The organism is Brevundimonas sp. (genome assembly GCF_051860745.1).
Taxonomy (GTDB): domain Bacteria; phylum Pseudomonadota; class Alphaproteobacteria; order Caulobacterales; family Caulobacteraceae; genus Brevundimonas.
On the sequence record NZ_JBHYDN010000001.1, the window covers coordinates 1 to 55,599 of the forward strand.

The 55,599-nt window shown below is 68.9% G+C and carries 52 protein-coding genes, 1 riboswitch and 1 other annotated feature (1 of these 54 only partly in view); of the genes, 19 read left to right on the plus strand and 33 right to left on the minus strand.

Annotated features, from left to right (window positions below; genetic code table 11):
• Positions 1 to 284: 284 nt before the first annotated feature.
• The 3 genes from ACTIEW_RS00005 to trhA are packed head-to-tail and all read right to left on the minus strand — an operon-like array spanning position 285 to position 2,009.
• Positions 285 to 635: a hypothetical protein gene (locus ACTIEW_RS00005; RefSeq protein WP_439475852.1), complete on the minus strand. Its 351-nt coding sequence runs from the start codon at positions 633 to 635 to the stop codon at positions 285 to 287.
• A 1-nt stretch (position 636) separates the two neighbouring features.
• Complete coding sequence (phaR, locus tag ACTIEW_RS00010; RefSeq protein WP_439475853.1) at positions 637 to 1,236, minus strand: polyhydroxyalkanoate synthesis repressor PhaR; 600 nt, start codon at positions 1,234 to 1,236, stop codon at positions 637 to 639.
• Positions 1,237 to 1,295: 59 nt separating this feature from the next.
• On the minus strand, positions 1,296 to 2,009 hold the full coding sequence (gene trhA / locus ACTIEW_RS00015; RefSeq protein ID WP_439475854.1) for a PAQR family membrane homeostasis protein TrhA: 714 nt from the start codon (positions 2,007 to 2,009) through the stop codon (positions 1,296 to 1,298).
• A gap of 221 nt (positions 2,010 to 2,230) precedes the next feature.
• On the opposite strand from trhA, the gene ACTIEW_RS00020 reads away from it, so the two are divergent.
• Positions 2,231 to 3,409 (plus strand): acetyl-CoA C-acetyltransferase, encoded by a 1,179-nt coding sequence (locus ACTIEW_RS00020; protein ID WP_439475855.1) that lies wholly within the window; start codon positions 2,231 to 2,233, stop codon positions 3,407 to 3,409.
• Between the two features lie 16 nt (positions 3,410 to 3,425).
• Here the strand turns inward: ACTIEW_RS00020 and ACTIEW_RS00025 are convergent, their stop codons facing one another.
• Positions 3,426 to 3,989 (minus strand): hypothetical protein, encoded by a 564-nt coding sequence (locus ACTIEW_RS00025; protein ID WP_439475856.1) that lies wholly within the window; start codon positions 3,987 to 3,989, stop codon positions 3,426 to 3,428.
• A 253-nt stretch (positions 3,990 to 4,242) separates the two neighbouring features.
• Positions 4,243 to 4,584, minus strand: coding sequence for a hypothetical protein (locus tag ACTIEW_RS00030; RefSeq protein ID WP_439475857.1), 342 nt, complete (start codon positions 4,582 to 4,584; stop codon positions 4,243 to 4,245).
• Positions 4,585 to 4,883: 299 nt separating this feature from the next.
• Between ACTIEW_RS00030 and ACTIEW_RS00035 the strand changes: the two genes are divergently transcribed.
• Together ACTIEW_RS00035 and ACTIEW_RS00040 are read left to right on the plus strand one after the other, a co-directional pair.
• Positions 4,884 to 5,543: a DsbA family oxidoreductase gene (locus ACTIEW_RS00035; RefSeq protein ID WP_439475858.1), complete on the plus strand. Its 660-nt coding sequence runs from the start codon at positions 4,884 to 4,886 to the stop codon at positions 5,541 to 5,543.
• A gap of 454 nt (positions 5,544 to 5,997) precedes the next feature.
• Positions 5,998 to 7,365, plus strand: a complete 1,368-nt coding sequence (locus ACTIEW_RS00040; protein WP_439475859.1) for an AAA family ATPase — start codon at positions 5,998 to 6,000, stop codon at positions 7,363 to 7,365.
• Between the two features lie 125 nt (positions 7,366 to 7,490).
• Here ACTIEW_RS00040 and ACTIEW_RS00045 read toward each other — a convergent pair whose 3' ends face one another.
• The 3 genes from ACTIEW_RS00045 to ACTIEW_RS00055 all read right to left on the minus strand — a co-directional run bounded on the left by ACTIEW_RS00045 (position 7,491) and on the right by ACTIEW_RS00055 (position 10,773).
• Entirely contained in the window at positions 7,491 to 7,709 is a 219-nt protein-coding gene (locus tag ACTIEW_RS00045; RefSeq protein ID WP_439475860.1) for a hypothetical protein, read from the minus strand.
• Between the two features lie 312 nt (positions 7,710 to 8,021).
• Positions 8,022 to 9,851 (minus strand): phosphomethylpyrimidine synthase ThiC, encoded by a 1,830-nt coding sequence (thiC, locus tag ACTIEW_RS00050; RefSeq protein WP_439476294.1) that lies wholly within the window; start codon positions 9,849 to 9,851, stop codon positions 8,022 to 8,024.
• Between the two features lie 163 nt (positions 9,852 to 10,014).
• Positions 10,015 to 10,122, minus strand: a riboswitch (TPP riboswitch).
• A 27-nt stretch (positions 10,123 to 10,149) separates the two neighbouring features.
• Complete coding sequence (locus tag ACTIEW_RS00055; protein ID WP_439475861.1) at positions 10,150 to 10,773, minus strand: TetR/AcrR family transcriptional regulator; 624 nt, start codon at positions 10,771 to 10,773, stop codon at positions 10,150 to 10,152.
• 250 nt (positions 10,774 to 11,023) lie between these two features.
• On the opposite strand from ACTIEW_RS00055, the gene ACTIEW_RS00060 reads away from it, so the two are divergent.
• Entirely contained in the window at positions 11,024 to 12,022 is a 999-nt protein-coding gene (locus ACTIEW_RS00060) for a D-cysteine desulfhydrase (protein WP_439475862.1), read from the plus strand.
• A 10-nt stretch (positions 12,023 to 12,032) separates the two neighbouring features.
• Here ACTIEW_RS00060 and chrA read toward each other — a convergent pair whose 3' ends face one another.
• Positions 12,033 to 13,226 (minus strand): chromate efflux transporter, encoded by a 1,194-nt coding sequence (gene chrA, locus ACTIEW_RS00065; RefSeq protein ID WP_439475863.1) that lies wholly within the window; start codon positions 13,224 to 13,226, stop codon positions 12,033 to 12,035.
• Between the two features lie 224 nt (positions 13,227 to 13,450).
• Positions 13,451 to 13,514 (plus strand) — a sequence feature (sul1 is cis-regulatory element that is thought to sense ions involved in sulfur or methionine metabolism; They are found in Alphaproteobacteria).
• Between the two features lie 36 nt (positions 13,515 to 13,550).
• Here chrA and ACTIEW_RS00070 point away from each other — a divergent pair.
• Positions 13,551 to 15,032, plus strand: a complete 1,482-nt coding sequence (locus ACTIEW_RS00070) for a SulP family inorganic anion transporter (protein ID WP_439475864.1) — start codon at positions 13,551 to 13,553, stop codon at positions 15,030 to 15,032.
• Between the two features lie 3 nt (positions 15,033 to 15,035).
• Here ACTIEW_RS00070 and ACTIEW_RS00075 read toward each other — a convergent pair whose 3' ends face one another.
• A complete protein-coding gene (locus tag ACTIEW_RS00075) occupies positions 15,036 to 15,380 on the minus strand; it encodes a hypothetical protein (protein WP_439475865.1) in 345 nt (114 codons plus the stop codon).
• A gap of 7 nt (positions 15,381 to 15,387) precedes the next feature.
• Positions 15,388 to 16,656 (minus strand): DUF819 family protein, encoded by a 1,269-nt coding sequence (locus ACTIEW_RS00080; RefSeq protein ID WP_439475866.1) that lies wholly within the window; start codon positions 16,654 to 16,656, stop codon positions 15,388 to 15,390.
• 79 nt (positions 16,657 to 16,735) lie between these two features.
• Between ACTIEW_RS00080 and ACTIEW_RS00085 the strand changes: the two genes are divergently transcribed.
• The 4 genes from ACTIEW_RS00085 to ACTIEW_RS00100 all read left to right on the plus strand — a co-directional run bounded on the left by ACTIEW_RS00085 (position 16,736) and on the right by ACTIEW_RS00100 (position 22,194).
• Positions 16,736 to 17,398 (plus strand): aspartate/glutamate racemase family protein, encoded by a 663-nt coding sequence (locus ACTIEW_RS00085; protein WP_439475867.1) that lies wholly within the window; start codon positions 16,736 to 16,738, stop codon positions 17,396 to 17,398.
• 46 nt (positions 17,399 to 17,444) lie between these two features.
• Complete coding sequence (locus ACTIEW_RS00090; RefSeq protein WP_439475868.1) at positions 17,445 to 18,377, plus strand: nucleoside hydrolase; 933 nt, start codon at positions 17,445 to 17,447, stop codon at positions 18,375 to 18,377.
• A 61-nt stretch (positions 18,378 to 18,438) separates the two neighbouring features.
• A complete protein-coding gene (locus ACTIEW_RS00095; RefSeq protein ID WP_439475869.1) occupies positions 18,439 to 19,287 on the plus strand; it encodes a ribokinase in 849 nt (282 codons plus the stop codon).
• Between the two features lie 69 nt (positions 19,288 to 19,356).
• Entirely contained in the window at positions 19,357 to 22,194 is a 2,838-nt protein-coding gene (locus ACTIEW_RS00100) for a M16 family metallopeptidase (protein WP_439475870.1), read from the plus strand.
• Here the strand turns inward: ACTIEW_RS00100 and ACTIEW_RS00105 are convergent.
• Both ACTIEW_RS00105 and ACTIEW_RS00110 read right to left on the minus strand, forming a co-directional pair.
• Positions 22,191 to 22,865 (minus strand): bifunctional 4-hydroxy-2-oxoglutarate aldolase/2-dehydro-3-deoxy-phosphogluconate aldolase, encoded by a 675-nt coding sequence (locus ACTIEW_RS00105; protein WP_439475871.1) that lies wholly within the window; start codon positions 22,863 to 22,865, stop codon positions 22,191 to 22,193. The genes ACTIEW_RS00100 and ACTIEW_RS00105 overlap by 4 nt on opposite strands.
• A gap of 405 nt (positions 22,866 to 23,270) precedes the next feature.
• Positions 23,271 to 24,089, minus strand: a complete 819-nt coding sequence (locus ACTIEW_RS00110) for an alpha/beta hydrolase (protein WP_439475872.1) — start codon at positions 24,087 to 24,089, stop codon at positions 23,271 to 23,273.
• A gap of 47 nt (positions 24,090 to 24,136) precedes the next feature.
• Between ACTIEW_RS00110 and ACTIEW_RS00115 the strand changes: the two genes are divergently transcribed.
• From ACTIEW_RS00115 to ACTIEW_RS00140, 6 genes are all read left to right on the plus strand, one after another.
• Positions 24,137 to 24,394 (plus strand): Lrp/AsnC ligand binding domain-containing protein, encoded by a 258-nt coding sequence (locus ACTIEW_RS00115; protein ID WP_439475873.1) that lies wholly within the window; start codon positions 24,137 to 24,139, stop codon positions 24,392 to 24,394.
• 62 nt (positions 24,395 to 24,456) lie between these two features.
• Positions 24,457 to 25,656 (plus strand): acyl-CoA dehydrogenase family protein, encoded by a 1,200-nt coding sequence (locus ACTIEW_RS00120; RefSeq protein ID WP_439475874.1) that lies wholly within the window; start codon positions 24,457 to 24,459, stop codon positions 25,654 to 25,656.
• Between the two features lie 3 nt (positions 25,657 to 25,659).
• Positions 25,660 to 26,781 carry an acyl-CoA dehydrogenase family protein gene (locus tag ACTIEW_RS00125; RefSeq protein ID WP_439475875.1) on the plus strand — a complete coding sequence of 374 codons (1,122 nt, stop codon included), beginning with the start codon at positions 25,660 to 25,662 and terminating at the stop codon, positions 26,779 to 26,781.
• Between the two features lie 65 nt (positions 26,782 to 26,846).
• Positions 26,847 to 28,145: a homogentisate 1,2-dioxygenase gene (gene hmgA / locus ACTIEW_RS00130; RefSeq protein WP_439475876.1), complete on the plus strand. Its 1,299-nt coding sequence runs from the start codon at positions 26,847 to 26,849 to the stop codon at positions 28,143 to 28,145.
• Positions 28,142 to 28,534 (plus strand): hypothetical protein, encoded by a 393-nt coding sequence (locus ACTIEW_RS00135; protein ID WP_439475877.1) that lies wholly within the window; start codon positions 28,142 to 28,144, stop codon positions 28,532 to 28,534. Before hmgA ends, ACTIEW_RS00135 begins: the two co-directional genes overlap by 4 nt.
• A 41-nt stretch (positions 28,535 to 28,575) precedes the next feature.
• Entirely contained in the window at positions 28,576 to 29,379 is an 804-nt protein-coding gene (locus ACTIEW_RS00140; protein WP_439475878.1) for a DUF1295 domain-containing protein, read from the plus strand.
• A 93-nt stretch (positions 29,380 to 29,472) separates the two neighbouring features.
• Here the strand turns inward: ACTIEW_RS00140 and ACTIEW_RS00145 are convergent, their stop codons facing one another.
• The 13 genes from ACTIEW_RS00145 to ACTIEW_RS00205 form a co-directional block, all read right to left on the minus strand.
• A complete protein-coding gene (locus ACTIEW_RS00145) occupies positions 29,473 to 29,730 on the minus strand; it encodes a hypothetical protein (protein WP_439475879.1) in 258 nt (85 codons plus the stop codon).
• A gap of 84 nt (positions 29,731 to 29,814) precedes the next feature.
• The gene (gene glk / locus ACTIEW_RS00150) at positions 29,815 to 30,792 is read right to left on the minus strand and encodes a glucokinase (RefSeq protein WP_439475880.1); all 978 of its coding nucleotides are present in this window, start codon (positions 30,790 to 30,792) and stop codon (positions 29,815 to 29,817) included.
• Between the two features lie 58 nt (positions 30,793 to 30,850).
• Positions 30,851 to 32,743, minus strand: a complete 1,893-nt coding sequence (gene edd, locus ACTIEW_RS00155) for a phosphogluconate dehydratase (RefSeq protein ID WP_439475881.1) — start codon at positions 32,741 to 32,743, stop codon at positions 30,851 to 30,853.
• Positions 32,743 to 33,462 carry a 6-phosphogluconolactonase gene (gene pgl / locus ACTIEW_RS00160; protein ID WP_439475882.1) on the minus strand — a complete coding sequence of 240 codons (720 nt, stop codon included), beginning with the start codon at positions 33,460 to 33,462 and terminating at the stop codon, positions 32,743 to 32,745. The genes edd and pgl overlap by 1 nt, the downstream gene beginning before the upstream one ends.
• Positions 33,455 to 34,915, minus strand: coding sequence for a glucose-6-phosphate dehydrogenase (zwf, locus tag ACTIEW_RS00165; protein WP_439475883.1), 1,461 nt, complete (start codon positions 34,913 to 34,915; stop codon positions 33,455 to 33,457). The genes pgl and zwf overlap by 8 nt, the downstream gene beginning before the upstream one ends.
• A gap of 14 nt (positions 34,916 to 34,929) precedes the next feature.
• On the minus strand, positions 34,930 to 35,568 hold the full coding sequence (gene hisIE / locus ACTIEW_RS00170; RefSeq protein WP_439476295.1) for a bifunctional phosphoribosyl-AMP cyclohydrolase/phosphoribosyl-ATP diphosphatase HisIE: 639 nt from the start codon (positions 35,566 to 35,568) through the stop codon (positions 34,930 to 34,932).
• A 148-nt stretch (positions 35,569 to 35,716) separates the two neighbouring features.
• Entirely contained in the window at positions 35,717 to 36,484 is a 768-nt protein-coding gene (gene hisF / locus ACTIEW_RS00175) for an imidazole glycerol phosphate synthase subunit HisF (RefSeq protein WP_439475884.1), read from the minus strand.
• Complete coding sequence (gene hisA / locus ACTIEW_RS00180; protein WP_439475885.1) at positions 36,481 to 37,218, minus strand: 1-(5-phosphoribosyl)-5-[(5-phosphoribosylamino)methylideneamino]imidazole-4-carboxamide isomerase; 738 nt, start codon at positions 37,216 to 37,218, stop codon at positions 36,481 to 36,483. Before hisA ends, hisF begins: the two co-directional genes overlap by 4 nt.
• Before the next feature lie 52 nt (positions 37,219 to 37,270).
• Positions 37,271 to 37,870: an imidazole glycerol phosphate synthase subunit HisH gene (gene hisH, locus ACTIEW_RS00185; protein ID WP_439475886.1), complete on the minus strand. Its 600-nt coding sequence runs from the start codon at positions 37,868 to 37,870 to the stop codon at positions 37,271 to 37,273.
• Complete coding sequence (gene hisB, locus ACTIEW_RS00190; protein WP_439475887.1) at positions 37,867 to 39,303, minus strand: imidazoleglycerol-phosphate dehydratase HisB; 1,437 nt, start codon at positions 39,301 to 39,303, stop codon at positions 37,867 to 37,869. The genes hisH and hisB overlap by 4 nt, the downstream gene beginning before the upstream one ends.
• Positions 39,300 to 40,607 (minus strand): histidinol dehydrogenase, encoded by a 1,308-nt coding sequence (gene hisD / locus ACTIEW_RS00195; protein WP_439475888.1) that lies wholly within the window; start codon positions 40,605 to 40,607, stop codon positions 39,300 to 39,302. Before hisD ends, hisB begins: the two co-directional genes overlap by 4 nt.
• Positions 40,607 to 41,488, minus strand: coding sequence for an ATP phosphoribosyltransferase (hisG, locus tag ACTIEW_RS00200; RefSeq protein ID WP_439475889.1), 882 nt, complete (start codon positions 41,486 to 41,488; stop codon positions 40,607 to 40,609). Before hisG ends, hisD begins: the two co-directional genes overlap by 1 nt.
• A 24-nt stretch (positions 41,489 to 41,512) precedes the next feature.
• Positions 41,513 to 41,833 (minus strand): YerC/YecD family TrpR-related protein, encoded by a 321-nt coding sequence (locus tag ACTIEW_RS00205; RefSeq protein ID WP_439475890.1) that lies wholly within the window; start codon positions 41,831 to 41,833, stop codon positions 41,513 to 41,515.
• 90 nt (positions 41,834 to 41,923) lie between these two features.
• Between ACTIEW_RS00205 and ACTIEW_RS00210 the strand changes: the two genes are divergently transcribed.
• Positions 41,924 to 43,138, plus strand: a complete 1,215-nt coding sequence (locus ACTIEW_RS00210) for an NAD(P)/FAD-dependent oxidoreductase (protein ID WP_439475891.1) — start codon at positions 41,924 to 41,926, stop codon at positions 43,136 to 43,138.
• Here the strand turns inward: ACTIEW_RS00210 and ACTIEW_RS00215 are convergent.
• Positions 43,129 to 45,405 carry a putative bifunctional diguanylate cyclase/phosphodiesterase gene (locus ACTIEW_RS00215; protein WP_439475892.1) on the minus strand — a complete coding sequence of 759 codons (2,277 nt, stop codon included), beginning with the start codon at positions 45,403 to 45,405 and terminating at the stop codon, positions 43,129 to 43,131. The genes ACTIEW_RS00210 and ACTIEW_RS00215 overlap by 10 nt on opposite strands.
• A gap of 346 nt (positions 45,406 to 45,751) precedes the next feature.
• Between ACTIEW_RS00215 and ACTIEW_RS00220 the strand changes: the two genes are divergently transcribed.
• Positions 45,752 to 45,937, plus strand: coding sequence for a globin domain-containing protein (locus tag ACTIEW_RS00220; RefSeq protein WP_439476296.1), 186 nt, complete (start codon positions 45,752 to 45,754; stop codon positions 45,935 to 45,937).
• A 117-nt stretch (positions 45,938 to 46,054) separates the two neighbouring features.
• Here the strand turns inward: ACTIEW_RS00220 and ACTIEW_RS00225 are convergent, their stop codons facing one another.
• From ACTIEW_RS00225 to ACTIEW_RS00245, 5 genes are all read right to left on the minus strand, one after another.
• A complete protein-coding gene (locus ACTIEW_RS00225) occupies positions 46,055 to 48,118 on the minus strand; it encodes a TonB-dependent receptor (RefSeq protein WP_439475893.1) in 2,064 nt (687 codons plus the stop codon).
• Positions 48,119 to 48,240: 122 nt separating this feature from the next.
• Complete coding sequence (locus ACTIEW_RS00230; protein WP_439475894.1) at positions 48,241 to 48,576, minus strand: hypothetical protein; 336 nt, start codon at positions 48,574 to 48,576, stop codon at positions 48,241 to 48,243.
• Positions 48,573 to 49,670 carry an FAD:protein FMN transferase gene (locus ACTIEW_RS00235; RefSeq protein WP_439475895.1) on the minus strand — a complete coding sequence of 366 codons (1,098 nt, stop codon included), beginning with the start codon at positions 49,668 to 49,670 and terminating at the stop codon, positions 48,573 to 48,575. The genes ACTIEW_RS00230 and ACTIEW_RS00235 overlap by 4 nt, the downstream gene beginning before the upstream one ends.
• Before the next feature lie 52 nt (positions 49,671 to 49,722).
• On the minus strand, positions 49,723 to 51,732 hold the full coding sequence (locus ACTIEW_RS00240; protein ID WP_439475896.1) for a TonB-dependent receptor: 2,010 nt from the start codon (positions 51,730 to 51,732) through the stop codon (positions 49,723 to 49,725).
• A 5-nt stretch (positions 51,733 to 51,737) separates the two neighbouring features.
• Positions 51,738 to 53,135, minus strand: a complete 1,398-nt coding sequence (locus ACTIEW_RS00245) for a glutamate ligase domain-containing protein (protein ID WP_439475897.1) — start codon at positions 53,133 to 53,135, stop codon at positions 51,738 to 51,740.
• A gap of 17 nt (positions 53,136 to 53,152) precedes the next feature.
• On the opposite strand from ACTIEW_RS00245, the gene ACTIEW_RS00250 reads away from it, so the two are divergent.
• Together ACTIEW_RS00250 and ACTIEW_RS00255 are read left to right on the plus strand one after the other, a co-directional pair.
• Positions 53,153 to 54,025, plus strand: coding sequence for an LD-carboxypeptidase (locus ACTIEW_RS00250; protein WP_439475898.1), 873 nt, complete (start codon positions 53,153 to 53,155; stop codon positions 54,023 to 54,025).
• Positions 54,026 to 54,298: 273 nt separating this feature from the next.
• Positions 54,299 to 55,246 (plus strand): pepsin/retropepsin-like aspartic protease family protein, encoded by a 948-nt coding sequence (locus ACTIEW_RS00255; protein WP_439475899.1) that lies wholly within the window; start codon positions 54,299 to 54,301, stop codon positions 55,244 to 55,246.
• Positions 55,247 to 55,249: 3 nt separating this feature from the next.
• Here the strand turns inward: ACTIEW_RS00255 and ypfJ are convergent, their stop codons facing one another.
• Positions 55,250 to 55,599, minus strand: the 3' portion of a protein-coding gene (gene ypfJ, locus ACTIEW_RS00260; protein ID WP_439475900.1) for a KPN_02809 family neutral zinc metallopeptidase. It continues 496 nt past the right edge of the window; the window shows 350 of its 846 coding nt (coding positions 497–846); its start codon lies beyond the right edge, outside the window; its stop codon occupies positions 55,250 to 55,252.

Consider the following 55,599-nt stretch of genomic DNA (forward strand, 5'->3'; position numbering starts at 1 on the left):
ACGGTTCCGGGCTGACCGCCCGCGCTCCGCGGCCTCCCCGTCACTTTCCGGCAGCGATGCCGGAGAGAGCTTCAGCCTGCGCGAACCGCCAGGCCACGTCGGGTCGGGAATCCCGTTGGGCCGACGACCGCGGCCCACAACCATGGTCTTTGAAAATCAGGAAAAGCCGACGAAGATCAACGCCACGACCGTGATGTCGATGGTGCGCGCGAGGATTGTAAGCATGGCGGCGGTCCCGAACGAGGCTTGAAGACCTGTCGTTCAGCAAGGACCGTGCCGCGGCTTCAGACGTCAGTATCTTTCGCCTTGCCCGGTTGCGGGCGGCGTTCGGCGGCGCCTGAGTGTTCCGTTCCGAGATAGGCCGAGCGGGCTGCATCCAGCACTGGGGGGCCGCCTTTCAGGCCGCGGCGTTGGCCGGTTTGCCCGATCATCTGGGCGGCGAAGACGGCTGCGCCGGGGTCCGCGGGCGAGGCCGGGGCAGGTCTTGCCGGGGGCTCGGCAGGCTCGACCGCGAAGTCGACGGGGACAAGAGCGCGCGACGCTAAGGCAGCCCGGCGTTCGGCCGCGCGCCGGTCGTCCGCGCGGCGGTCCTCGCGGCGTTGGACGGGACCGACGGGGCGAACCTCGTCGGTCATGTCAGCCGCCCTTCGACAGCTTGTCGAGCTGGTTGCGCATCTCGTCCATCTGGCGCCGCATCTCGGCCAGCGGGTCGGCGGCGGGCGCGGCCCGCGACTCCGGCGTGGCGCCAGGGGTCGGGCCGCCGGATGTCAGGGCGTTGAAGCCCGGCCACATCTTCATCGCGTCGGTGAACAGGGCCATATTGCGCTTGACCGCCTCGTCGAGAATGCCCGCGCCGGGCGCCGCTCCGAAGGCCTTGGAAAATTGGCCGCGCATCTGCTCCTGCTGGCGGCTGAAGCTGTCGAGGGACATCTCCAGATAGCTGGGCAGGACCCCCTGCATCTGTCCGCCGTAGAAGCCGATCAGCTGGCGCAGGAACTGGACCGGCAGCAGGGCCTCGCCGCGGCTCTCTTCCTCGAAGATGATCTGGGTCAGGATCTGGCGGGTCAGGTCGTCATTGGTCTTGGCGTCGTAGACGACGAATTCGGTGCCCTCGCGGACCATCTTGGCCAGGTCCTCGAGCGTCACATAGGCGCTGGTGGCCGTGTTGTAGAGCCGCCGGTTGGCGTATTTCTTGATGACGACGGTGTCGCCCGCTCCGGCCTTCTTGTCCGCCACGCCAAACCCCCGAACTGTTGCGACGCCACACTATCCCGCAGTGCGAAGCCGCATGCAAATCAGCCCATCGCGGCGGGGGCGAGAACCACGCCGACCAGCACCGCGGCCCAGTGAACGGTGGCGCCGGTGACGACGAAGCCATGCCAGATGGCCCGGCGGAATTTCACCTGCGGGCTGATGAAGACGAATACGCCGGCGGTATAGATCAGGCCGCCCAGCACCAGCAGCCCCAGGGCGATCGGGTGAACGGTGTCGACCAGTGGTTTGAGCGCCAGCACGGCCAACCAGCCGAAGCCGATATAGACCGTACTCCAGAAGGCGTCGGAGATGCGCGGGGCGATGAGTTTGGTGAAGACGCCGGCCAGGGCCACGGTCCAGACCAGCAGGGTGAAACCGATCGCCCAGGAGCCTTCGAATCGTTGGGTCGTGAAGGGGGTGTAGCTGCCCGCGATCATGAGGAAGATGGCGGCCTCGTCCATGCGGCGAAGGATCGGGCGGGCGGCGCAGGGGCGGGTCTGGTTGTAGACAGTCGAGACCGCCAGCATGGCGATCAGGCACAGGGCATAGGCGGCGGTGGCCAATACGGCGCCGACGCCGGCGTAGATGGCGGCCAGCACGGCCAGCACGATGCCGCCCACGGCGGCCAGGGTCAGGCCGACCACGTGCACAATCAGGTCGGCGGTCTTTTCCGCCGGGGTCCGGTAGTGCTCGGCCATGTCCAGCTCGTCGGGGACGCAGACCTGCACGAATACGTTTGTCAGTCTCTTGAGCATGGCCCCATCAAGCCTTTCTCGCTCTTGTTTGTTCCCGCGAATATACGGTCCGGCAGGTGACCATTCGCTGAACGGCGTCGTCATGCGTGACGAAGGCGACGGGATGCGGCAGAAACGGCACGATTAGTTTCACGCGGCCTAATGCCCGGCCAGGGCGTAGAGGTTTCGTTTTCCATGGTCCGGGCGCTCCCTCGCCCGCGGCCGGTTGCAGAGGTCCTTGGATGTCCATTGAAGTCGTCATCGTCTCCGCCGCACGCACGCCGGTCGGGTCCTTCCTCGGCGGCCTGTCGAGCCTGCCGGCGTCGAAGCTGGGCGAGGTGGCCATCCGGGCGGCGCTGGAGCGGGCCGGGGTCAAGCCGGAAGAGGTCGATGAGGTGATCCTGGGCCATGTGCTGCAGGCGGCGGCGGGGCAGGGGCCGGCGCGGCAGGCGGCGATGGGGGCGGGCATTCCCAGGGAGGCGGCGGCCTGGAGCCTGAACCAGATCTGCGGCTCGGGCCTGCGCGCCGTGGCCATCGGGGCCCAGCAAATCGCGCTGGGAGACGCCCGGATCGTGGTCGCCGGCGGGCAGGAGAGCATGAGCCAGGCGCCGCACGCCCAGGCCCTGCGCACCGGCCAGAAGATGGGCGACCTCAGCCTGATCGACACCATGATCAAGGACGGGCTCTGGGACGCCTTCAACGGCTACCACATGGGCCAGACTGCCGAGAACGTGGCCGAGCAGTTCCAGATCAGCCGCGGCGATCAGGACGCCTTCGCCGTGGCCAGCCAGAACAAGGCCGAGGCGGCGCAGAAGGCGGGGCGGTTCGATGACGAGATCGTGCCGGTGACCATCAAGGGCCGGAAGGGCGATGTCGTCGTCGACAAGGATGAGTTCATCCGCCACGGGGCCACGCTGGAGGCCATGCAGGGCCTGCGGCCGGCCTTCACCAAGGAGGGCAGCGTCACGGCGGCCAACGCCTCGGGGCTCAACGACGGGGCGGCGGCGCTGGTGCTGATGAGCGCGGCGGACGCCAAAGCCCGGGGGCTGGAACCGTTGGCGCGGATCGTCTCCTCGGCCACGGCGGGGGTGGATCCGGCGGTCATGGGCACCGGGCCGATCCCGGCCTCGAAGAAGGCGCTGGAGAAGGCCGGCTGGACCGTCGCCGACCTCGATCTGGTCGAGTCCAACGAGGCCTTCGCGGCCCAGAGCCTGTGCGTGCTCAGGGAGCTCGGGCTCGACCCGGCCAAGGTCAATGTCAACGGCGGGGCCATCGCCATCGGCCATCCGATCGGGGCCTCGGGCGCCCGCATCCTCACGACCCTGCTCTATGAGATGAAGCGGCGCGGCGCCAGGCGCGGTCTGGCCACGCTTTGCATCGGCGGGGGCATGGGCGTGGCCATGTGCGTGGAGCGGGCATAGGGCTCACCGCCGAAGGTCATAGGTCCCCTGTAGCCTGCTCGCCGGGCTGAGAAAAAATGCCGTCCGCTCCGTCCGCTCCGTCCGCTCCGTCCGCTCCGTCCGCTCCGTCCGCTGCGTCCGCACCGGCCTGCATGTACTGGATCGCCTCCTCCTGTTCGAGAAAGCGGTCCAGTTCGTCCTGCTCGGCCTCCATGGCCGCGTGCACGCGACGCCAGCGCAGGGCCTCGATGGCCTCGCCGCGCATCACCGCCCGGAGCATCCGCCGGTGCGCCACCCAGGCCAGTTCCCGCAGATCGACCCTGTCGAGGTTTCCGCCGACGCGCGCCTCCAGCTCGGCGCCCTCGTCGTCGGGGTCGAGCCGGCTGCGCGGGATCCAGGGCTGGTCGGTCCGCCGCCAGCCCTCGCGCGACGCCCGCAGCCGCATGGCGGTCAGCCCCACCCCGTAGCGGCGGCAGGCCTCGGGCGCCGACATCCCGGCCAGATAGTCCACCCGCACCGCCGCCCACACCTCCTCGGGCGCTGTCCAGCGGCCCTCGCCCGGGCGGGTTTCCATGTCGTCGTAACGTGATCCGTCGGCCATCTGTGGTCCTCCCCTCATTGCCACGCGGGAGGATAGGGGAGGGGTACGTCAGAATCGGTCGGAGGGGGTGTCTCCTCCTCTGTTCGCGTAGAGAATGGGGAGGTGGCGCGGCGTGCCTTCGCGCCGTGACGGAGGGGTAGCGGCGGGCGCCCCTCCACCATCCTTCGCCTCTGCGAGGCTTCGGATGGTCCCCCTCCCCATTCGCTGCGCGAACAGGGAGGAAACAGGAATCACTCCGCCGGTTCGACCCGGCCTAGCCGCAGGCGCAGACGGCCTCCCGGGTGCAGGTCGAGGCGACGCCGGACCCGGGCGCGGCGTAGCGGGTCACACCGGTGGCGCACCGGGCCGGAGTTCCGACGGGGCAGACGGCGGTGCAGCCGCCGCAGACGCCGGTCGGGGCGGCGCTGCAGCTGACGACCTGCGCCGCGCCGGCGTCGGCGTCGACCCGGGTGATGACGGCGTTGACCTGCGAGGGATGATCGCCCGTCGGCTGGCCGAAAGTGCCCATGAAGCCGGCGCCGGGAATGCCGCCCGCCGGCACACAGGCCGCGAGCGCCAGGACGACGGCTGCGATAGCCAGAACGCGCTTGAACATTGGATCCTCCCCGGGATGGTCCTCAATGGGTAGGCGATCAGCGGTATTCGGGCAAGGCGTGGGGATGCGGCAAGGGAGGCGCGCGCTGCTGTCTCCTCCCTGTTCGCGTAGCGAATGGGGAGGTGGCGCGGCGCGGCTTCGCGCCGTGACGGAGGGGTAGAGACGGCGGCGCGGCGGGCGCCCCTCCACCACGCTTCGCGTGGTCCCCCTCCCCATCGCTTCGCGACAGGGAGGAGACGGGTGGCGCCAGGCGTCGGCGGGCCCATATTTCCCTCGCCCCTCCCTCCGAGACCCCTCCCATGCCCCGCACCCTGCACATCGACTTCGTCTCCGACATCGTCTGCCCCTGGTGCGTGGTGGGGCTGGGCGGGCTGGAGGCGGCGCTACAAGCGCTGAAGGCCGAGGGGATCGAGGCGGAGGTGCATTTCCAGCCGTTCGAGCTGAACCCGCAGATGCCGCCCGAGGGCGAGAATATCGTCGAACACATCGGCCGCAAATACGGCTCGACCCCCGAACAGTCGGCGGCCAACCGGGCCATGATCACCCAACGGGCGGCCGAGGCCTGGCCGGGATTCGAGATGCGGATGGGCGAGGCGAGCCGGATCTGGAACACCTTCGACGCCCACCGGCTGCTGCACTGGGCGGGGACGATCGGGATGGCCGAGCAGAGGGCGCTGAAGGCGGCGCTGTTCACGGCCCATTTCACCGACGGCCGGACGATGACGGACGCGGACGTGCTGGCCGACGCGGCGGCGGCGGCGGGGCTGGACCGGGCGAAGGCGGTCGAGGTGCTGGCCGACGACCTCTATGCGGCCGAGGTGCGGGCGGCGGAGGCGCTGTGGGTCTCGCGCGGGATCACCGGGGTGCCCGCCGTGGTGGTGGAGGGGAAATATCTGATCTCGGGCGGACAGCCGGCAGGGGTGTTCGAGGAGGCGTTGAGGGGGATGGCCAACACATAGCCCTCCCCCTCGACGGGGGAGGGTTGGGAGGGGGTGGAAGCTCGCTGTTCGCTGCGGCCCGCCGAAGGGCGCCGTCGCCTCTCGCGTCCTCTCCGGATGCGGCCTGCCTCCACCCCATCCCCCGACCCGTCGTCGGTCCGCCTTCGGCGACCCGCCTCCACCCCGTCGAGGGGAAGGGGAGAAGAGGCGGGCGGCGGAGGCGCTGTGGGTCTCGCGCGGGATCACCGGGGTGCCCGCCGTGGTGGTGGAGGGGAAGTGGCTGATCTCGGGCGGGCAGCCGGCGGGGGTGTTTGAGGAGGCGTTGAGGGGGATGGCCGCCGAACTCTGAGCGACCTCCCACTGTGAGAGAGCTTGTGCCCCCGAGAGGGTTCGAGGATGCGCTGCGGGGGATTAGGCGAGAGGGGCTTAATCACGACGATTGCTCTAGGTGGCCGGAGCCAGATACGGTCACTCCATGCTGACACGCATCGAAATCGACGGGTTCAAGACTTTTGAGGATTTCGTTCTCGATCTTCAGCCCTTCTCTGCCGTCGTGGGGCCCAACGCGAGCGGCAAATCCAACCTCTTTGATGCGATCAAGTTCATCTCCTTGCTGGCCCAAGGTGATGTGCGAAGCGCAATGCTGGAGCTTCGGGGTGAACCCGAAGAACTCTTCCGCTGGACGCCTAGTCGCCGCTATCAGCACATGAAATTTGCTGTTGAAGCTTTCCTGTCCCCCACCGGCTCTGACGCTTTCGGAAAAAAGTATCGAATTAAGGCTCAGCGCCTCAGGTACGAGCTTCGCTTGACGATGAAACTCGATGGAGGGGGCTACCCGGCTGGCGTCTACGTATCGTACGAAGCCTGCCATCCGATCGCGAAGACGTACGATCGTGCGGAATATTTGAAGCAGGAGCAGTCGGCCACTTCCTACCGGCGGAACCCGTTCATCGACATGGATGCCGACGAGAATGGGCAGCCGACAGCATTTAACATTCGCCAAGACGGGCCGGCCAACGAAGCAGGCACATCCAAGCGAGGGCGACCAGTCAAGTTGCCTGCGTTTGAGGCGGGCCGCACGGCGCTTTCAACGATTGCTACTGCTGAGTTCCCCCACCTTTACGCTTTGCGCGACCTTCTGACTTCGATCCGTTTTCTGGAAATCAATCCTCGTGCCGCCCGAGGCGCAGTTGATCGCTTTGACACGAAAATACTAAAGGCCGACGCATCTAACTTGGCGGCTGTATTGGCTCGTCTGCAGCAAGAAACCGGTAGTCCGAAACGCCCGGCGGGCGTGATGTCCGATATCGCGGCTGACTTGAGCTCGTTGATTCCATCAGTCCGGGCCATCGAGGTTCACGATTATGATGGAGCAAAGGAGCACTCGTTCAGCGTCCGCATGGCCGACGATCTGACGTTCAGTTCCCGAGTGATATCTGACGGCACCCTAAGATTGCTGGCGCTTCTCGCGGTGCTCGATGATCCGGAAAGAAAAGGCATCCTTTGTTTTGAGGAGCCCGAGAACGGAGTGCACGAGGGAAGAATTCCGGCACTAGTCCGGCTGCTACGCGATTCTGTTTGGCAAGCCGGTGACGCTGACTTCGGATCGTTGTTTCAGATTCTTGTTAATACACACTCGCCGGCGGTCATGGCTGCCCTCCAAGACAGCGAGATTATTGCTGCAGATACGGTCAGCAGCATCGAGCCCGCCACCCAGTCAAAATCCACGCGAACTCGCATGCGTACAGGCATCGAATCTGGAAAGCTGGACCTCGATCCTGAGACCGATCTGAGTCGCCGTGAAATTGGTTCGCTACTCAAGAAGCTGAGCGAAGAGGCGTGACCTATCTCCCGTGGGCCGCCTTCTGTGAAGGTCCGTCGGACCATGCCTACTTTGAGGTCCTTCTGCCCCGGTTGATGGACGAGATTTCCCGGATTGATGGCCAACGAAACGTGGTGATTCCCGACTCACCCGTTGCGGTTAAGGCCGCAGACCGAAGTGGTGAGGCCGTTGCTGCGGAAATCTGCAAGAACGCCGATGCGATCCGGATCGTCTTCGTCCACGCTGATACGGGCGGCCGTGCTGCGGAAGATACCCTCCACGCCCGTAGTCACCGCTTTTGCGAGCTTGCAAACGAGCGTTGTGGTTGGTCGCTCGACCAGTGTGTTGTAATCGCCCCCCGTCATGAGACCGAAGCATGGGTGTTGGCGGATGCGGATGCAGTGCTGGACGCTCTTGGTTACGCTGGCTCGGCAGCTGACTTAGGCCTGCCTAGCACCGCGGCACTCGCTGAGGCGCTGCCAGATCCAAAAGGTATCCTTTCAGCCGCCATTGATGAAGTGGTAGGTAGGCGCAGGCGACCTGGACCCAGCCTCTATTTCGCCCGTATCGCGCAGGCTCAATCGATAGATGCGTTGAGGCGGTCTAGATCCTTCCGGCAGTTAGAGACAGACCTCCGAAGGGCGATGAGCTCCTTCGGTGTCTTCCGGGCCTGATGCCTACACCTTCACCTCCACCACCCCGCCCCCGGCCCGGAACTTCGCGCTCATCTCCGCCATCCCGGCCTCGGCCGCCTCCAGCGATCCCCCCGCATCATTCTGCGCCGCCGCATCCCTCCGGATGTCCTGGCTGATCTTCATCGAGCAGAATTTCGGGCCGCACATGCTGCAGAAATGGGCGGTCTTGTGGGCCTCCTTGGGCAGGGTGGCGTCGTGGTATTTGCGGGCCGTTTCGGGGTCGAGGCCGAGGTTGAACTGGTCTTCCCAGCGGAACTCGAAGCGGGCGCGGCTGAGGGCGTCGTCGTGCAGGCGGGCGGCCGGGTGGCCCTTGGCGAGGTCGGCGGCGTGGGCGGCGATCTTGTAGGTGATGACGCCGTCCTTGACGTCCTGACGGTCGGGCAGGCCGAGATGCTCCTTGGGCGTGACGTAGCAGAGCATGGCCGTGCCGAACCAGCCGATCATGGCCGCGCCGATGGCGCTGGTGATGTGGTCGTAGCCGGGGGCGATGTCGGTGGTCAGCGGCCCCAGGGTATAGAAGGGCGCCTCGTGGCAGTGTTTCAGCTGCTCATCCATATTGGCCTTGATCTTGTGCATCGGCACATGGCCGGGGCCCTCGATCATGACCTGGCAGCCTTTGGCCCATGCGATCTTGGTCAGCTCGCCGAGGGTGCGCAGTTCGGCGAACTGGGCCTCGTCATTGGCGTCGGCGATGGAGCCGGGACGCAGGCCGTCGCCGAGGCTGAACGACACATCGTAGGCCCGCATGATGTCGCAGATGTCCTCGAAATGCTCGTAGAGGAAGGACTCGCGGTGATGCGACAGGCACCATTTGGCCATGATGGAGCCGCCGCGTGAGACGATGCCGGTGACGCGTTTGGCCGTCATCGGCACGAAGGGCAGGCGGACGCCGGCGTGGATGGTGAAATAGTCGACGCCCTGTTCGGCCTGTTCGATCAGGGTGTCGCGATAGACCTCCCAGGTCAGGTCCTCGGCTATCCCGTTGACCTTCTCGAGCGCCTGATAGATCGGCACGGTGCCGATGGGGACCGAGCTGTTGCGGATGATCCAGTCGCGGATGTTGTGGATGTTGCGGCCGGTCGACAGGTCCATGACGTTGTCGGCCCCCCAGCGGGTGGCCCAGACCAGTTTGTCGACCTCGTCGTCGACGCTGGAGAGGACGGCGGAGTTGCCGATGTTGGCGTTGATCTTCACCAGGAAGTTGCGGCCGATGATCATCGGCTCGACTTCGGGGTGGTTGATGTTGTGCGGGATGATGGCGCGGCCGCGGGCGATTTCCTGACGCACGAACTCGGGAGTGACGAAGTCGGGGATGCTGGCGCCGAAATCCTCGCCGTCGCGGATGCAGGGGGCGGACTGTTCGCGCCGCAGGTTCTCGCGGATGGCGACGTATTCCATCTCGGGGGTGATGATGCCGGCCTTGGCGTATTCGTACTGGGTGACGGGGCGGCCCTCGACGCCCTTGAAGACGCGGTGGTGGCTGGTGTCGAAGCGGGGAGCGAGATGCTTGCCGCTGGCGTGGCCGTTGTCCTCTGGCTTGACGTCGCGGGGGTTCGCCACGGGGGCGATGTCGCCGCGGTCGAGCTGCCAGCTGGATTTCACCAGCGGCAGGCCGCGCTTGATGTCGATGGTCACGGTCGGGTCGGTGTAGGGGCCCGAGGAGTCATAGATGGTCACCGGCGGCTCATTGGCGCTCGGGTGGACGGCGACCTCGCGGAAGGGGACGCGGATGTCGGGGTAGAGTTCGCCGGCGACATAGACCTTGCGGCTGCCGGCGCGTTCGCCGGTCGGGATGGTTCCGGTCTCGCGCATCACCGCCTCGCGGGCGTCCTTGAGCGACAGGTCGATGTTTGGCTCGTGCGGCAGCTCGGCCAGAGTCGTGGGGGGCGGGACGGCGATGTTCATGGCGGCCTCGGTGTTGAGGGCGCCGACGTCGGGCGTCCCCGCTTTCGCGGGGATGACAAGGCCCCGGTTCCGCGGGGCAGCGTACTCATCCCTTCGCCGGCATGACCCGGATCAGGTTCGACGGGTCAGGCGGATACGCCAATCTCAGCCGCTGCGAGCGACCCCCCGGAGAACGGGAGCACCCTACGCCCGACCGGCGCGGGCTTCAATCCGGGAAGGCGGCGAGCAGGGCGTCGAGCGCGCCTTCGATGCGGGCCCAGCCGGCCTCGTCGAGGGCCACGCCGCCGACGCCGGGGCGGGCGCCGCCGGAGAGGGCGAGGTGCTGGACGGCGGCGAGCAGGACGGCGTTGATCGCCACCGCATCGCCGGAGGGGGGCAGGCGCAGGCGGGGGCGGCGCTCGCGCATCCAGGCCTGGAGCACGGCCGAGCGCTCGGACTCGATGCGGTTGAGCAGGGGCGAGGCCTCGACAAGGGCCCAGGCCATGAGGCGCAGGGTCAGGGGGCTGGCCCGAAGCGCGCCGAGCCAGGCCGACAGGCTCTCGCGGGCGAAGGCGCGCAGGGACTCCGAGCCGGCGGGGGGCGTGGCGTCGAGGCTGCGGACCAGCCCGGCATGGGCGCGGGAGGCGATACGGGCGACCACCCCGTCGGCGCCGTCAAAATAGCGATAGACCAGCTTTCGGTCGCAGCCGGCCTCGGCGGCCAGGGTCTGGACATTGAGGCCGGGAAAGCCGTCACGCAGCAGGATGCGCTCGCCCGCCTCGACGATGAGGGCCTCGGTGGCGGGGCGGCTGCGCAGACGGACAGTGTTGCTCTCGGGCGATTCGGCCATTCGCTCAGCATCGGGCCGCGCGACCTGAGTCGGCAAGCAGGGCCGTCATTGTTTGGGGAAGGGTGCGGCCCGGCCTGCATCGGGGGGGCGTTCGCAGGGTCCGGGCCGCGGTAGACTCTGTCGAGCGCGCATCGCCGCAAGGTCCGATCGATAAACTGCGGTCGGCGAAATCGGTTCCCGGAAATTTCCAGACAGTTCGCCGGACGGGCGTCGGGGTGGTAACGGAGGCGGTCCCCCGGAGTCTCCACCCATGCACCTCGCCCGCTTCCCCCGCATCCGCCTCGCCCATCTGCCGACGCCGCTGGAGCCCCTGCCGCGGCTGAGTGAGGCGTTGGGGGTCGAGATCTGGATCAAGAGGGACGACTGCACGGGGCTGGCCGGCGGGGGCAACAAGACCCGCAAGCTGGAGTTCCTGCTGGGCGACGCCTTTGAATGCGGCGCGGACACGCTGGTGACCCAGGGGGCGGTGCAGTCGAATCATGTGCGCCAGACGGCGGCGGCGGCGGCGGCGCACGGCCTGGCCTGCGAGGTCATTCTGGAAGAGCGGACGGGCTCGACGGCGGTCGACTACACCCGCAACGGCAACGTCCTGATGGACCGGCTGTTCGGGGCGGGCATCCGCACCGTGCCGGGCGGTTCGGACATGCCGGCCGAGCTGGAGAAGATGGCGGCGGAGGTGCGCGCGCGCGGCGGCCGGCCCTACATCATCCCCGGCGGCGGCTCGAACCCGGTCGGGGCGCTGGGCTATGTAGACTGCGCCCGCGAGATCGTGGTCCAGGCCGATGAGCTGGACATGCAGATCGACCGGATCATCACCGCCACGGGCAGCGCCGGGACCCATGCCGGTCTGGTGGCCGGGCTGGCGGTGATGGGGGCGGACATTCCCGTGCTGGGCATCGGCGTCCGGGCGCCGAAGGAAAAGCAGGAAGAGAATGTGCTGAAGCTGGCCCGCGAGACGGCGACCCTCCTGGGACGGCCGGACGCGGTGACGGCGGGCATGGTCGTGGCCGACTGCGACTATGTCGGCGAGGGCTATGGCCTGGTCGACGACGCCGTCATCGAGGCCCTGAAACTGGCGGCGCGGACCGACGCCATCGTGCTGGACCCGGTCTATACAGGCAAGGCGATGAAGGGTCTGATCGCGCTGGCGAAGGCCGGGCGGTTCGAGAACGAGACGGTGGTGTTCCTGCACACGGGCGGGGCGCAGGGGCTGTTCGGGTATCAGGGCGAGATCGAGGGGGCTTTGTAGGCGGTCAGGCTCACTGTAGCAGCACCGCTCCGGCCGCGGCTCCAACCGCCAGCACCAGCGGGGGGCAATAGCGACTGTTCCAGACGTAGACGGTGATGAGCGCGCCCAGAAACAAGGCGGCCGTCAGGCCAGGGTTCGGCGTGTTGGCGACGGCGGCCGCTCCAAGTTGATACGCCGTGACCCCGATGATCCCCACCACGGCGGCCGCCACTCCGGTCAGGACGGTTTGCAGCCGCGGGTCTTCCACGACCCGCTCCAGTCGTTCGTAGAAGACCATCGAGAAGGCGAAAGCCGGCAGGAACATCCCGGCGGTGATGGCCAAGGCCCCGGCCAGACCGCCGCTCATCCAGCCCACGAAGGTGGCGAAGATCACCAGGGGCGCGGGCAAGACGTTTGCGAGGCCGACCCCGTCCAGAAACTGGGCGTCGCTGGCCCAGCCCCGTCCGACCGTATCCCCTCGCACGAACGGAATGGCGGTGTAGGCCCCGCCAAAGGTCAGAAGGCCCCCTTTAAGCCCCGCCCCGAACAGCGCCAGCGTGGTCGCGGCAATCGGATCGACCGTGGCCACCATCGCGAGTTCGCCCGGGTTGGAGCGGGTAACGAGGCCGAGTGCAATCGCGGCGGTCAGAGTGAGCGCGAGAAGCCACCATCGCCGTGATTTCAGAGCGGCATAGGACAGGCCCGCCGCCGGTAATACGATCCAGAAGCTGATGCCCGCGACCGTGGCCGCCGTCGACGCGACCGCAACGACCCAGAGCGAGGCCGAACCGAGAATATGTTCGCCGATCCGGTGCACGGCCCGGACGATGACCGCCAGAACCGTCGCCTGAACCCCGACGAACACCGCCCCAAGCAAGGGCGACTGGTCCGCCAGCTCTGAATAGGCCCAGGCCGCCAGCAGCATCAGGACGAGGCCGGGAAGCATGAACCCCAGCCCGGCAAGCAGGCCGCCGAGGCGTCCGCGAGCCGTGATCCCGAGATGGACGCACAGCTCGTGCGCCTCGGGGCCGGGTAGCGCCTGCATGACCGCGAGCAGCCTGTTGAACCGACCGCTGTCGATCCAACGCTCCCGATCCACCAGCTCACGGCGGATCATCGCGATCTGCGCGACCGGCCCTCCGAATGCGAGAACGCCGAAGCGAAGGAAGCGCAGGAAAAGCGCGATCAGGCTGAGGTGAGGGGGGCGCGCTTCAGACTGATCCACATCGATCCTTCCAGATGCCTGACATGGCCCAAGCGACCGGCCGGGCTCACGATTCCGCTGATCCGGGGCCAGCGAAGTCTATAGTCCACGACCCCCTGCGGACGATAGTCGGCTCGCGGGGGCGGGACCCTGTTGCGGTCCAATGGCCATGGCCACAAACCCGCCGCCATGATCATCCTCGGCTTGCCTCCGTCGCCCCATGCGGGCAAAGACCCCGGCATCACCTCGGACCCGGCCCTGATCGCAGGCGGCGGGTGGCTATCCTGACCGCCTATCCGTCGGGAAATCGAGCCGTGTCATGCGGCCCATCCAGTTGAATCCCGAATGTCCGTCATCGCTTCCGCGCGCCAGCAATGGCTCGCCAATCCCCGCCGCGACCTGCTGGCGGGCACCGTCGTGGCCCTGGCCCTGATCCCCGAGGCGATCGCCTTTTCCCTCATCGCCGGGGTCGATCCGGCGGTGGGCCTCTACGCCAGTTTCGTCATCGCGGTGACGATCTCGTTCGTGGGCGGACGACCGGCGATGATCTCGGCGGCGACCGGGGCGATGGCCCTGCTGATGGTCACGCTCGTGCGCGACCACGGCATCGAATATCTGTTCGCGGCGTCGCTGCTGACCGGCGTGTTCCAGATCCTCGTCGGGGTGGTGAAGCTGGGGCGGTACATCAAATTCGTCAGCCGCAGCGTGATGACGGGCTTCGTCAACTCGCTGGCGATCCTGATCTTCCTGGCCCAGATGCCCGAGCTGGTCGGGGCCAACTGGCAGACCTTCGCCCTCGTCGGCGCCGCCCTCGGCATCATCTACGGCCTGCCGCGTCTGACCCGTGCCGTGCCGTCACCGCTGGTGGCGATCATCGTGCTGAGCGGATTCGTCATCTGGAGCGGGCTGGACGTGCGCACCGTGGGCGACATGGGCCAGATGCCCTCGACCCTGCCGATGTTCCACATCCCGGCCGTGCCCCTGACCTGGGAGACGCTGGTCATCATCGGGCCGATCTCGGCGACGCTGGCGTTCGTGGGTCTGCTGGAGAGTCTGCTGACCGCCAACCTGCTGGACGACCTGACCGACACGCCGTCAGACAAGGATCGCGAGACGCGCGGTCAGGGCATCGCCAACATCGCCTCGTCGCTGTTCGGCGGCATGGCGGGCTGCGCCATGATCGGCCAGTCGATCATCAATGTGACGTCGGGCGCGCGCGGTCGGCTGTCGACGTTGTGGGCCGGGCTGTTCCTGCTGTTCCTGATCCTGGTGCTGCAGGACTGGGTGGCGCAGATCCCTATGGCGGCGCTGGTGGCCGTGATGATCATGGTCTCGGTCGGCACCTTCGACTGGAAGTCGGTGCTGAACCTGCGCTCGACGCCGATCCAGTCGTCCATCGTCATGATCGCGACGACGGCGACGGTGGTCGTCACACACGACCTGTCGAAGGGGGTGGTGCTGGGGGTGATCCTGTCGGCGGTCTTCTTCATGCGCAAGGTTGGCAAGACGGTGGTGGTCGAGGAGATTCCGACGCCGGAGGAGGGCGTCCTGCGCTATCGCGTCACCGGCCAGTTGTTCTTCGCCTCGGCCGACGTCTTCGCCGCCGCCTTCGAGCATCACGGGCATCCGGTGCGCGTCGAGATCGACATGACGGGGGCGCATCTGTGGGACCTGACCGGCGTGGCCGCGGTCGACAAGGTGGTGTTCCGCTATCGCCGTCAGGGGGCGGAGGTGGAGGTCATCGGCATGAACGAGGCCGGGCAGACGCTGATCGACCGGGTCGGCAAGCACGACAAGGACCATCTGCCGGCGGCGGCGGGGCACTGAGGTTCAAGCCGCTTGCGGTAGCTCGGCTATGAAAGCGTCGGACAGGCCTCCTCCACCCGGATGAGGTTCATACCAGATGTCTGTTTTCCCATCGAAGAACCGATACACCTCGTAGCGGTCCTCGAAGACTTCGATCTGGAGATTTCGCGCTTCCTCGGTCTTCCATGTCAGGCAGAACGTTGGCCAGTATCCCGGCGAGACAGAGGGTGCGGGGCGGTTGGTGCTGCGGACGAGCAGCAACAGGTCTTCGAGGCCCTGCTGGACCGCAGGCGTGTATTCCGGGCGTTCACCGACAATCGCGGCGACGACCCGCATCACTTCGGCCCAATCGTCGGCGTCGCCGCTCATCGAGGTCCTACCCCACCCCCGCCGCGATCTGCATCATCACCAGGCCGGTGAACCAGGCCGCCGCCGTGCCGATGATGTAGCCGACTACGGCCAGCAGCACCCCGACCGGGGCCAGCGACGGGTGGAAGGCCGCCGCCGCGACCGGGGCCGAGGCGGCGCCGCCGATATTGGCCATGGAGCCGACGCCGAGGAAGAAGCTGGGCGAGCGGATCAGGAAGGCCATGCCGAACATCAGGATCACATGGACCAGCATCCAGACGCCGCCGATCGCGAAATAGACCGGGCTGTCGAGGATGGCGCCGATGTTCATGTTCAGCCCCACGGTGGCGACCAGCACATAGACGAAGACCGAGCCGACCTTGGCCGCACCCGGGCCCTGGAGCTTGCGGGCGGGGGTGAAGGACAGCAGCACGCCGATGACGGTGGCGGTCAGCACCAGCCAGAAGAAGCTGGAGTCGAACGACAGCCGCTGGGCCCACGGATAGGACTCGCCGAACCAGGCGGACAGCGGATCGGCGATGGCGTGGGACAGACCCACGGCGCCGAAGCCGACGGCGAGGATGAGCATCAGATCCTTGAGGCTGGGGACGCGGGCGTGTTCTAACTCATAGGCCTCGGCCTTGTCGCGGACGCGGTCGACTGCGGAGGCGTCGGCGCGGAACAGTTTGTCGAAGCCACGCTGGTTGGCGGCGATGAACAGGACCACGGCCATCCAGATGTTGGCGACGACGACGTCGACCGCGATCCAGATGGAGAAGGTGTCGGCGGAGGGGGCGTTGATTTCGTACAGCGCCGCCTGGTTGGCCGAACCGCCGATCCAGCTGCCGGCGACGGTGGACATGCCGCGCCAGATGGCTTCGGGCCCCGCCCCCATCAGCTCGGGCGCGATCCAGCTGGTCAGCAGCAGGGCGACCGGACCGCCGATCATCACCCCGACCGTGCCGGTGGCGAACATGATCAGCGCCTTGGGTCCGAGTCCGACCACCGCCGGAAGGTCGGCCGAGACGGTCAGGAGGACGAGCGCAGCGGGCAGGAGGAAACGGGAGGCTATGAAATAGAGCTTCGACGTTTCGGGATCGACGACGCCGAAGGTCGTCAGCAGCGAGGGCAGGAAATAGCAGAGCAGCAGGGCCGGGATGACGGTGAAGAACCGCTTTATCCACGGGTGCGACAGGCTGGAGGCCCAGAAGACGGCGCCGAGAATGGCGGCCAGCAGGCCGAGGACGACTGCGTCATTGGTGATGAGGGCCGTCGCGGCCTCGGTTTCGGTCGGCATTGGCGTTTCCCTGTCGTTTCCGCGCATAAGGGCGGTTGACCGTCCGCCTGGCAAGGGCGGCGAAAAGTTTGAGGATGGTATGGGCAAGGTATTGGGCGTTCTGGGCGGCATGGGTCCCGCCGCGACCGTGGCCTTTCTGGCGCGGGTGCAGGCGCTGACGCCGGCCGAGGGCGATCAGGACCATATCCGCATCATCGCCGACATCAATCCGCAGGTGCCGGACCGCAATCGCGCGCCTGACGCCGCCGAGAAGACGCTGGGGCAGATGGCGATGCGGCTGCGCGACGCCGGGGCCCAGGTGCTGGCCATGCCGTGTAACACCGCCCACGCCCAGGCGGCGGGTGTGAAGAAGGCCGGCCTGCCCTTCATCGACATGATCGCCGAGACCACCGAGGTCGCGACGGCGGGCGGGGCCAAGAAGATCGGCGTGCTGGCCACGCCGGGCGGCGAGGCGCTGTACACCCGCTCGCTGCAGACGAAGGGCGCCAAGATCGTACGTCTGAGCGGCCCCGCGCGTGAGGGCTTCATGGCCTGCGTCTATGCGGTGAAGCGCGGCGACCTCGGCGAGGCCCCGCGCACCGAGATGCGCCGTCTGGCGGCCCTGCTGGTCGCGGCGGGCGCCGAGGCGGTGATCGCCGGCTGCACCGAGGTGCCGCTGTTGCTGTCGGCGGAGGACGTGTCCGTGCCGCTGGTGGATTCGGCCGAGGTGCTGGCGGCGGCGTGCGTGGCGCGGTGCAAGTAGAAGCGCTGGAGTTGCCTATCGGCGCGACCCGCTCCAAACCTGAAACGTGACCCGACAAGCCCTCATCATCGATTGCGATCCCGGCGTGGACGACGCCGTGGCGCTGATGCTGGCCTTCGGTTCGGAGGCGTTCGAGCTGCTGGCGATCACCGCCGTGGGCGGGAATGTGCCGGTGGTGAAGACGGCGCGGAACGCGCGCATCCTGCGCCAGATCGCCGGGCGCGAAGATGTGCCGGTGTTCATGGGCGCGGACCGGCCGTTGCGGCGGGAGCCGGCGGGGGCGGGGGAGTTCCACGGCGCCGAAGGGCTGGGCGACATGGCGCCGTTCGAGCCGGATGCGCCGTGCGCGGACGGGCACGCCGTGGACGCGATCATCGAACTGGTCATGGGCCGACCGGCGAAGTCCGTGGCGCTGGCGGTGCTGGGGCCGCTGACCAATCTGGCGCTGGCGCTGCGCAAGGAACCGGCGCTGGCCGGGCGGCTGGGGCCGGTCGCGGTCATGGGCGGGGCGCGGTCCGAGGGCGGCAATATCACCGCCTCGGCCGAGTTCAATATCTGGGCCGATCCCGAGGCGGCGGCCGAGGTGCTGGCGACCGGCTGCGACGTGGTGCTGTTCGGGCTGGACGCGACCCATCAGGTGCGGGCGACCGAGGCGCGGATCGCGGCGCTGGAGGCCGTGCGCACGCCGATGGCGGACGCGGCGGCGTCGATGATGCGGTTCTCGCAGCGGGTGGAGCGCGAGATCGTCGGCTGGGACGCGCCGCCGGTGCATGACCCCTGTCCGGTGGCCTGGCTGCTGAAGCCGGCGCTGTTCGAGCTGAAACATTGCCGGATCGCGGTGGAGACTGACAGCGAGCTGACACGCGGTCACACGGCGGTGGAGTTTCGCAAGGCCGTCGCCGGGTCGCTGCCGCACCGTTGGGCCGTCTCGGGTGATGCGGACGGGGTGTTCGGGCTGATCGGGGAGGCTTGCGCATGAGGCCGGCGGCCCCCTCCACCACGCTTCGCGCGGTCCCCCTCCCCCAAGGCGGGGGAGGAAAATGAGACTCACCGTCGTCGGTTCGATCAATCTGGATTTCGTCGCCAGCGCGCCGCGCCTGCCGCGGGCGGGTGAGACCGTGACCGGGGCGACTCTGGCGCGGCATCCTGGCGGCAAGGGCGCCAATCAGGCGCTGGCGGCGCAGCGGCTGGGGGCCGAGGTCTGTATGATCGGCCGGGTCGGGCGCGACGGCATGGCCGAGGAAGCGATGGCCCTGCTGATGGCCGACGATGTCGATGTCGGCGGGGTGGTGACGGACGCCACGGCGCCGACCGGCGTGGCCCTGATCGCGGTCGATCCCGAGGGCGAGAACCAGATCGTCGTGGCGGCGGGAGCGAACCACAGCGCCATGCCGGAACAGCTGCCCGCGCGGATCGAGACGCCGCTGATCCTGCAGCTGGAGCTGCCGATCGAGACGGTCGAGGCGGCGGCGGGGCGGGCCACCGAGTTCGTCTGCGTCAACCTGGCTCCGGCGGCGCCGGTGTCGGACCAGCTGCTGCGTCGGGCCGACCTGCTGGTGGTTAATGAGACCGAGGCGGACTTCTATGGCGACGGGCTGCACCAGGGCGGCGGTCGGGTGGTGGTGACGCTGGGGGCCCGGGGCGCGGTCATGTACCAGCGCGGGGCCGAGATCGCCCGGGCCACGCCGCCGAAGGTCAAGGCGGTCGATGCGACCGGCGCGGGGGACTGTTTCGTCGGGGCGATCTGCGTCGCCCTGCTGGAAGGCATGGAGCCTGAGGCGGCGCTGAGGTTCGCCTGCGCGGCGGGGGCGATCGCGGCGACCCGGCCGGGCGCCCAGCCGTCGCTGCCGACCCGCGACGAGGTCGAGGCGATCATTACAGGGTCGTAACTAGGGCCGCGGCGGGTCGCTGATAGGGTCGCGGACCTGTTCAGAGCTGATCGACTGGGGACCCCCGACATGACCCGAACCGCCGCGCTTCTGGGGGCTTCGCTGCTCGCCCTGTGCACGCCCGCCTTCGCCCAGACGGCCGCGCCCGCGCCGATCTCGGTCCCGCCGCTGGAGTTCACCCATCGCGAACTGGCCAACGGGCTGGACGTCTACGCCATGCCGGACGCCACGGCGGGTACGGTGACCGTGACCCTCTGGTACGACGTCGGCGGCAAGGACGATCCGCAGGGGCGCAGCGGCTTCGCCCATCTGTTCGAGCACATCCTGAGCCGCAAGACGGTCAACATCCCCTATGGCGGCATCTCGACGATGGTCGAGAACGCCGGCGGGTCGCGCAACGCCTCCACCGGACAGGACTTCACCAACTACTATGAGACGGTGCCGCCGCAGTACCTCGAGACCATGCTCTGGACCCACGCCGAACGGATGGCGCGGCCGGTGGTCGACCAGGCGGTGTTCGACGCCGAGCGGTCGATCGTCAAGGAAGAGCTGCGCCAGCGGGTATACGCCCCGCCCTACGGCCGCTTCCAGCGCTTCGTGCTGGGCGACAACAGCTTCGATGAGAGCATCTATCGCCGCAGCGTGATCGGTTCGATTGAGGAATTGGACTCAGCGCAGATCGAGGACGCGCGCGCCTTCCACGAGGCCTACTACCGCCCGGCCACTGCGACGATGATCATCTCGGGCAATTTCGATCCGGCCCAGCTGGACCGCTGGGTCGACCAGTATTTCGCCGACATTCCGAACCCGGATCGTCCGGTGCCGGTGTTCGAACGGCCCGTCGAGACGCCGCGGACCACCCCGCGCATGGTCGAGGCCTATGCCCCGAACGTGCCCCTGCCGGCCGTGGGGGTGATCTATCCGGGCGTGGCCGCTGACCATCCCGACAATGCGGCGCTGGATGTGCTGCAGGCGATCATGTCGCGCGGTGAGAGCTCGCGCCTGTACCAGTCACTGGTCTATCGTTCGCAACTGGCGTCCAACGCCGGCTTCGGCGCCAATGCGATGGAGGAGGACGGCGTCATCTCCGTCACCGCCGTCGTGGCCCAGGGCAAGGCGATCGTCGACGTCGAGGCCGCGCTGGACGCCGAACTGGCGCGGGTGCGCGACGAGCCGGTGACGGCGGCGGAACTGGCGGAGGCCAGGACCGAGATCGTGGCGGGCGAGCTGCGCCAGCGCGAAACCGCTTCGGGCCGGGCCTTCATTCTCGGCCAGTCGATCGTGTCGGAGAATGATTCCCGCGCGGCCGATACGCGGCTTGCCGCGATCCAGGCGGTGACTGCGGCAGACGTGCAGCGGGTGGCCCGGACCTGGCTGAATGATCAGGCGCGGGTCTCGGTCCGGTATCAGGACGAGAGCGCGCGCCCGGCCGATGTGCCGGAGGACAGCTGGCGCAACCCGGCTCCGGTTCCGACCTTCCTGACCGTGCCGCCGGCGGTGCTGGCGGCCAACGAACTGCTGCCGGAAGACCAGCGCATGGCGCCGCCGGCGCCGGGCGAGGTCCGGGCCATGACGACGCCGCGGATCGAGGAGCGGACCCTGCCGAACGGCCTGCGGGTGATCGTGGCGAAATCGACCGATCTGCCAATCATGAATGTCCAGCTGGTCCTGGCCGGCGGGGCGGCGGGGGATCCCGCGGACCGGCCGGGACTGGCGGCGATGACGGCCGGACTGGCCAGCCAGGGCGCGGGCGACCGGTCGGCGCCCGAGATCGCGCGAACACTGGAGGCGCTGGGCGCCAATATCGGCGGCGGAGCGGGAGCGGATTCGACCATCCTGTTCCTGTCGGCGCCGACGGCCTCGGCCGAGGCGGCAGGGACGGTGTTCGCAGACGTCGTGCAACGCCCGACCTTCGCTGAGGAAGAGGTGGCGCGCAGCCGGACCCAGGCGGTCAACGCCCTGCGGGTCAATCTGCGCCAGCCCGGTCCGCTGGCCTCGCTGGTGCTGAACCGGCTGGCCTTCGGCGCGGCGCCCTATGGTGCGCCGTCGGCGGGTACGCCGGATTCCGTGGCGGCCATGACCCGCGACCAGATCGCCGGCTTCCATGACCGCTGGTGGCGGCCGGACAGCGCCGCCCTGATCATCACGGGCGGCATGGAGCCCGAAGAGGCCTTTGCTTTCGCCGAGCGGATGCTGGGCGGCTGGGAACGGCCGTCGGAAGCGGCCCCGACGGTCGGGAACCGGGCCGGAGCGGCGCCGGCCCCGCGCATCGTGGTGGTCGATCTGCCGGGGGCCGGTCAGGCGGCGGTGACGGCGGCGGTGCGCGGACCGCGCCGCTCGGACGAGGGCTACTATCCGCTGTTGGTCGCCAACGCCGTGATGGGTTCGGGCCAGAACGGGCGGCTGTTCCAGGAAATCCGGGCCAAGCGCGGCCTGTCCTACGGCGCCAACTCCTCGGTCGGCGCCCGCATCGACGGCGGCCTGCTGACCGCCGCGACCCAGACCAAGAACGAGAGCGCGGCCGAGGTCGTCGGCCTGGTGCTGGCCGAGTTCGACCGGCTGGCGGTCGAGCCGGTGGCGGACGCCGAGGTCACCAACCGCGAGACCTTCATTACCGGCGGCTTTTCGCGGGCGCTCGAGACCACGGGCGGCCTGGGCGGCCTATTGGCCGATGCGGTGGTCTATGGCCTGCCGCTGTCGGAGATCGAGACCTATCTGGACCGGGTCGCCGCGACGACGCCGGAAAGCCTGACCGCGGCCGCGCGCCGCGTCAGCGCTGATCAGGCCTGGGTAGTGGTGGTCGGGCAAGCCTCGATGTTCATCGACGCCCTGCGGGCCGCTCACCCCGATGTGGTGGTGATCCCCGCTGCGGACCTGGACCTGAACAGCCCGACGCTGGGGCTCTAGCGGGAGGCGCGGAAGGCCGCGACCGCCTCGACGGTCTGGCGCACGCTGGACTCGACGCCCGCCCAGTCGCCGGCCTTGACCGCGGCGTCAGTGACCAGTTTCGAACCCATGCCGGCGGCGACGATGCCGGCGCCGAACCATTTGGCGATGCTGGCAGCGTCGGGATCGACTCCGCCCGTGGGCATGATCTTCGTCCACGGCATCGGGGCCATGACCGCCTTGATGAAGTCGGGGCCGCCGACGCTGGCGCCGGGGAAGAGTTTGACGATGTCGCAGCCCAGCTCATGGGCCTGGCCGATCTCGGTGACCGAGCCGCAGCCAGGGAAATACGCCGTCATGCGCCGATTACACACGCGGGCGACGTCGGGGATCAGGCAGGGGCTGACCACGAACCGGGCGCCGCGGTTGAGGTAGAGCGACGCCGTGCCCGCATCGACCACTGAGCCGATGCCGAGGATGACGCCGGGGTCGGTCTTCTGAAGCTCGCGGGCGATGTCGCCGAACAGGTCGCAGGCGAAGTCGCCACGGTTGGTGAACTCGACCACGGGCGCCCCGCCGCGGGCGCAGGCGCGGATGACGTTGAGGCAGACCTGCGGATCAGGATGGTAGAAGACCGGGGCCACGCCCTGCGATTCCAGGGCGGTCAGGACGGCGAGGCGGTCGTGGCGCATGGTCTGATTTCCTCCGCCGGTCGCTCCGGCAGCCCGCCATGCTTATCCCACCCGCCGCGTTCCGGGAAAGCGCCGGTGGGGGAAGGTGTGGAACTTTGTGTTTCGAAACCGGCGACTCGCTCAGGCCGTTTTCCGTCTGGCCCCGCACAGATCGCAGAATTCGCGCCCCGCAACCTTGCGGTCGGGACGCCAGCGATGACGGCGACAGCGAAGCTGCCGGATGAACTTTCGCAGGGTGCGGAACATGGGACTCTACTGGACGCGACCGGCGGCAAGAGTGGGGCCGAATGTGTGCAAACACAACCATTTCTCTTTACGGTCAAGCTTTGAATTCGAGCGATGGGGGCGATGATTGTCACTATCGGCGCATCCGGCCCATTCGCGGAGGCGGGAGAGACGACGGTGTCAGGCGGCGGCGTTGGCCAGGGCGGCGATCCGCCTCACCATCGCGCTTCCCGGGTCGAATAGCGGGTCAAGCACGGTGAAGTGGTTCAAACCGGCCAGGGCGTCATAGCGTGTCTTGACGCCATCGGCGGCCCAGTGGTCGGCCATCATCCGGGATTGGCGCAGAAACTCGGGGCTTTCGTCGGCGCCCACGACGCAGTCCAGCACCGTGCCGCCGGGGGTTGAGCCGTTGGGGACGGGCCAGTGGATCGGCGACAGGGCGGCGGCCTCGCGCGCGTCGAGGTCGAGGGCCTTGTTCAGGGAGGTCGGGATCAGGGGTGCGAGGTCGAAGACCCCGCTGATGGCCACGGCGGCCGAGGCGCGGCCCTCGGACAGCATGCAGGCGGCCATATGCCCGCCGGCGGAGTGGCCGAAGACCACGGGGCGGACGCCGGTGCGTTCGCGGACGGTTTCGACCGCGCTGCGGACCTGGCGCAGGATGGCGCCGAGGCGGACGGCGGGACAGAGGTCATAGGAGGGGACGGCGAGGCTGACGCCATGGCTGAGCAAGGCCGGGGCGAGGCCGGAGAACCAGTCCTTGTCCAGCGCCTGCCAGTAGCCGCCGTGCAGGAAGACAGCGACGGGCGCGGCGTCCCCGGCGTCGAACAGGTCCATGATCTCGCGCGGCCCGCGGCCATAGGCGAGCTCGAGCGGCGGATGGGCGGCGCGGGCAGCCTCGGCGGTCTCGCGCCAGCGCTGCATGACGGCGGGATGACCTGGCACGCGGGCGCGGTTATTGTATTCCGCTTCGTAGTCGATCCTGTCGCTCTTACCCGGCACGCCATCATCCGCTAGACACCGTCCAACGCTCGGGAAGGACCGCCGCCATGATGACCGCCATCTTCGTCTTCATCAAATGCGAGCTGGGCCACGCCAACGATGTGGCGGCCGATATGGTGGACAATGTCGAATACGTCTCGGAGGTCTATTCCACCTCGGGCCAGTACGACCTGCTGGCCAAATTCCAGCTGCCGAAGGACATGGACATCGGCACGTTCGTGACCCGGTCGGTGCAGACCCGGGCCAATATCCGCGACACCTTCACGGTCATAACCTTTTCGCCCTTCCTGCCCGGCGGGGGCTGACGCTACGTCATCCGGAATCGCTGCTAACGTCCCGGCTTTCGCCGGGATGACGAGGAGTGAGTATGTCGGATCTGGAAGCGTTCCGCGCGGAGACCCGCGCCTGGCTTGAGGCCAACTGCCCGGCCGAATGTCGCGGCCCGGTGGAGAGCGACGAGGACCGGGTCTGGGGCGGGCGCGACGCTGTCTTCCCGACGCCGGCGCACAAGGTCTGGCTGGAACGGATGGGCGCGAAGGGCTGGACCGCGCCGGAGTGGCCCGCCGAATACGGCGGCGGGGGCTTGAGCCGTGAACAGGCCAAGGTGCTGGGCTCGGAGATGCGCCGCATCGACGCCCAGGCGCCGCTGGCCAGTTTCGGAGTGTGGATGCTGGGGCCGGCCCTGCTGGCCTTCGGGACCGAGGAACAGAAGCAACGCTTCCTGCCCGAGATCGTGCGCGGCGAGATCCGCTGGTGCCAGGGCTATTCCGAGCCGGGCGCGGGGTCTGATCTGGCGGCGATCCAGACGCGGGCGGAAGACCCAATTCCTGGAGGGGGGGGCGACCACTGGATCGTCAACGGCCAGAAGGTCTGGACCTCCTATGCCGACAAGTCGGACTGGATTTTCTGTCTGGTGCGGACCGACCCCGAGGCCTCCAAGCATCTGGGCATCTCCTTCGTCCTGATCGACATGGCGACGCCGGGGGTCAGCACCCGGCCGATCACCCTGATCAGCGGCAAGAGCCCGTTCTGCGAGACCTTCTTCGACGATGTACGGGTGGAGAAGGCCCATCTGGTCGGGACGCTGAACCGCGGCTGGGACGTGGCCAAACATCTGCTGGCGCATGAGCGGACCATGATCGGGGCCATGGGCGAGGCCGGCGGCGGGCGGCCGCTGGGTCAGGTGGCGACCGGTTCGATCGGGATTGATCAGGATGGGCGGCTGGACGAGCCGATGCTCCGTGCACGGATCGCCGAGCTGGAAGTCGACGCCGCCGCCTTCCGTCTGGCCATGGAGCGGACCGGGGATCAGGTGAAGGCCGGACAGGCGCATCCGGCCATCGCCTCGATGCTGAAATACTATGGGTCCGAGCTGAACAAGCGTCGGCACGAGCTGCTGATGGCGGCGGGCGGGTCGGATGCGCTGGAGTGGGAAGGCGAGCGGTCGAGGGGCGGCAAGGCGGCGCGCGACTGGCTGCGGACCAAGGCCAATTCCATCGAGGGCGGGACCTCGGAGGTTCAGCTGAACATCATCGCCAAACACCTGCTGCAGCTTCCGGGAGCCTGAGCCATGCCCCTGATCCTGACCGAAGAGCAGACCATGCTGAAGGAGGCCGCCGACGGCTTCCTCAACGAACACGCGCCGATCACCCATCTGCGCAAGCTGCGCGACAGCAAGGACCCCGACGGGGTATCGCGCGACCTTTGGAAGGCGTTCGGGGAGATGGGATTCGCGGGCGTCATCATTCCCGAGGAACACGGCGGTTCGGGTCTCGGCGCCGTCGAGGCCGGGGTGATGGCCGAGGCGCTGGGGCGGACACTGACGCCGTCCCCCTTCCTGGGGTCGGGGGTGCTCTCGGCCAAGGTGCTGGTGGACGGCGGCTCGGTCGAACAGCAGGCGGCCTGGCTGCCCCGGATCGCGGCGGGCGAGGCGATCGTCTCGCTGGCGGTGGACGAGGGCGCCAAGCACGCGCCGGCGCGGATCGCAACGGTGGCGGAACGGTCGGGCAACGGCTTCAGGCTGAACGGGGCCAAGGGCTTTGTGCTGGACGGCCATGTGGCCGATGCGGTGATCGTGGCGGCCCTGACCGACAACGGGCTGACCCTGTTTCTGGTCGATCCCAAGACGGCGGGGGTCGAGATCGAGCGGACGGTCATGGTCGACGCCCACAATGCCGCGCGGGTGAGGCTGACGGATGTCGAGGTCGATGCGGACGCGGTGATCGGCTCGGTCGATGGCGGCGAGGCCCTGCTGGAAGGCGCGTTGAACCTGGGCCGGGCCTGCGCGGCGGCGTCGCTGAACGGGGCGGGGGATCAGGCCTTCCAGACGACGCTGACCTATCTGCGGACGCGCAAACAGTTTGGGAAACTGATCGGCGAGTTCCAGGCGTTGCAGCATCGCTCTGCCCATCTGTTCAGCGAGATCGAGATCGCGCGGGCGGCGGTGATGGGGGCGCTGACGGCGCTCGACGCGGGACGGCCCGACGCGGGGCTGACCGTCTCGGTTGCCAAGGCCAAGGCCGGGCGCGTCGCCGAACTGGCGGTGCAGGAGGCGGTGCAGATGCACGGCGGCGTGGGGATGACCGACGAGTTCGACGTCGGTCTGTTCATGAAGCGGGTGCGCGTGTTGAATGAACTTCTGGGCGATGCCGGGTTCCATCAGGAGCGGATGGCGCGGGCGCAGGGATTCTAGAACAGAAGCCCTCTCCCAATGGGAGAGGGACCGCGTTACACCCTCTCCTACGGGAGACACTTGCCATGACGACTCGCTCCAACGCGCCTCAATACCTGTCCGGCTTCGGCAACCATTTCGCGACCGAGGCCGTGGCCGGCGCCCTGCCCGAGGGGCGGAACTCGCCGCAGCGGGCGCCGATGGGACTGTATGCGGAACAGTTGTCGGGGACGGCGTTCACGGCGCCGCGGAGCGAGAACCGGCGGTCGTGGCTGTACCGGCTGAGGCCGTCGGCCCAGCATCCGGCCTACAAGCCGTTCTCGCAGGGGCTGGTGCGGTCGGGGCCGTTCCATGACGCGCCGCCGACCCCGAACCGGATGCGATGGGATCCGCTGCCGATGCCGGGCCAGCCGACGGACTGGGTCGAGGGGCTGACGACCTATGGCGGCACGGGGGACGCCGAAGCACTGTCTGGCGTCGGCATCCATCTGTATGCGGCCAACCGGTCGATGACGGACCGGGTGTTCTATTGCGCCGACGGCGAGATGCTGATTGTGCCGCAGCAGGGCGACCAGACCTTCGTCACCGAGATGGGGCGGATCGACGCCCGGCCCGGCGAGATCGTGGTCATTCCGCGCGGGGTGCGATTCCGCGTCGAGTGCGGCGGGCCGATCCGGGGCTATGTCTGCGAGAACTACGGCGCCGCCTTCCGCCTGCCGGACCTGGGACCGATCGGCTCGAACGGCCTGGCCAATCATCGCGACTTCCAGGCGCCCGCGGCCGCGTTCGAGGATATCGACCGGCCGACCGAGTGTGTGCAGAAATACGGCGGGCGGCTGTGGTCGACGACCTTCCCGCACTCGCCGCTGGATGTGGTCGGATGGCACGGCAACTATGCGCCGTACAAGTATGACACAGCCCGGTTCAACACGATCGGCACCGTCAGTTTCGACCATCCGGACCCGTCGATCTTCACCGTCCTGACCTCGCCCTCGGATACGCCGGGGACGGCCAACTGCGACTTCGTCATCTTCCCGCCGCGCTGGATGGTGGGCGAAGACACCTTCCGTCCGCCGTGGTTCCACCGGAACGTCATGAGCGAGTTCATGGGGCTGGTGACGGGGGAATATGACGCCAAGGAGGGCGGGTTCGCGCCGGGCGGCGCCTCGCTGCACAACTGTATGAGCGGACACGGGCCGGATCAGGCCAGCTATGACAAGGCGGTGGCCGCTGACCTCAAGCCGGTGAAGATTACCGACACCCTGGCCTTCATGTTCGAGACCCGGGCCCCGATCCGGACCACGGAATGGGCGCAAACCAGTCCGACGATGCAGCTGGACTACGATGATGTCTGGACCGGATTTGAGAAGGGCCAAGTGACATGAAGCGCATTCTGATTGTGGCGGCGGCGGTGTTGATGGCGGCCTGCCAGCCCATGCCGGCGAGCGATGGAACGACCGAACTCGCAGAGGTCACGCCCGCGGTCCAGTCGGTCGCGGGCAGCGAGGACGCGGCGGCCTGCGCGGCGCGGGGCGGCAAGATGCTGCCGCAGGGCCGGATGCAGTCCGTGCGCTGCGTGATCACCTATGCCGACGCCGGGACGCGCTGCACCGATGGCGACGACTGCGCGGGTGACTGTCGGGTCGAGGACGTGGCCAACGCTCCGGCCGCCGGAACCAGTGTGGTGGGCCAGTGCCAGGCCAGCAGCAGCCGGTTCGGCTGTTACACCACGGTCGAGGGCGGCAAGGCCGAGGCCACGATCTGCGTCGACTGACCGCCTCGCATCCGGCGCATCTCCAGGAACGTTTCTGACCCATGAGTCTGACAGAGATCACCGCCCTGCTGGGTCTAAACCTGGCCCTGATCGTCGTGGTCATGGTCGGGCTGTGGACCCTGTCCCTGCGGTTGAAGGACGTCAGCTTCATCGACGCCGTCTGGCCGATGGGGATGCTGCTGCTGGCGCTGGCGACGTTTACACGCACCGAGGGCGACCCGACGCGAAAATGGCTGCTGCTCTGGCTGGTCGGGGTCTGGGCCCTGCGGCTGGGTTGGCATCTGTACCGGCGCTGGCGGATGCACGGGGCGGACGGCCGTTACCTCGATCTGCTTGGGCGGATGGAGAAGAGCCGGGGCTGGGGCTTCGGCAAGACGGGGCTGCTGGTGGTGTTCCTGCCACAGGCGGTGCTGGCCTGGCTGACCTCGCTGCCGGTGCAACTGGGACAGGTCGCAATCGAGCCGACCGTGGGCTGGGTCGGCTGGGCCGGGGCCGTGCTGGCGGTGATCGGCATCGGCTTCGAGAGCATCGGCGACGCCCAGCTGGCGGCGTTCGGGAAGGACCCGGCCAACAAGGGCCAGGTGATGGACAGGGGCCTGTGGCGCTGGACCCGGCACCCGAACTATTTCGGCGACGCCTGCGTGTGGTGGGGGCTGTATCTGATCGCGGCCGAGACCGGGCCCGGGCTGTGGGCGATCGCCGGGCCGCTGTTCCTGACCTTCACCCTGACGAAATGGTCCGGGATCGGAATCACGGAGAAGGCCATCCACGGCACGCGGCCGGGCTATGCCGACTATGTGCGCCGGACCAGCCCCTTCATCCCTTGGCCGCCGAAGAAGATCTGAAGATCGACAGCCAAGAAAAACCCCCGCCGCGAGCGCGACGGGGGTTGACCGTTCTGATTGAACCGGGGGTCATGAAGCCCCGATTGAACCGTCTTACTGAGCGGGAGTCGACGGCGAGGTGTTCGGCGTGTTCTCGGTGGTCATGCCGCCGTCGGCGTTGCCAGCCTGTTGTTCGACGCGGTCGGCCTCGGCGTTGAGGGCCGTCTCGGCGGCTTCGGTCGGGGCGGCGGCGGCCTGTTCTTCCAGGGCGTCGGCCTGCACTTCGGCTTGCTTGTCGGCGGCGCTTTCCCCGCAGGCGGCGAGGCCGGCGAAGGCGAAGGTGGCGGCGGCGGCGATGATCAGTTTACGCATGAGGATATCCTTCCAGAGTGGAGACCTCATAACTCCGCCGCACCGATCAGGTTCACGGCGGCGTGAGAAAAAAGTGTTGGAACCTCAGCCTTCTGCAGAGAAGGCCACACGGGCCGCGCCCAGCAGGGCGGCGTGTTTGTGCAGGATCACGTTTGTCGGGATGGCGGCCATATAGTCCTGGAACCGTCCCTTGCGCTCGAACCGCTCGCGGAATGGGCTGGCCTTGAGGAAGGGCAGGATGCGGGGGGCGATGCCGCCGGCGATATAGACGCCGCCGCGCGCGCCGGTGGTCAGGGCGATGTCCCCGGCCACGGCGCCGAGGATGGCGCAGAAGCGGGCCAGGGTGGCGCCGCACGGGCTGGCCGGGTTCTCCATCGCCTCGGCAGTGATCTGGGCGGGGTCCTCGATGTGGCTCTCGCGGCCGTCGATCTCGGCCAGGGCGCGATGCATGTTCAGCAGGCCCGGGCCGCAGATCAGCCGCTCAATCGAGACGCGGTCGTAGCGGCGGCGCAGGATGCGCAGGATTTCGTCCTCGACCGCGTCGCCCGGAGCGAAACAGGCGTGTCCGCCTTCGGACGGCATGGCCATCTCGCCGCCCCGGCCGTCGCGCACCAGGGCGGAGACGCCGAAGCCGGTGCCGGGGCCCAGCACCGCGATGGCCGTGTGGGGCTCGCCCTCGGCGGGGCCGCCGAGCGAGGCCAGCATGTCATCGGGCACCACCGGCGCGCCCCAGGCGAGGGCCTCGAAGTCGTTGATCAGGCGGACGGGGTTGAGGCCGAGGGTCTGGAGTTCGGCCTCGGACACCCGCCACGGGGAATTGGTCAGGTCGATCTCGCCGTCCGTGACCGGGCCGGCGACGGCGATGACGCCGCCGGTCGGCTTGACCTCGCAGCCGTCGATGAAGGCCTTCACCCCGCTGAGGAAGGTGGGATAGGTCTCGGCGGGGAAGCTTTCGTGGTGTTCGAGCACCGGTTTTCCCTCGACCATGTGGGCGAGGGCGAAGCGGGCGTTGGTGCCGCCGACGTCCCCGACGAGCAAGGTCTTGTCCCAGGCGATGGTCATCGGAACATCCTTTTTTCCCTGACGTTCGCCGCGCGGCGGCTCACGGCTTGAAGGCGCGTCATGCGTCGACCGCGCGGTCTACGATATTGTTGTCGGGCGGCGTATCGACCTGGGCCGGAGCGCCGACGGGCGGGGCGAAACAGACGGATGCGCCCTCTTCCGCGGTCGAGACGACGTGGCGGAAGGCGGCGAACAGTTCGCGGCCATAGCCCCAGCCCGAGCCCTCGGCGTGAACCGTCGAGCGGGGAACGGGCGGACGGGCGGCCAGGTCGGGCACGCCGACGGTCGTGAGCACGCCCGCGTCGGCGTCGAGGCGGATGATGTCGCCGTCGCGGACATGGGCCAGCGGACCGCCGGCGAGGGCTTCCGGCGAGACGTGGATGGCGGCGGGCGTCTTGCCCGAGGCCCCGGACATGCGGCCGTCGGTGACGAAGGCGACCTTGAAGCCCTTGTCCTGAAGCACGGACAGGGCGGGCGAGAGGCTGTGCAGTTCGGGCATGCCGTTGGCCCTGGGGCCCTGGAAGCGCAGGACGACGATGACGTCGCGATCCAGCCGGCCGTCCCGGAAGGCCTGCAGCGCGTCCTCCTGGGTCTCGAACACGGCGGCGGGGGCCTCGACGATGCGGTTCTCCGGCTTGACGGCCGAGACCTTGATCACGGCCCGGCCGAGGTCGCCCTGCACGAGGCGCAGGCCGCCCTCGCGGTCGAAGGGGTCGGAGGCGGGGCGCAGAATGTCCGTGTCCAGACTTTGGGTGACGCCGTCCTTCCAGACCAGCTCGCCGTCGATCAGCATCGGCTCCTGGAAATAGTGATGGATGCCCTCGCCCATGATGGTGACGACGTCGGAATGGATGTGGCCGGCTCCGGCCAGTTCGCGGGCGACGAAGGCGACTCCGCCGGCGGCCTGGAAGGCGTTCACATCGGCCGAGCCGTTGGGATAGACCCGGGCCAGCAGCGGAGTGACCGAGGACAGCTGGTCCATGTCGGTCCAGTCGATCAGGATGCCGGCGGAGCGCGCCATGGCGACCAGATGGATGGCGTGGTTGGTCGAGCCCCCGGTGGCCAGCAGGGCGACGATGGCGTTGACCACGCCCTTCTCGCTGACGATATCAGCCATCCGGCCCTGACCGCTGCGGGCCAGTTCCACCGCACGCTTGCCCGCCGCCGCCGTCAGGGCGTCGCGCAGGCCGGTCTCGGGGTGGACAAAGGCGGTCGAGGGCAGGTGCAGGCCGATCAGCTCCATCATCATCTGGTTGGAGTTTGCGGTGCCGTAGAAGGTGCAGGTGCCGGGCGAATGGTAGGAGCCGATCTCGCTCTCCAGCAGGGTCGCGCGATCGACCTTGCCTTGCGCGTATTCGGCGCGGACCCGGGCCTTTTCGAAATTGGGGATGCCGGACGGCATGGGGCCGGCGGGGGCGAAGACGACCGGCAGGTGGCCGAAGGCGAGCGAGCCCATGAACAGGCCGGGGACGATCTTGTCGCAGACGCCGAGGCAGACCACGGCGTCGAAGGCGTCATGGGTCAGGGCCACGGCGGTGGACATGGCGATGACGTCGCGGCTGAACAGCGACAGGTCCATGCCGGGACGGCCCTGGGTGACGCCGTCGCACATGGCGGGCGTGGCGCCGGCGACCTGGGCGGTGGCGTTCACCTCGCGCACGGCGTCGCGGATGATCTGCGGAAAGCGTTCGAACGGCTGATGCGCCGACAGCATGTCATTGTAGGCGGTGACCACGCCGACATTGGGCTGGGTCCCCGACATGGCGTTGAGCTTGTCCTTGACCGGGGCGCCGGCGAAAGCGTGGGCCCAGTTGGCGCAGGACAGTTTGGCGCGGCCGGCCCCGGATGAGCGGGCGGCGTCCATGCGGCGCAGATAGTCTGCGCGGGTCGCCTTGGAGCGTTCGACGATGCGGGCGGTGACCTCGGCGACCACGGGGTTCAGGGTCGGCATCACGCTTTCTCCGTCCACAGAACGTCAAGCGGTACTTTGGCCGCGATCAGGGCGGCGATGGGTCTGATCGCCGGGTCGCCGGCGGCCTCGCGCTCGAAAACCGCGCGCTTCGCGGCGCCGGTGATGGCCAGGACCACGCGGCGGGCGGCCATCAGATACGGCAGGTTGATGGTCAGCCGCTCGAGGCTCGGCGCGGCGCCGTCGCGGCCATGCGGCACGCCGAGCACGGTCGGTCGGAGCCCAGGCGAAAGCAGGGTCTTCAGGGTCGGACTGTCAGGGAACATGGAACAGATATGGCCATCCTCCCCCATGCCGAGAAGGACGGCGTCCAATTTGCCGCCCTCGGCCGCCAGCGCGTGGGCCGCGAGGGCGGCGGCGCGGTCGACGGTGACGGCGGGGTGGAACAGGGGCACGAAGCGCGCCGCGGCGGCGGGGCCGGTCAGCAGGGACCGTTTCAGCAGGGCCGCGTTGGACTCGGGCGAAGTTTCGGGGACGTAGCGTTCGTCGACCAAGGTGACGGCGACGCGGGACCAGTCGAGGTCCGCCTGCGCCATGCGGCGGTAGACCGGCGCGGGCGTCGAGCCGCCGGAGCCGGCGAAGACGGCTCTGCCCGCATCGGCCAAGGCGGCGGTCAGGGCATCGGTCAGGCGGGCGGCGCAGGCGTCAGCCCAGGCGTCGCCATCCGCGAAGGCCTCGATTCCGGGTGCGACCTCAACCATGGCCGGTGTTCCATTCCCGCCCGGTCCGCGACATCAGCAGATCGGCCTCGGGCGGCCCCCAGGTTCCGGCCGCGTATTGCTTCGGCTTGAAGGCGGCGCCGCGCCAGGCGTCGGAGACCTCATCGATCCATTTCCATGCCTGTTCCGCCTCGTCACGGCGCACGAACAGGGTGGAGTCCCCGGCGAGGGCGTCGAGCAGCAGCCGCTCATAGGCGATGCGGCGGCGGGGCGGCCTGGCGTCCTTGTCGCCCTGGCCCCAGGACAGGGACATCTGGATCGGCTGCAGCTTCATGCGCTGGTCCAGCCCCGGCTTCTTGTTCATTACCGACAAGGCGATGTCTTCCTCGGGCTGAAGTTCGATGATCAGCCGGTTGGCCGCGATATGGCCGCGCTCACCGTGGTCGAAGATGGAGTGGGGCACCGGTTTGAACTGGATGACGATCTCCGTCCGCTTCTCGGCCAGCCGCTTGCCAGTGCGCAGGAAGAACGGCGTGCCGGCCCAGCGCCAGTTGTCGATGTCGACGCGAATGGCCACGAAGGTCTCGGTGTCGGACGCCTGACCTCGCTCCTCGCTATAGGGTTTCGCGGGTTTGCCCTCGCTGGTTCCGGCGACGTACTGTCCGCGCACTGTGACCCGCTCGACCTCGTCGTGGGTGACCGGACGAAGCGAGCGGATAACCTTGACCTTCTCGTTGCGGACGGAGTCCGGGTCGAGGTCGGACGGCGGCTCCATGGCCACGAGACAGAGCAGCTGGAGCATATGGTTCTGGAGCATGTCGCGCAATGCTCCGTACTCGTCGTAATAGGGCCAGCGGTCGCCGACGCCGAAGGTCTCGGCGACCGTGATCTGGACGTGGTCGATGCTCAGGCTGTTCCACAACGGCTCGAAGATGGTGTTGCCGAAGCGCAGGGCGATCAGATTCTGGACCGTCTCCTTGCCGAGGTAGTGGTCGATGCGGAAGACCTGGTCCTCCGAGAAGGCGTGGGCGACGGCGTCGTCGATCGCAAGGAAGGACTGAAGGTCGCGGCCGACCGGCTTTTCCAGCACCACGCGGTCGGTCGCCTCGGCCAGGCCGGCGGCCTTCAGGGCCGTGACGATGCGGCCGTAGAGCGAGGGCGAAACGGCGAGGAACGAAGTCACGCCGCCATCGCCGACCCTGTCCTTGAGCGGTTTCAGACTGGCGGGATCGGTGGCGTCGACGGGCAGATAGTCGAGCCGGGCGTCAAGGCGGGCCCAGGATGTGTCCGACCAGGCGTCGTCGGCGCGGGCCTTGCCCTCGACCGCGGCGCGGACCTTGGCGACATACTCATCCCGGCTTTCGTCCGAGCGGGCGGCGCCGATGATCTTCAGCCCGTCGGGCAGCAGGCCGTCGTGCTCAAGGAAATAGAGCGAGGGCAACAGCATCCGCATGGCGAGGTCGCCGCCGCCGCCGAACAGCACCAGGGCCGCCATGCGCTCTCCTTCATTCAGGTCCCGGCTGGACCGGGAGTTTGTTTGGCCGCTTCCGCGCGCTGCGCCAAGACGTCGAGGACGTCCTGAAACACCATGTGACGCGCACGCAGCAGCACCATCAGGTGATAGACCAAATCCGCCGCCTCGGCTGCCAGTTCCGAATCCGGACCCGCGACGCCGGCGAGGGCGGTCTCGACGCCCTCCTCCCCGACCTTCTGGGCGACGCGTTTGACGCCCTCGGCGAGCAGGCGCGCGGTCCAGCTTTCGGACGGGTCTGCGGCGGCCCGTTCGGCGATGGTCGCCTCCAGCCGGGCGAGGCGGCCGAGGCCCGGGGCGTCCTCGTCCCCGAAACAGCTGATGCGGTTCAGATGGCAGGCGTTTCCGACGGGGCGGACCTTGAGGACGAGGGCGTCGGCATCGCAGTCGGGGGTGATCGAAACGACATGAAGCCTGTCGCCCGAGGTCTCCCCCTTGCGCCAGCGCCCGCCACGCGAGCGCGAGAAGAAGGTGGCTTCACCGGAAGCGAGGGTCTCGTCCAGCGCGGCGCGGTCCATGTACGCCAGCGTCAGCACCTGCAGGGTCGCCGTGTCCTGGACGACGACCGGGATCAGGCCGCCGGACTTGTCGAAATCGAGGGTGGAAGGATCAATCATCATATTCCGCTCATCCCGGCGAAAGCCGGGACCCAGTGCTTTGGATGACCGGTCGAGGAGGGTGCGTCGAAAGGAGGTCCTGATACGCCAGCGTCAAGCTGGACAGAACTGGGACCCGGCTTTCGCCGGGATGAGCGGAATGAACGGGTCAAATCCTCATCTCCTCTCCGGCATCCGAGAGGAACGCCTTGAGGTCCGGAATCGCCAACGCCCCGGTGTGAAAGACGCTGGCCGCCAGGGCGCCGGAGACGTCGGCCTGTTCGAACACGTCGAGGAAATGCGAGGCCGCGCCGGCGCCGCCGGAGGCGACCAGCGGGACGGTCAGACGGGCGCGGACGGCGGCGAGCTGGGCGATGTCATAGCCGCGACGGACGCCGTCCTCGTCCATGCAGTTGAGGACGATCTCGCCGGCGCCGAGGGCCTGGGCTTCCACGATCCAGTCGAGGGTGCGGCGGCCGGCGGCCCGGCTGGCGGAGGGATCGCCGGTGTACTGGTGGACGACCCAGTCGTCGCCGGACCGTTTCGAATCGACGCCGACGACGACGCACTGGCTGCCGAAGCGGTCGGCCAGTTCGCCGATCAGCTCCGGGCGTTCAAGGGCGGGGGAGTTGATCGACACCTTGTCCGCGCCGTGGTCGAGGCAGCGGGCGGCCTGATCGACCGTGCGGATGCCGCCGGCGACGCTGAAGGGGATGTCGAGCAGGCGGGCGATGTCACGGACCCAGCCGTAGTCGAGGGTGCGACCCTCGGGGCTGGCGGTGATGTCGTAGAAGACCAGTTCGTCGGCGCCGTCGTCGCGATAGCGGGCGGCGAGGTCGGCGGCGTCACCCATGTCGGTGTGGCCCTGGAAGCGGACGCCCTTGACTACCCGGCCGTCCTTGACATCGAGGCACGGAATGATGCGCCGCGCGGTCATGTCGGTTCTTTGGCGGCGAGGGCTTCGGCCAGGGTGAAGCGGTTCTCGTAGAGGGCGCGGCCGACGATGGCGCCGTCGCAGCCGAGGGCGGCGGCGGCGGTCAGGTCGACGACCGAGGCGACCCCGCCCGAGGCCTGGACCTTCAGGTCGGGGCGGCGGCGGACGATCTCACCGAGAAGGTCGAGATTGAGGCCGGTCATGGCGCCGTCGCGGCCGACATCGGTGACCAACAGATGGCGGGCGAGGCCGGAGGGATAGCGGTCGAGCGCGGTCCAGAGGTCGACCCCGGCCGCCTCGGTCCAGCCCCTGAGCGCGGGGACCCAGCGGTCGCCGTCGGCCTTGACGTCGATGGCCAGGGTGATGCGGTCGGGGCCGAAGCGACGCAGCCAGTCGGACACCGTTTCCGGCTGCGACACCGCCAGCGAGCCGACCACCACGCGGGCCACCCCGGCGTCGATCAGGGCGGCGACGTCGTCGGCGGAGCGCACCCCGCCGCCGGACTGGATGCGGATGTCGAGGGCGCGGGCGAGATCGCCGATCAGGGCGTGCTGGACGGCGCGGCCGGCCTCGGCGCCGTCAAGGTCGACGATATGGGCCCAGGTCGCGCCCGCGGCGGCGAAGGCGGCGAGGCGGGACGCCGGGTGATCGTCGTAGCGGGTGACCTGATCGAACCGGCCATGCATCAGCCGCACGCAGGCGCCGCCGCGCAGGTCGATGGCGGGGTAGACGATCACGCGGTCCCCCGGTCTCGGCTGCGCCGCGCCGGAGGATGACGATGAGAGACGGTCATGGCTCGATCTCGAGGAAGTTTCTGAGGATGCGGGCGCCCGTGGCGGCCGAGCGTTCGGGGTGGAACTGGCAGCCCCAGCGGTTGCCGCTGCGAACGACGGCCGGCACGGGGCCGCCATAGTCTGCGCGGGCGACGGTCGCCGGCCCGTCGGGACAGACGAAGCCGTGGACGAAATATGCCCAGGCGCCGTCCTCGATCCCCTCGAGCAAGGGGTCGGGACGGACAGCGGTCAGGCGCGACCAGCCCATGTGAGGCACGGTCAGGCCGGGGCCGGGGTCCAGCCGGCGAACGGCCCCGGGGATGAGGCCCAGCAAAGGAACGGGTTCGCCCTCCTCGCTGGTCTCGAACAGCAGCTGCTGGCCGAGGCAGACGCCGAGCAAGAGGCGGGGGAAGGCGCGGATCGGCTCGATCAGGTCGAGGTCACGGAGCCGGGACATGGCATAGCCGGCGGCGCCGACCCCGGGCAGGATCAGCCGCTCGGCCTCGGCGACGGCGAGCGGGTCGTCGGTCAGGCGCACGGTCGCGCCCAGCCGTTCCAGCGCGAACCGGACCGAGGCGGTGTTGCCGGCGCCATAGGCCAGGACGGTGACGTTCACAGCACCCCCTTGGTGCTCGGCACGGCGTCGCCCTCGATGCGGATGGCCTGACGCAGGGCGCGGCCAAAGGCCTTGTAGACGGCCTCGGTCTTGTGATGGTCGTCGTCGCCGGTGACCGAGACGTGGATGGCTGCGCCGAGGTGTTCGGCCAGGGAGCGGAAGACATGGGCGGTCAGGTCGGTGCGGTAGTCGCCGATGAAGGGCGTCGCGAATCTCCCCTCGAACACGGGGAAGGGCCGGCCCGACAGGTCGATGGAGACGCTGGCGTTGGCCTCGTCCATGGGCAGGACGAAGCCGTAGCGGGCGATGCCGCGACGTTCGCCGAGCGCCTGTTTCAGGGCCTGGCCGAGAGCGATGGCGGAGTCCTCGATGGTGTGGTGCGGGTCGGTGTGCAGATCGCCCTCGCAGGACAGGCGCAGGGAGAATCCGCCGTGGGCGGCGACCTGTTCCAGCATGTGATCGAAGAAGCCGACGCCGGTGGCGATGGAGACCGGGCCGGTCGCGTCGAGGTCGACGGCGCAGACGATGCGGGTTTCCCTGGTGTCGCGGACGGCTTCGCCGGTGCGGTGAGCACGGTCGGATGCGGAGCCGAGGCCGAGGGCGGCGAGCAGCCGGTCATTGACTTCCGCCTTCGCCGAGACGGGCAGGCGCAGTCGGTCGCCGGCGCGATCGGCGGCGAGGTCGAAGCGGGCGAGGGCGGCGAGGATCGCGTCGGGGTCTGAGGGGCGAGCCATGATCACCGGGCCGAAGCCGGGCTCGACCGCCATGTCTCGGGACAGGGACTTGATCAGACGCTCGCGTTCGCTGCGTGCGAGATTGATGCGGGCGGTCGTCTCCAACATCCGCGACGGATCGAGCGCCTGCAGGGCGAGGCGGACGGAGACCTCGGGCAGGGCGTACGGCTCGAGCACCGTGGCGAGGCGGGCGAGGGTCGCCGGCTGGGCGAGGGCGGCCCCGACGCGGGCGCCGGCGAGGCCGTAGGCGAGCGACAGGCTGCGCAGCACGATCAGGTTGGCGTGGTCGCTGATGACGCTGGCGGCGGAGGCCGCGTCGGCGAACTCGGCCAGACCCTCATCGATGACCAGCAGGGCGGGCGCAACCCGTTCGGCCATCTCGCCCACGGCCTCGGGCGAGCCGAGGGCGCGGAGGATGACGGCGCCGGTCGGGACGCTGGCGGGGGGTGCGGCGTAGAGGGCGGCGAGGGCGCGGTAGGGCTCGGCGTTCGGGGCCTCTACGCGCAGGCCGTCGCGGGCGGCGAAGCGGAAGACCAGTTCCAGACCGTGCGTAAGGCCGCGCACCGGGAGGACGCTGTCGGCGGACACGCCATAGATCTGGGCCATGCGTGTGGCCAGGGCGCGGGGTTCGGCCGGATAGCGGTCGAGGCCTTCGCCGCCGGAGACCAGCGGGGCGAAGGGGGCGGGGAGGTTGTTCATCCGCCGATCCTCAGATCCGCGGCCCGGGCGTGGGCTTCCAGACCTTCCAGCCGGGCGAGGCGGGCGGCGATGGGTGCGAGGGCGGCGGCGCCGGCCTGGGTCACGGCCTGGACCGACATGGAGGTCATGAAGCTGGCCGTGGTGACGCCGCCCATGGTGCGGGCCGCGCCGTCGGTGGGCAGGACGTGGCTGGGGCCGGCGGCGTAGTCGCCCAGGGTCTCAGCGGCGAAGGCCCCGACGAAGACGGCCCCGGCGGCGGATATGCGGCCGACCAGCTGTTCGGCGTCCACGGTCTGCAAGGCGAGGTGTTCCGGGGCGTAGAGGTTGGCGACCTCGCAGGCCTCGGCCACGTCGCGGACACGAATGGCGCGGCCTTCGGCAAGGGAGGCGCGGGCGATGGCGGCGCGGGGGAGGGTCTGCAGCTGGCGGTCCACCGCGGCGAGGATGGCGTCGATATTGCCCCGGCTCTCCGAGACGAGGATGACCTGGGCGTCGGCGTCGTGCTCGGCCTGGCTGAGCAGGTCGGCTGCGGTGATCTCGGGGTCGGCGTCGCGGTCGGCGATGACCAGCAGTTCGGACGGGCCGGCGGGCATGTCGACGGCGGGACCGCCGGGCAGGGCCGCGGCCTGTTTCTTGGCCTCGGCGACCCAGGCGTTGCCGGGGCCGAACAGCTTGTCGCAAGGCGCGATGACGCCGTCGTCCAGCTCGGCCCCGAAGGTCAGAGCGGCGACAGCCTGGGCGCCGCCGACCAGCCAGAGCTCATCAAGCCCGGCTTCGGCGGCGGCAAAGATCATGGCAGGGTGAGGCTCGCCCGAAGCGGAGGGCGGGGTCACGGCGACGCGGCGACCGACCCCGGCCACGGCGGCCGGGATGGCCTGCATCAGCAGGGAGGAGAACAGGGGCGCCGAGCCGCCGGGGACATAGAGGCCCGCCGAGCGCAGCGGCCGCCAGACGAGGCGCGAACGGACGCCGGGGACGATCTCGACGTCGGGCGTGTCCTCGGGCCGGGTGGCCTCGTGAAAGATGCGGATGTTCTCGGCGGCCATGCGGATGGAGCGGGTATCCGCAGGCCGGAGGGTGTCGCGGGCGGCGGCGATTCGATCGGGCGTGAGTTCCAGACGGCGGGCCGCGGCGCCGTCCAGCTTGAGGCTCCAGTCGGTCACGGCCGCGCCGCCGCGGGTGCGGACATCGTCCATGATTTCGCGCACCCTGTCGGTGACACGCGCTTCGGTGCGGCGGCGGGGACGGGCGAGGGCCTCAAGGCGGCCGGCGGCGTCGAGGGTGCTCCAGTCGAGGCGTTTCATCACATCATCTTCTCGATGGGCAGGACGAGGATGGCCGAGGCGCCGGCGGCCTTGAGCCGTTCCAGCGTTTCCCAGAAGACCGCCTCCTGACAGACGGCGTGGACGGCCACGGCGTCGTCGCGGCCCGCCAGCGGCATGACCGTCGGCGCGCCTGCGCCGGGCAGGATGGCGGTGATCTCGGCCAGGGCCGAGCGGGGCGCGTTGAGCATGACGTATTTGGCCCCTTGCGAGGATACGACGCCGGCCATCCGCTCGATGATGCTGTCCAGCAGGTGCCGCAGGCCGGGCTCAGGGGCGACGGGCGAGCGGATCAGCACGGCCTGGCTGTCCAGCACCGTCTCCTTCGGCGCCAGACCGTTGGCCTCGAGCGTCGCCCCGGTCGAGACCAGATCGCAGATGGCGGAGGCCAGTTTGAGCCGGGGCGCGACCTCGACGGCGCCGCGCATGGTCACGATGTCGGCGCCGACGCCGTTCGCATCCAGGAACCGTCGCAGGATCTTCGGATAGGAGGTGGCGATGCGCAGGCCGTCCAGCGAGGCCGGTCCGGCGTAGGCCAGCGTCGGCGGCACGGCGATCTTCAGGGTGCACCTGCCGAAACCGAGCGGCATCAGCACCTCGGCCACGGGGCCGCCGTTGCGGACCTCCTCCAGCACATTCTCGCCGACGATGCCGAGGTCGCAGACGCCGTCGGCGACGAAGGTGGGGATGTCGTCGTCGCGCACGCGCAGCAGGTCGATAGGATAGTTCTCGACCCGATAGAGGAGGTCGTTGTTGCCCTTGACCACGCGCAGGCCCGCGTCGCGGACGAGGTCGAGGCTGCGTTCGGACAGACGGCCGGATTTCTGGACGGCGATACGCAGCCGACCTTGGACAGTGCTCATGACGGGGGACTCAGACTTTCTGTTTCAGGCTTTGGATTTCTGGCGGTCCAGCACCAGCCGGTAGCCCTGATGCGGCATTTCCCTGAGGAAGCGGGCGACGCGGACGACGGTGGTCGGGCTGGCCCGGGCCTCGGCGGCGATCTCCCGATAGGAATGCAGCTTCTGGTCCAGTAACCGCGCTACTGCCCAGCGCTCCGCGAAGGCGCGAAGTTCCGACGGCGTGCACAGATCGGCCAGGAATGCGTCCATCTCTTCGCGCGTCTTCAGACACAGCAGGGCGTCATAGAGGGCGAGCCGGTCGTCGGCCGCCTTGTGCACGGCCTTGCGGGGCAGGGTGTCGTTCATGCGCGTTCCACTATGCTGTAACAGTGGTACGGTCAAGGGGCATTTGTCTCGCCCCTCGACCCTCGCCTCTCGCCCCTCTATTTCACCTCCATGACCAAGGTTCTGATCATCGGTGCGGGCCATGCGGGCGGGACGGCGGCGGCCTTGCTGCGGCAGTACGGGCATGAGGGGCCGATCGTGCTGGCGGGCGAGGAGCCTGCCGCGCCGTATCAGCGGCCGCCCCTGTCCAAGGCCTGGCTCAAGGGCGAGGCGGACCTTCAGGCCCTGTTGCTGCGCCCGGAGGTCTTCTACGCCGAGCATGGGATCGACCTGCGCACCGGCGTGACAGCGACCGCGATTGATGCCGCGGCGCGGACCGTAACCTTTGCCGACGGGACGGTGGAAACCTATGACGCCCTGATTCTGGCCACCGGATCGACGGCGCGGAAGCTGGCGATCCCGGGTGCGGACCGGCCGGACCTGCTGGAGCTGCGAACGCTGGCGGATGCGGAACGACTGAAGGCAGCTTTGGGACCGGGCAAGCGGCTGGCCGTGATCGGCGGCGGTTATGTCGGGCTGGAGGCGGCGGCGTCGGCGCGGGCGCTGGGGGCCGAGGCGGTGGTCATCGAGCGGATGGACCGGGTGCTGGCGCGGGTGGCGTCAGAGACCCTCTCGGCCTTCTTCACCGCCCATCATCGGGCGCATGGGGTCGAGGTGCTGACCTCGGCGGCGGTCGTCGCTTTCGAGGACGGCGGGGTGCGGCTGGGCGACGGTCGGCTGGTCGCGGCGGATGCAGTGCTGGTCGGTGTGGGGGCGCTGGCCAACGATGCGCTTGCGCGGGCGGCGGGGCTGGCCTGCGGGAATGGCGTGGTGGTCGACGAGGCGGCGCGGACTTCGGACCCGGCTATCTGGGCCATCGGCGACATGACCTTCCGGCCGGTTCCGGTTCATGGCGGGCGGCGGCATCGGCTGGAAAGCGTGCCCAATGCGCTGGAACAAGCGAAACAGGCGGCGGCGGCGATCACCGGACGCGCGGCGCCGACGCCCGAGGTCCCATGGTTCTGGTCTGACCAATATGAGGTCAAACTGCAGATCGCCGGCCTGCCCGACGGGGCGGATCGTCAGGTGGTGCGCGGCGATGTCGAGGGCGGGGCGTTCGCCGTCTTCCATCTGGTTGGAGATCGGATCCTCTGCGTCGAGGCGGTCAACGCTCCCGCGGAATTCATGGCGGGACGGCTGATGATATCGCGGGGGCAGGTGGTGGATGCTGTGAGACTCGCCGACCGGTCCGTGTCGATGAAGGAGGTCGCGGCGGCTCAGGCCTGACGCGCGACGTCCAGGTCGGTGGCCGGCCCCGACAGATGCTCGGTCAAGGCGGAGAGCGGCACGGGGCGGCCGATCAGATACCCCTGCGCCAGGTCGCAGCCCATACCGCGCAGCAGGGCCAGGGCGGTCGGGGTCTCGACGCCTTCGGCGGTGACCTTCAGGCCCAGGCTGTGGGCCAGGTCGATGGTCGATTTGACCAGAAGGGCGTCGCGCGACGACTGGTCGAGGCCGAGGATGAAGCTCTTGTCGATCTTCAGCTCATCAGCGCGGATCTGCTTCAGATAGGTCAGCGACGACAGGCCGGCGCCGTAGTCGTCCAGCGAGACGGCGATGCCGGCTTCGGCGAAGCGGGCGATGATGCGCAGGGCCAGTTCCGGGTTGTCCATCACCGCCGTTTCGGTGATCTCGAAACACAGATCGGCCGCCGAGGCGGCGACTTCCGCGAGGGCGAAGTCGGCGAAGCTTTCGTCGGACAGCAGGCGGCCGGAGATATTGACCGCGACGGTCAGAACATGGCCGGCGGCGGCCATGGTCTTCTGGTCGGCGATGGCGCGGCGGATGGCCCATTCGGTCAGGGGGCGGATATGGCCGGTCTCCTCCGCCATGCCGATGAACAGGTCGGGCGAGACGAAACCTCGGCGCGGATGGGACCAGCGCATCAGGGCCTCGACCCCGGTGATCCGTTCGGCGCGGAAATCGTATTTGGGCTGATAGGCCAGCGTGACGTCACCGTCGTGCAGGGCGGTCATCAGCTCTGAAATCAGGGACAGATTGTCGCCGGGGTCGCCATAGGCGACCTCGTCGAAGGCTGCGACCAGGCGACGGGCCGCGCGGGCCTGATCGACGGCGATGGCGGCGCGGTCCACGGGCGAGGCGAGGTCGGAGCTCGCCGCACCTCGTCCGGCGACGCCGGCGGTCAGGGCGATGTCGACGGGGGCTCCGTTGATCGTAAGCGGCGCCTGGGCTGCTTCAGCCAGCAGAGCGGCGGCGGCCACGGCCTCGGTCTCGTCTGCGGCGACGATCACGAGGCCCAGGGCTCCCGCGCCGACACGGGCCATCGGAGCGCCGTCGGCGAGGGCGGACAGCCGGCCGCCGAGCGCGGCCAGAAGCCGGGCCATGGAATCGTAGCCGATGGCGTTGCGCACCACTTCGAAGCGGTCGACCCCGAACAGCACCACCCAGGCGTCGGCCTTGGCTCCGGCCTGGCGTTCCAGCGACAGGCGGTTGGGCAGGCCGGTTTCCTGATCATGCAGGGCCATGTGGGTGAGTCTGGCCTCGCGGTCCCTGAGGTCCCCGACCATGGCGTTGAAACTGGCGGCGAGGCGGCCGATCTCATCGCTGGAGGTCACCGGGGCCTCGACATATTCGCCCTGTTGAAGCCGGTGCACGGCCTCGTCCAGGGCGCTGATCGGGCGGGTTAGCCCGCGTGACAGGACCCAGGTGCCGCCCATCAACAGGGCGAGGCCAGCGGCGCCGATGGCGGCCAGCCACCAGAACAGGGCTTCATAGGGCCGCATGGCGCGCTTCAATGGGTAGGTCAGAACCAGATCGGCGGGCGCCATCGTGTCGAAACTGGGCAGCGGCCGGTTTAGACGCATGGAGGGGCCGTCAGGGGTCTGAACGGTGATCGGTCGATCACGCATTTGGCCTGTCGTGCGGTTCAACACCACGGCGGCCGACAGGGGAATGGCCGACAGCTGTTCCAGATTGCGCATCTGGACCGCGTCCAGCCGCTCAGCGAACACGACCCAGCCGATCAGGACCGGGGCGTTCACGGGCGCGGCCACGACCTGGAAGGCCTGGCCGTCGATGGCGAGGACTCCGGATTCGATCCGGCCGGACTCCAGCCCGGTGAACAACCGGCCGAGGGCGGCGTCGTCGAAGGCCAGACCCGTCGCTGTCACGTGGCCGTCGACGCCGAGGATCAGGGCGCCGTCGACCCCTTGCCGGGCGCGCAGGTTATCGAGGGCGGAGCGAACGGTGGCCTCGTCATTGGTGGCGACCGCCTCGCGGAACCCATAGTCCTGGGCCAGGACGCCGGCTCCTTGCTGCAGCTGGCTGGAACGCGCGCTCCAGAGCTGGCTGTAGACCGCGCCGGCGGCGGTCATTTCATCGCGCACCACGCGCCGGGCGCTGTCGGTCACGGCGGTGACGACGGCGACGGCGGCGAGCAGCAGGGCAAGGCCGAACAGGCCCATATAGATGACGGTTAGCCGGGTCCGCAGGTTGCGGAACCGGACCAGGCTGACCAGACGCGTCGCGCTCACCGGACGGCCGCCCGGGCGCTGAAATCGCCGCTGACGGTGCTTTGGCCAGCGGCGACCGCGGGCCGACCCGCGGCGTCGCGCACGCTGACGGTCAGGTCACCCGCCATCGCCGGAGAGCAGAACGCAAGCACGGCGAGAAGGGCGAACAGAACACGCATCTATCACGGTGTACAAATTCAAGATGAAATCGACGTAAACCGGTGGACAGTTCGGCCGTGGCCGTTTCAGGCAGGCCAGACGGCGCGACGCCCTGCTGGTTTCATGCTCGCTTAACCACGCCTCCCTATCCGTTTGACTTCGGACGAGCGGACCGGATGAGGGCGACGTCCTGGGTGAAGGTGAACCCCTGCCCCAGGCCCAGGGCCGGTCGATGCAGGATGCGCACGACGACATCGGCCTGCAGCCCGCCGACATGGGCGCGCTGGTCGAGCATCTGCAGGCGGCGATGGACGCCGAGGGCGTGCCCTTCCGCACCCAGAACCGTTTCCTGGCCCGGCTGGCTCCCATGCGGCGGGACGTCGTGACACGGTGAGGATCCAGGCGACGGACAAGGCCGGGTCATCGCCTGTCCCTCGATTCCGCCGCAGCCGTTCCGGCGGAGCCCGGTCAACGACCTGCGGGGACATCACGGTGTACGGCGGCCGCGCCGCTAGAACCGCGAGGTAAGGGTCACCCGGGCATTCAACGGCGCGCCGGTCGAGATGTTGAAGTTGTTATGGGCGTCCGAGACGTAGGATTCGTCGAACAGGTTCTCAATGTTCAACTGCAATTGAACTGTATCGCTGACCCGGTAGAAGACCGCGGCGTCGACGCGGGTGAAGGCCGGCAGCCGGGTGGTGGCGGCAGAGGTCCGGATGGCGGCGAACTGGCTGGACTGGTGGATGACGCCGAGGCCAAAACCCAGCCGGCGGCTGACGTCATAGCGGTTCCAGACGCTGAACTGTTGCTTCGGCGTCTGGGCCAGTCGGACCGAGTCATTGCCCTGCAGCCGGGCATTCACCCATGAATAGCCGCCGCTGACCTGCCAGTTGGCCCGCACGCGCCCCGTCAGCGCCAGCTCCAGGCCCTCGGTGCGGGTTTCGCCGACGTTGATGGTGACCATGGGGTTCAGCGGGTCTGGTGTGGTGGCATTGGTCCGGTCCAGCCGGAATACGGCGGCGGTGAAATTAAGGTCAGGCCGGATGTCCCATTTGGCTCCCATCTCGTGGTTGGTGAACTGTTCGGGCTCAAGGTTCTGCTGGGTGGTCGACAGGGACAGGAACTGATCGCCCGACCGCGGCAGGAAGGACTGGCTGTAGCTGCCGTAGATCGAAACATTCGGCTGTGGCTTGTAGATCAGGCCGAGGCGGGGCGAGACCTTCTCATCGGAGCGGGCGAACGGGCGGTCCGGATTGGGTTGCAGGTCGGTTCCGGTGATGTCGAAGCGGTCGTAACGCAGGCCGGCGACGATCTCGAACTGCTCGCCGAAGCGGATCTGGTCCTGCACATAGGCTGAGACGGACTCGACGTTCGAGATCGTGTCGCGGTTGAGCGTGGGGAAGGCCACCGTCGGAAACACCGGTGCGGCCAGGCTGAAGACCGAACTGGACAGGACGCCGTTGCGCCGCTGGTTGGTCGAATTCTGGTCGCCGTATTCGAGGCCGAACAGGATCTTGTGCGCCAGCCCGCCAGTATTCACGTCCCAGACCAGATTGCTCTGGACCAGCAGGTTCTCGCGGGTGGTGGGGTCAGCGTACGCCGACAGCGGGACCGTGCCGTTCTGCGCCGTGGCGGGCCCGTTGGCGAAGACGTTGGTGTAGACCTTGTCGTAGTCGCCATACAGGACGGTGGTCGAGACCTCCACGTTGTCCGCCAGGGCGCCGTCGACCCGCAGCTTGGCGATGTCCGCCTCCAGCGTGGTTCGGTTCACGCCCGGAACGCCGAAGAACTGGTCGCGATAACCGGTCAGCGGCAGCCCGGCGAGGGACGGAATCCCCCGGTCGACGACGCGGTCGTCGCTCACATGTTCATAGGAAAGGCCCGCCCGCCAGCCGGCGCCGAGGTCCACGGCGACAGAGGGATTCACCGCGTATCGCTCGCCTTCATAGAAGTCCCGGTGGTTGTCGAGGTTTTCGTAGACGGCGTTGATCCGGAACGCGGCGCTGCTGCTGATCGGCGCGTTGACGTCTGCGGACAGGTCCCATGCGCCAAAGCTGTTGGCGCTCGTCCGACCGCTCGCAAAGAAGCTGCCGACGCGCGGCGTCTTCTGCACCCGGTTGACGATTCCGCCTCCGCCGCCCCGCCCGAAGATCAGGGCATAGGGTCCTTTCAGCACTTCGACCCGGTCCAGATTGTACAGGCCCCGGAAATACTGCGTGTCGTCCCGGACTCCGTCGAGAAAGAAGTCGGCCGAGGTGTTCTGGCCCCGCAGGGTGATCTGGTCGCGATTGCCCTCGCCCTGGCCGACCGTGGTTCCGGGCACATAGCGCAGGACGTCGCCGAGGCTGTGCTGCGCCTGATCGTCCAACTGCGCGCGCGTCACGACATTGACCGTCTGTGGCACGTCAATCAGGGGAGTATCGGTCTTGGTCGCCGTTACTGAATCGAGCGCAATATAGCCCCGGCTCTGGCCAGTCACTATAATGGGCGCCAGTTGCGTCGCCGGCTCTTCCTCAGCCGATACGGCGATCGGCCCCGCCAAGATCAGGGAAGCCGAAACCAGAAGGATATGCATCGTCCATTTTCCTGCGCAGGGAACCGAGGCCGCAATAATGCGACACATTCTCATTCGCAAGAGAATTCTCGCGATCTCCTGGGCTGCGCCTGATCTGGCGACCTGGTGAAACGGGGGTTCTGTCAGTACCCGGGGATGCGCTTCCATGTCGCAGGGGCCATGCCCGGAGCCTTCCAGCGTCCGAATGGAGACCATGCGGACGCCGACATCATGTTCAGGGCGCTGGTCTGAGACGGTTCAATAGACGTCGCGCCGGTAGCCAGTTTCTCGGCCAGACCGGTCTGGCTGGCGAAGGCGACCAGAAAAGCGGGGGCGTATCCGACGGGAGCGAGGGCGGCGGACCTGACGGCGGCGGCGCGTCGGGCGCGGGCCCGCGACCATCTCACGAGGGTAATGACCAACAGCCAGAGGCCGACGGCGGCGGCCGCCCAGAGCCAGCGGACCGGATCGTGGGTCACCCGCCCTCGGACAGCATGGCGGTGAAGGCGGGGGTCACGATCTCGATCATGCCGCCTTCGGCGCGCACCACGAACGCGGCGGCGATGTTCATGGCGGCGGCGTAGGCCGGTCCCTCCTCGGGACCCATAACAGTCAAGGCCGTGGCCATGGCGTCGGCGTATATCGCCGTTTCAGCCAGGACCGTGACAGAGGCGACCCCGTTCTTGACCGGACGGCCGGTGCGGCCGTCGATGGTGTGGCTGAAGGCCTGGCCATAGACCTCGAAACGGCGGACCCAGTCGCCCGAGGTGGCGCAGGCGAGATCGAACAGGCCGGCGACGGAGCCGGGGCCGGGCGCGCCGGGGGCCTGCTGCAGTTCCGCCCACCAGGGCATGCCGTCGGGCTTGACGCCCGCGCCGCGCAGCTCGCCGCCGATCTCGACCAGATGATGGGTCGCGCCCATGGCGGTCAGGCGTTCGGAGACGCGATCGACGGCGTGCCCCCTGACGATGCCGGACAGGTCCAGCTTGACCCCGCCCAGCTGTTGCACCGCGCGGGCCTCGCGGTTGAAGCGGATGATGCCCCAGCCCGACAGGGCGCGGGCGGCCTCGACCTCCTCCTCGAAGGGCACGGTCGGGCCGGTTCCGAGGCCGTTGAGCGGACGCGGGCCGGGCGGACCGAAGCCCCACAGATCGACCAGTGTCCCCAGCGCCGGATCGACCGCGCCATTGGTGTCGTCGGCCAGGTCCATGGCCTTGTTGAGCAGGTCCCAGAACGGCTCCGACACGGCCCAGAAGCCGGGCGGGGCGGCGTTGAGGCGCGACAGCTCGGACCGGGGATCCCAGTGGCTGAACAGGGCGATGATCCCGGCCAGCTCGTCCGCGATGGCCGACTGGAAGGCGGCGCGGTCGAGGGCGGGCGGCGGGATCAGTCGCACGGACCAGGTCGTGCCCATGGTCTCGCCGGCGAAGTCCCAGATGTGAAGACCCGGCGGCGGAGACGGCTTGCGGCCGTGGGTCGGGATCAGGACGCGGTTGTCCGGACCCGGGCGCGTGGCGTTGAGCGCCGTCTTCGGCGCCCTGGACGGCCTGGCTGGCGCGGCGGGGTCGGTCACGCGCGGCTTGTGCCGAAGGTGCGAACGATTTGCAATGGCTGTGGTCAGGGACTCAGCGCGACAGTCTGACCCCGAGGCTGAAGGTTCGTGGGGGCCCGAAGCCGGTGACGCCCGTGGCGGTCTCGGAGACCTCGACCTCCGCGTCGAACAGGTTGTCGGCGGCGAACCAGAGGAGGGCGGAGGGGGACACCGCCCATTCGGCGCGGAGGTCGGCGGTCGCGGCGGCCTCGAGCCCCCGGCTGTTGAGATCGTCGTCGAACCGGCGGCTTTCCCAGCGTAGATCGGCCGCCAGGGTCAGCCGGTCGGTCGCGCGCCAGTCCACGCCGGCCGTGGCGCTCCAGTCCGGCGCCTGGGCGGGTCGCAGGCCAGTCAGCTGGGGGGCCAGGGCGCCGCCGTCGAGACGAGCATCCGTGAGCGACACGGCTGCACGGGCCGACAGGGTGTCGCTGACCTTGAACCATCCGTCGATCTCGAGCCCCGTCGCCTCGATGGTCCCGGCGTTCATGCGCTGGCGCAGTACGCCGCCGGCGGGGACGAAGCCGGCGCGAGGGAAGACGCCGGGGCCGGCGCCGACGGTGACGTTGACGATCGCGTCCTCGACCTCGGTCCAGAAGACGGTCGCGGTCAGGGAGGTTCGCTCGCCGGTCCAGGCCCAGCCGGCCTCCACTCCGGTCAGCCGCTCGGGCTCCAGCGATGCATTGGCCTCGGTCAGGTCGTTGCCGACGCGGAAAGGGCGGTGCAGTTCGTTCAGGGTGGCGGGTCGGAAGCCGGTGTAGGCGGCCAGCCGCAGCGCCTGTCCCGTTCCGATCGCGCGTCGGACGCCCAGACGGGCGCTGACGACCTCGCCCGAGCGATCCGGATCTGTTTCGTCCAGCGTTGGGAAACCCGTGGCCAGGTCGCGCTCAAGGCGGTGGCCGCGTTCGTTGCGCCACTGGTCGAGGCGCAAGCCCCCGGCGACCAGCCAGGGGCCGATGGTCGACGATCCCTCGGCATAGGCGCCGACCACAGAGGTCTCTCCGCCGGCGATCCGGTCGCGCGTGAAGGCTCCGGCCATGTGGCGGAAACGTTCGCGGGTCTCGCCCTCATTGAAGCGGGCGTCGGCGCCGAACTCCCATTCGGCCCGGCCGATGCCCGACACCGTGGTGCGGCGCAGGGCGGCGTTGAGCCCCCAGCCGGTCGCCGGCGTCTCAAACTGGTCGTTGGCGGGCGTGGTCGTCGCGCGGTCGGCGGCTACGGCGACCGCGGTGTTGGCCAGATCGCTCTCGCGGCGCCAGGCCTGCAGACGCCAGCCGGGTCGGTCCGGACGCGGCGCGGCGGCTGCTGTGGCGGAGAGCAGGTTCCCGCTGGCGGTCGCCCGCGCCCCGGCGAGGCCGGAGCCGCGGTCCTCTTCAAAGGCGGCGGCGCGAAGGGAGATCACGGCCTCGGCGACGGGCAGGTCGGCGCGCAGGGCGGCGCTGCGAACCTCAAGATCGAGCGGCGTATCAGCGGCGCCCGCGGCTGGGCCGCGGACCGGAGTATAGCCGTCGCGGGTCTCGTACAGACCGGAGACGACGAGGCGGACCGGGCCGACCGCCGTTGCGCCCGAAGCCGACAGGCGGCCACCGCCGTCGGCGACCGAGGCGTCAAGCACCGCGGCGTCGTCGCGTTCCCGCAGGCTGATGACACCGGTCAGGGCCCCGGCGCCGTACGGCCCGGACCCGGAACCGCGCACGATATCGAGGCCGGACAGGCTCTCGGTCGGAACCTGCGACCAGATCACCCAGCCGCCGAAGGGGTCGTTCAGGGGAACGCCGTCGAGGGTGACGAGGGTGCGTCCCGCGCCGGACGGGGCGATGGCGCGCAGGCTGATGCCCTGGGTAGTCGGGTTGGCGGACAGGCTGGAGGTACGGCGGAACAGGGAGACGGCGGGGACGGAGGCGAGGGCCTCGTCGAGGCGCTGCTCGGCGTGCAGGTCGGCTTCGGTCAGCCGGACGACCGCGAAGGCGGCCTCTCCGGCGGCGGGCGGCAGGCGTGCGCCGGTGACGACGACTTCCGGCAGTTCCGGCGGCGGGACCTGAATCATCCGGCCTAGGTCTCCAACCGTTCGAGAAGCGCCGCCGCGAAGACCGACAGGGTGTCGTCCCGGGCCCCCATGACGATAATCCGGTCGCCGGGGCGGGCCAGGTCGATCAGCCGGTCGCCGCAGGCCTCGCGGGTGGCGAGGGCCTCGGCGTTGCGGCCGGCGGCGCGGATGCCTGAGGCGATGTTCTCGCTGCCGACGGACCGGTCGGTGGTCCCGCCGAAATAGACGGGCTCGGGCATCAGCAGGACATCGTCCTCGCGCATCAGCCCGGCGAAGCCGTCGATGAACTCGGCCTGCATCAGCCGCAGGGGGCCGAAGCCGTGCGGCTGGAACAGGATCAGCAGCCGGCCGTCGAAGGCGTGCAGGGTCTTCAGCGTGGCGGCGATCTTGTCCGGGTTGTGGGCGAAGTCGTCGATGACGGTGACGCCGTTCGCGGCGCCGACGACTTCCATGCGGCGGCGGATGCCGGCGAAGCTCTCCAGCGCGGCGATCGCCTCGCTCAGCGGCACGCCGATGGCGCGGACAGCGCCGATGGCCGCAAGTGCGTTGGCGGCGTTGTGAGCGCCGGGAACATGCAGTTCAAGCGGGTGCTTTTCGCCGCCCGATTCCACCACGGTGAAGCGCATGCCGGTCGGCAGCGGTTCGAGGTCATGGGCGTTCAGAGTGGCGGGTTCTTCGCCCAGGGCGAAGGTGATGACCTTGTCCGCCGGAAGTGACTGGGCCAGCGCCTGGGTCTCGACATTGTCGAGATTGAGCACCGCCCTGGCCGCCCGGCCGGTGAAGCCGCCGAACAGGTCGCGCAGCTCCTCCATCGATTTGTGATCCAGCGAGATGTTGGAGACCACGGCCACCGTCGGCTCGTAACGGGCGATGGAGCCGTCGGATTCATCGACTTCGGAAACGAACAGGTCCGGTCCGCCGATCAGGGCGCTGGCGAAGGGATGGTCTGCGTCGGCGAAATTCTTCATCACCGCGCCGTTCATGACGGTGGGCTCGCGGCCAGCCCGGTGCAGGATCCAGGCGATCATGCCGGTGATGGTGGACTTGCCGCTGGTGCCGGCCACGCCGATCGAGGCCGGGGCGGCGTTGAATAACTGACTAAGGAGCTCGGGGCGGGTGACGATGCGGGCGCCGGCGCGTTTCGCCGCGCCGATGTCGGGCACGGCGTCCTCGATGGCGCCGGTGGCGACGACGGTTTGATCCGCGCGTGTGACGCCCGAGCCGTCCTGCGGATGCAGGATCACGCCGTGGGCTTCAAGCCAGGCGAATTTCTCGGGTGTGCGGCCCTGATCGCGGGACCGGTCGGAGCCCTCGATACGGCCTCCGCGCGCCTGGACGATCATCGCCAGCGGGAGCATTCCCGAGCCGCCAATGCCGCAGAAGAAATAGTCGTCTTGATTCATGAGGGCGAAACCGGGGAATGTCCGGCGGCCTGACTAGCACGGGCGAGGCCGGAGGCCAGCGGCTCACCATGAAGATCGGCATCGTCAACGCCAGTTCGCGCTTCAACAAGGCGCGCGCCGAGGCCGTTCTGGCCTGGTTCGCGACGAACTTTCCCGACGGCTCGGTTACGGCGGTTTTCCACCCGGCCAGCTTCGGCAAGCACGGCCATTTCGGCGGCGACGACGCCAGCCGGGCCGCGGCCTTCGTCGAATACGCCAATGATCCGCGGCTCGACGCGGTCTGGTTCGCGCGGGGCGGCTATGGCTCGTGCCGGATCGCCGAGGCGGTGCTGCCCCGGCTGACGGCTGTGGCGCGCAAGAAGCGGTATCTGGGCTATTCCGACGCCGGCAGCATTCTGGCCCTGCTCTACAAGGCGGGATTTCCGCACGTCGCGCACGGACCGATGGCCTCGGATGCAGTCCGAAACGACGCCACGGCCTGGCGGGCGCTGAACTGGCTGAAGTCGGGCGATCCTTTGTCGTGGGAGCCGTCGCTGGCTGATGATCCGCGTCCGGCGGTCGGCTTCAATCTCAGCATTCTGGACGCCCTAGTCGGGACGGCGCTGGAACCTGACCTGACCGGCCACGTGCTGATGCTGGAGGATGTGTCGGAGCCGCTGTACCGGATCGACCGGATGATGTTCCACCTGACCGGGCAGGCCTCGATCCGCAAGGTGGCGGGCGTCCGGATGGGGCGGGTATCGGACATTGTCGAGAACGACCCCGACTTCGGCCTGACCGCGGAAGAGATCTGCCGCTACTGGTGCGAACGGTCGGGAATTCCGTACCTCGGGACCGCCGATATCGGCCACGACCGCCACAACAAAGTGGTCCCCTTCGGCCACAGGTAGACGTCGATCGGTTCGCGCAAACGGCGAAGCCTGTCGACTCTCCGGCGTTGGCCGCGCCAGATGCGTTCAGGTGGAGCTTAAGTGGTTGTTAACCATGAGTTCGCGGAGCCTTGGGGGTAGGGCGTCCGCGGTGGCGGTCTGGACGGCGTCGGGGGGCGCCGACCGGACCGCCAACCATCGGTCAGTGATCCGTCTGCCCGGACCGGAGGCCTGACCCGGCGCGACGACTGGGACGCTGGCGCGGGCGGCGGGCAAGCGCCATCTTCGACGGGCATGAACCGCCGCTCCCTTCTGATCCGCGCCGCAGGACTCGCCGCCGTCGTCGGCGGGGCCTGGTGGGCGCGTGAGACCCTGCTGTGGCCGAAGCCGACGCTGACCTTCGTCGAAAGCGGCGCGACGCCCTGGCTGGCCTATGCGCGGAATGCGCTCGTGCCGACCGTTCGGGTCAGGCTGGGCGACCTCGAAGTGGTCGCCCTGATCGACAGCGGGGCCCAGTATTCGGTGGTCGACCGGGCGCTGGTCGCCGCGTTGCCGTCGGCAGGCCGGTCGCTGTTCGACATGCCGCTGGTGGCCTATGGTGTCGGCGGCGGGGCGCAGGTGGGGCGGGGGACGACGCTGGCCGTCGATCTGCCCGGACTGGCCATTCGCGGTCTGCGGGCGGCCATTCTCGATCTGGGGCTGCTGGCGTCCGAGGAAGGGCTGCGAACTCCCCTGATCCTCGGGCAGGATGTGCTGGGCGAGGCGGTGCTGGCGCTGGACCCGCGCCGGCGACACGCGCGGCTGGTCCGGCGCGAGGCCTTCGTGCGGCCGCCCGATCTGGCTCCGGCGACGGTGCGACTTCAGGGCAGCTCGCTGGTCACGGAGGTGACGGTCGAGGGATCGGCGGTCCGGGCCGTGGTCGACACCGGGGCTTCGTCCCTGCTGGGGCTGAGCCGCGAGGCGGCGAACGGCGCGGGACTGTTGGACGGACGGCCTCAGGGCAGCGGGGTCAGTCTGGTGCTGGGCGGGGCGCTGCCTTCGGTCACCGTTGAGGCCCGGACGGTGACCTTTGCGGACCATCTGTACCGCCGCGTGTCGGTCGGCGTGTTCGACCAGCCGCCGCTGCCGAACTTCCCCGGCGGGCTGGTCGGGATGGAGGCGTTCAACGGCCGGCGCGTGGCCATGGACCTCGGCGCCGGCGCCCTGTTCGTATCGCGTCCGCTGGACCTGACGGTGGGCTGAACCTTACAGCGTCTGGAAGGTGTCGCAGGCCGCCGGGTCGCCCGATTCATAGCCGCGCCGCAGCCATTCGACCCGTTGGGCCGAGGAGCCGTGGGTAAAGCCTTCGGGCTGGACCTGTCCCCCCTGACGGCGTTGCAGGGTGTCGTCGCCGATCGCCGAGGCCGTCTGCATGCCGGCCTCCAGATCGCCCGACTCCAGAGCGACTTCGCCGTTCGAGGCGGCGGCCGCATTGCGGGCCCAGACGCCGGCGTAGCAGTCGGCCTGAAGCTCCAGCGCGACGGAATACCGGTTGGCCTCGGCCTGGCCGGAGGCGCGCTGCTGGGCTGTGCGAACCTGTTCAGAGAGCCCTGTCA

Coding starts and splice junctions, on each gene's coding strand:
- ACTIEW_RS00120 (WP_439475874.1), top strand. CDS start 24,457: ATGTCGGATCTGGAAGCGTTCCGCGCGGAGACCCGCGCCTGGCTTGAG.
- ACTIEW_RS00225 (WP_439475893.1), bottom strand. CDS start 48,118: ATGCATATCCTTCTGGTTTCGGCTTCCCTGATCTTGGCGGGGCCGATC.
- ACTIEW_RS00135 (WP_439475877.1), top strand. CDS start 28,142: ATGAAGCGCATTCTGATTGTGGCGGCGGCGGTGTTGATGGCGGCCTGC.
- ACTIEW_RS00045 (WP_439475860.1), bottom strand. CDS start 7,709: ATGACGGGGGGCGATTACAACACACTGGTCGAGCGACCAACCACAACG.
- zwf (WP_439475883.1), bottom strand. CDS start 34,915: ATGGCGGCCCTGGTGCTGTTCGGCGGCGGCGGCGACCTCGCCATGCGG.
- edd (WP_439475881.1), bottom strand. CDS start 32,743: ATGCCGACCCTGAACCCCGTGGTCGCCGAGGTCACCGCCCGCATCGTC.
- ACTIEW_RS00250 (WP_439475898.1), top strand. CDS start 53,153: ATGTCCGGCGGCCTGACTAGCACGGGCGAGGCCGGAGGCCAGCGGCTC.
- hisB (WP_439475887.1), bottom strand. CDS start 39,303: ATGAACAACCTCCCCGCCCCCTTCGCCCCGCTGGTCTCCGGCGGCGAA.
- ACTIEW_RS00245 (WP_439475897.1), bottom strand. CDS start 53,135: ATGAATCAAGACGACTATTTCTTCTGCGGCATTGGCGGCTCGGGAATG.
- ACTIEW_RS00240 (WP_439475896.1), bottom strand. CDS start 51,732: ATGATTCAGGTCCCGCCGCCGGAACTGCCGGAAGTCGTCGTCACCGGC.
- glk (WP_439475880.1), bottom strand. CDS start 30,792: ATGACCATCGCCTGGGACAAGACCTTGCTCGTCGGGGACGTCGGCGGC.
- hisIE (WP_439476295.1), bottom strand. CDS start 35,568: ATGATTGATCCTTCCACCCTCGATTTCGACAAGTCCGGCGGCCTGATC.
- ACTIEW_RS00030 (WP_439475857.1), bottom strand. CDS start 4,584: ATGTTCAAGCGCGTTCTGGCTATCGCAGCCGTCGTCCTGGCGCTCGCG.
- ACTIEW_RS00005 (WP_439475852.1), bottom strand. CDS start 635: ATGACCGACGAGGTTCGCCCCGTCGGTCCCGTCCAACGCCGCGAGGAC.
- hmgA (WP_439475876.1), top strand. CDS start 26,847: ATGACGACTCGCTCCAACGCGCCTCAATACCTGTCCGGCTTCGGCAAC.
- trhA (WP_439475854.1), bottom strand. CDS start 2,009: ATGCTCAAGAGACTGACAAACGTATTCGTGCAGGTCTGCGTCCCCGAC.
- ACTIEW_RS00020 (WP_439475855.1), top strand. CDS start 2,231: ATGTCCATTGAAGTCGTCATCGTCTCCGCCGCACGCACGCCGGTCGGG.
- ACTIEW_RS00035 (WP_439475858.1), top strand. CDS start 4,884: ATGCCCCGCACCCTGCACATCGACTTCGTCTCCGACATCGTCTGCCCC.
- pgl (WP_439475882.1), bottom strand. CDS start 33,462: ATGGTTGAGGTCGCACCCGGAATCGAGGCCTTCGCGGATGGCGACGCC.
- hisD (WP_439475888.1), bottom strand. CDS start 40,607: ATGAAACGCCTCGACTGGAGCACCCTCGACGCCGCCGGCCGCCTTGAG.
- hisF (WP_439475884.1), bottom strand. CDS start 36,484: ATGACCGCGCGGCGCATCATTCCGTGCCTCGATGTCAAGGACGGCCGG.
- ACTIEW_RS00070 (WP_439475864.1), top strand. CDS start 13,551: ATGTCCGTCATCGCTTCCGCGCGCCAGCAATGGCTCGCCAATCCCCGC.
- ACTIEW_RS00025 (WP_439475856.1), bottom strand. CDS start 3,989: ATGGCCGACGGATCACGTTACGACGACATGGAAACCCGCCCGGGCGAG.
- ACTIEW_RS00210 (WP_439475891.1), top strand. CDS start 41,924: ATGACCAAGGTTCTGATCATCGGTGCGGGCCATGCGGGCGGGACGGCG.
- ACTIEW_RS00040 (WP_439475859.1), top strand. CDS start 5,998: ATGCTGACACGCATCGAAATCGACGGGTTCAAGACTTTTGAGGATTTC.
- ACTIEW_RS00060 (WP_439475862.1), top strand. CDS start 11,024: ATGCACCTCGCCCGCTTCCCCCGCATCCGCCTCGCCCATCTGCCGACG.
- ACTIEW_RS00080 (WP_439475866.1), bottom strand. CDS start 16,656: ATGCCGACCGAAACCGAGGCCGCGACGGCCCTCATCACCAATGACGCA.
- ACTIEW_RS00255 (WP_439475899.1), top strand. CDS start 54,299: ATGAACCGCCGCTCCCTTCTGATCCGCGCCGCAGGACTCGCCGCCGTC.
- ACTIEW_RS00145 (WP_439475879.1), bottom strand. CDS start 29,730: ATGCGTAAACTGATCATCGCCGCCGCCGCCACCTTCGCCTTCGCCGGC.
- ACTIEW_RS00075 (WP_439475865.1), bottom strand. CDS start 15,380: ATGAGCGGCGACGCCGACGATTGGGCCGAAGTGATGCGGGTCGTCGCC.
- ACTIEW_RS00100 (WP_439475870.1), top strand. CDS start 19,357: ATGACCCGAACCGCCGCGCTTCTGGGGGCTTCGCTGCTCGCCCTGTGC.
- ACTIEW_RS00205 (WP_439475890.1), bottom strand. CDS start 41,833: ATGAACGACACCCTGCCCCGCAAGGCCGTGCACAAGGCGGCCGACGAC.
- ACTIEW_RS00140 (WP_439475878.1), top strand. CDS start 28,576: ATGAGTCTGACAGAGATCACCGCCCTGCTGGGTCTAAACCTGGCCCTG.
- ACTIEW_RS00055 (WP_439475861.1), bottom strand. CDS start 10,773: ATGGCCGAATCGCCCGAGAGCAACACTGTCCGTCTGCGCAGCCGCCCC.
- ACTIEW_RS00085 (WP_439475867.1), top strand. CDS start 16,736: ATGGGCAAGGTATTGGGCGTTCTGGGCGGCATGGGTCCCGCCGCGACC.
- hisG (WP_439475889.1), bottom strand. CDS start 41,488: ATGAGCACTGTCCAAGGTCGGCTGCGTATCGCCGTCCAGAAATCCGGC.
- thiC (WP_439476294.1), bottom strand. CDS start 9,851: ATGCGCGAGACCGGAACCATCCCGACCGGCGAACGCGCCGGCAGCCGC.
- ACTIEW_RS00095 (WP_439475869.1), top strand. CDS start 18,439: ATGAGACTCACCGTCGTCGGTTCGATCAATCTGGATTTCGTCGCCAGC.
- ACTIEW_RS00105 (WP_439475871.1), bottom strand. CDS start 22,865: ATGCGCCACGACCGCCTCGCCGTCCTGACCGCCCTGGAATCGCAGGGC.
- ACTIEW_RS00115 (WP_439475873.1), top strand. CDS start 24,137: ATGATGACCGCCATCTTCGTCTTCATCAAATGCGAGCTGGGCCACGCC.
- ACTIEW_RS00125 (WP_439475875.1), top strand. CDS start 25,660: ATGCCCCTGATCCTGACCGAAGAGCAGACCATGCTGAAGGAGGCCGCC.